General features: G+C 70.8%; 50 protein-coding genes (2 of these 50 cut by a window edge). 19 read left to right on the top strand and 31 right to left on the bottom strand.

All coding sequences use genetic code 11. From position 1 onward, the window contains the following. On the bottom strand, positions 1 to 692 hold the 5' portion of the coding sequence (locus AB0G47_RS03565; RefSeq protein ID WP_360763602.1) for a HAMP domain-containing sensor histidine kinase. 838 nt of this gene lie to the left of the window's left edge; only the first 692 of its 1530 coding nucleotides appear in the window; the start codon lies at positions 690 to 692; the stop codon falls past the left edge of the window. A gap of 13 nt (positions 693 to 705) precedes the next feature. Then, a complete protein-coding gene (locus AB0G47_RS03560) occupies positions 706 to 1419 on the bottom strand; it encodes a response regulator transcription factor (RefSeq protein WP_360763600.1) in 714 nt (237 codons plus the stop codon). Positions 1420 to 1598: 179 nt separating this feature from the next. On the opposite strand from AB0G47_RS03560, the gene AB0G47_RS03555 reads away from it, so the two are divergent. Together AB0G47_RS03555 and AB0G47_RS03550 are read left to right on the top strand one after the other, a co-directional pair. Beyond that, on the top strand, positions 1599 to 2210 hold the full coding sequence (locus tag AB0G47_RS03555) for a carbonic anhydrase (protein WP_360763598.1): 612 nt from the start codon (positions 1599 to 1601) through the stop codon (positions 2208 to 2210). Then, the gene (locus tag AB0G47_RS03550) at positions 2210 to 3832 is read left to right on the top strand and encodes a SulP family inorganic anion transporter (protein WP_360763596.1); all 1623 of its coding nucleotides are present in this window, start codon (positions 2210 to 2212) and stop codon (positions 3830 to 3832) included. Before AB0G47_RS03555 ends, AB0G47_RS03550 begins: the two co-directional genes overlap by 1 nt. A 30-nt stretch (positions 3833 to 3862) precedes the next feature. Here AB0G47_RS03550 and pgi read toward each other — a convergent pair whose 3' ends face one another. The 13 genes from pgi to AB0G47_RS03485 form a co-directional block, all read right to left on the bottom strand. Continuing rightward, positions 3863 to 5515: a glucose-6-phosphate isomerase gene (pgi, locus tag AB0G47_RS03545; protein ID WP_360763594.1), complete on the bottom strand. Its 1653-nt coding sequence runs from the start codon at positions 5513 to 5515 to the stop codon at positions 3863 to 3865. A 198-nt stretch (positions 5516 to 5713) separates the two neighbouring features. Further along, on the bottom strand, positions 5714 to 6049 hold the full coding sequence (locus AB0G47_RS03540; protein WP_078077905.1) for an RNA polymerase-binding protein RbpA: 336 nt from the start codon (positions 6047 to 6049) through the stop codon (positions 5714 to 5716). 192 nt (positions 6050 to 6241) lie between these two features. After that, positions 6242 to 6472, bottom strand: a complete 231-nt coding sequence (secG, locus tag AB0G47_RS03535) for a preprotein translocase subunit SecG (RefSeq protein ID WP_135329442.1) — start codon at positions 6470 to 6472, stop codon at positions 6242 to 6244. Between the two features lie 131 nt (positions 6473 to 6603). After that, the gene (gene tpiA / locus AB0G47_RS03530) at positions 6604 to 7380 is read right to left on the bottom strand and encodes a triose-phosphate isomerase (protein WP_266868272.1); all 777 of its coding nucleotides are present in this window, start codon (positions 7378 to 7380) and stop codon (positions 6604 to 6606) included. Positions 7381 to 7386: 6 nt separating this feature from the next. Further along, a complete protein-coding gene (locus tag AB0G47_RS03525; protein ID WP_360763591.1) occupies positions 7387 to 8598 on the bottom strand; it encodes a phosphoglycerate kinase in 1212 nt (403 codons plus the stop codon). A 106-nt stretch (positions 8599 to 8704) separates the two neighbouring features. Further along, a complete protein-coding gene (gene gap / locus AB0G47_RS03520; RefSeq protein ID WP_360763590.1) occupies positions 8705 to 9715 on the bottom strand; it encodes a type I glyceraldehyde-3-phosphate dehydrogenase in 1011 nt (336 codons plus the stop codon). A 177-nt stretch (positions 9716 to 9892) separates the two neighbouring features. Continuing rightward, on the bottom strand, positions 9893 to 12847 hold the full coding sequence (locus tag AB0G47_RS03515; protein WP_360763588.1) for a M14 family zinc carboxypeptidase: 2955 nt from the start codon (positions 12845 to 12847) through the stop codon (positions 9893 to 9895). Between the two features lie 196 nt (positions 12848 to 13043). Continuing rightward, the gene (gene whiA, locus AB0G47_RS03510) at positions 13044 to 14045 is read right to left on the bottom strand and encodes a DNA-binding protein WhiA (protein WP_360763586.1); all 1002 of its coding nucleotides are present in this window, start codon (positions 14043 to 14045) and stop codon (positions 13044 to 13046) included. Further along, positions 14036 to 15043 carry a uridine diphosphate-N-acetylglucosamine-binding protein YvcK gene (gene yvcK, locus AB0G47_RS03505; RefSeq protein WP_360763584.1) on the bottom strand — a complete coding sequence of 336 codons (1008 nt, stop codon included), beginning with the start codon at positions 15041 to 15043 and terminating at the stop codon, positions 14036 to 14038. Before yvcK ends, whiA begins: the two co-directional genes overlap by 10 nt. Continuing rightward, the gene (gene rapZ, locus AB0G47_RS03500; protein WP_360763583.1) at positions 15040 to 15975 is read right to left on the bottom strand and encodes an RNase adapter RapZ; all 936 of its coding nucleotides are present in this window, start codon (positions 15973 to 15975) and stop codon (positions 15040 to 15042) included. Before rapZ ends, yvcK begins: the two co-directional genes overlap by 4 nt. Beyond that, positions 15972 to 18068 carry an excinuclease ABC subunit UvrC gene (uvrC, locus tag AB0G47_RS03495; protein WP_360763581.1) on the bottom strand — a complete coding sequence of 699 codons (2097 nt, stop codon included), beginning with the start codon at positions 18066 to 18068 and terminating at the stop codon, positions 15972 to 15974. Before uvrC ends, rapZ begins: the two co-directional genes overlap by 4 nt. A 190-nt stretch (positions 18069 to 18258) precedes the next feature. Continuing rightward, entirely contained in the window at positions 18259 to 19056 is a 798-nt protein-coding gene (locus AB0G47_RS03490; protein WP_360763957.1) for a hypothetical protein, read from the bottom strand. Positions 19057 to 19061: 5 nt separating this feature from the next. Continuing rightward, a complete protein-coding gene (locus tag AB0G47_RS03485) occupies positions 19062 to 19670 on the bottom strand; it encodes a papain-like cysteine protease family protein (RefSeq protein ID WP_360763578.1) in 609 nt (202 codons plus the stop codon). 229 nt (positions 19671 to 19899) lie between these two features. Between AB0G47_RS03485 and AB0G47_RS03480 the strand changes: the two genes are divergently transcribed. Further along, the gene (locus AB0G47_RS03480; RefSeq protein ID WP_360763577.1) at positions 19900 to 20856 is read left to right on the top strand and encodes a hypothetical protein; all 957 of its coding nucleotides are present in this window, start codon (positions 19900 to 19902) and stop codon (positions 20854 to 20856) included. 25 nt (positions 20857 to 20881) lie between these two features. On the opposite strand, the gene AB0G47_RS03475 is transcribed toward AB0G47_RS03480, so the two are convergent. Continuing rightward, the gene (locus AB0G47_RS03475) at positions 20882 to 21313 is read right to left on the bottom strand and encodes a Rieske (2Fe-2S) protein (protein ID WP_360763576.1); all 432 of its coding nucleotides are present in this window, start codon (positions 21311 to 21313) and stop codon (positions 20882 to 20884) included. 209 nt (positions 21314 to 21522) lie between these two features. Here AB0G47_RS03475 and AB0G47_RS03470 point away from each other — a divergent pair, with 209 nt between their 5' ends. Further along, positions 21523 to 22443: a carbohydrate kinase gene (locus AB0G47_RS03470; protein WP_360763574.1), complete on the top strand. Its 921-nt coding sequence runs from the start codon at positions 21523 to 21525 to the stop codon at positions 22441 to 22443. Positions 22444 to 22525: 82 nt separating this feature from the next. Here AB0G47_RS03470 and AB0G47_RS03465 read toward each other — a convergent pair whose 3' ends face one another. Beyond that, entirely contained in the window at positions 22526 to 23380 is an 855-nt protein-coding gene (locus tag AB0G47_RS03465; RefSeq protein ID WP_360763572.1) for a helix-turn-helix transcriptional regulator, read from the bottom strand. A 102-nt stretch (positions 23381 to 23482) separates the two neighbouring features. Here AB0G47_RS03465 and AB0G47_RS03460 point away from each other — a divergent pair, with 102 nt between their 5' ends. Continuing rightward, positions 23483 to 24046, top strand: coding sequence for a YceI family protein (locus AB0G47_RS03460; RefSeq protein WP_360763570.1), 564 nt, complete (start codon positions 23483 to 23485; stop codon positions 24044 to 24046). 8 nt (positions 24047 to 24054) lie between these two features. Here the strand turns inward: AB0G47_RS03460 and AB0G47_RS03455 are convergent, their stop codons facing one another. Together AB0G47_RS03455 and uvrA are read right to left on the bottom strand one after the other, a co-directional pair. Then, positions 24055 to 24819, bottom strand: coding sequence for a crotonase/enoyl-CoA hydratase family protein (locus tag AB0G47_RS03455; protein WP_360763569.1), 765 nt, complete (start codon positions 24817 to 24819; stop codon positions 24055 to 24057). 149 nt (positions 24820 to 24968) lie between these two features. After that, complete coding sequence (gene uvrA / locus AB0G47_RS03450) at positions 24969 to 27959, bottom strand: excinuclease ABC subunit UvrA (protein WP_360763567.1); 2991 nt, start codon at positions 27957 to 27959, stop codon at positions 24969 to 24971. Between the two features lie 223 nt (positions 27960 to 28182). Between uvrA and AB0G47_RS03445 the strand changes: the two genes are divergently transcribed. Both AB0G47_RS03445 and AB0G47_RS03440 read left to right on the top strand, forming a co-directional pair. Continuing rightward, complete coding sequence (locus AB0G47_RS03445) at positions 28183 to 28866, top strand: maleylpyruvate isomerase family mycothiol-dependent enzyme (RefSeq protein WP_360763565.1); 684 nt, start codon at positions 28183 to 28185, stop codon at positions 28864 to 28866. A 10-nt stretch (positions 28867 to 28876) separates the two neighbouring features. Beyond that, positions 28877 to 29533: an MBL fold metallo-hydrolase gene (locus AB0G47_RS03440; protein WP_360763563.1), complete on the top strand. Its 657-nt coding sequence runs from the start codon at positions 28877 to 28879 to the stop codon at positions 29531 to 29533. A 10-nt stretch (positions 29534 to 29543) separates the two neighbouring features. Here AB0G47_RS03440 and aroQ read toward each other — a convergent pair whose 3' ends face one another. Further along, complete coding sequence (gene aroQ / locus AB0G47_RS03435) at positions 29544 to 30005, bottom strand: type II 3-dehydroquinate dehydratase (RefSeq protein ID WP_360763561.1); 462 nt, start codon at positions 30003 to 30005, stop codon at positions 29544 to 29546. Between the two features lie 79 nt (positions 30006 to 30084). On the opposite strand from aroQ, the gene AB0G47_RS03430 reads away from it, so the two are divergent. Next, positions 30085 to 31407 (top strand): MFS transporter, encoded by a 1323-nt coding sequence (locus AB0G47_RS03430; protein ID WP_360763559.1) that lies wholly within the window; start codon positions 30085 to 30087, stop codon positions 31405 to 31407. Here the strand turns inward: AB0G47_RS03430 and AB0G47_RS03425 are convergent. From AB0G47_RS03425 to AB0G47_RS03400, 6 genes are all read right to left on the bottom strand, one after another. Continuing rightward, on the bottom strand, positions 31397 to 32494 hold the full coding sequence (locus AB0G47_RS03425; RefSeq protein WP_360763557.1) for an ionic transporter y4hA: 1098 nt from the start codon (positions 32492 to 32494) through the stop codon (positions 31397 to 31399). The genes AB0G47_RS03430 and AB0G47_RS03425 overlap by 11 nt on opposite strands. Positions 32495 to 32614: 120 nt before the next feature. Further along, the gene (locus AB0G47_RS03420; RefSeq protein ID WP_360763555.1) at positions 32615 to 33604 is read right to left on the bottom strand and encodes a TerC family protein; all 990 of its coding nucleotides are present in this window, start codon (positions 33602 to 33604) and stop codon (positions 32615 to 32617) included. A 296-nt stretch (positions 33605 to 33900) separates the two neighbouring features. Beyond that, positions 33901 to 35856 carry a TerD family protein gene (locus tag AB0G47_RS03415; RefSeq protein WP_360763554.1) on the bottom strand — a complete coding sequence of 652 codons (1956 nt, stop codon included), beginning with the start codon at positions 35854 to 35856 and terminating at the stop codon, positions 33901 to 33903. Positions 35857 to 35927: 71 nt separating this feature from the next. Then, entirely contained in the window at positions 35928 to 36506 is a 579-nt protein-coding gene (locus AB0G47_RS03410) for a TerD family protein (protein WP_360763553.1), read from the bottom strand. Positions 36507 to 36675: 169 nt separating this feature from the next. Then, positions 36676 to 38814, bottom strand: coding sequence for an excinuclease ABC subunit UvrB (uvrB, locus tag AB0G47_RS03405; protein WP_360763551.1), 2139 nt, complete (start codon positions 38812 to 38814; stop codon positions 36676 to 36678). Between the two features lie 40 nt (positions 38815 to 38854). Continuing rightward, on the bottom strand, positions 38855 to 39724 hold the full coding sequence (locus AB0G47_RS03400) for an MHYT domain-containing protein (RefSeq protein WP_360763549.1): 870 nt from the start codon (positions 39722 to 39724) through the stop codon (positions 38855 to 38857). Positions 39725 to 39972: 248 nt separating this feature from the next. Here AB0G47_RS03400 and AB0G47_RS03395 point away from each other — a divergent pair, with 248 nt between their 5' ends. The 3 genes from AB0G47_RS03395 to AB0G47_RS03385 all read left to right on the top strand — a co-directional run bounded on the left by AB0G47_RS03395 (position 39973) and on the right by AB0G47_RS03385 (position 43422). Then, positions 39973 to 40881 (top strand): glycerophosphodiester phosphodiesterase family protein, encoded by a 909-nt coding sequence (locus AB0G47_RS03395; RefSeq protein WP_360763547.1) that lies wholly within the window; start codon positions 39973 to 39975, stop codon positions 40879 to 40881. A 52-nt stretch (positions 40882 to 40933) separates the two neighbouring features. Continuing rightward, positions 40934 to 41503, top strand: coding sequence for a methylated-DNA--[protein]-cysteine S-methyltransferase (locus tag AB0G47_RS03390; RefSeq protein WP_360763545.1), 570 nt, complete (start codon positions 40934 to 40936; stop codon positions 41501 to 41503). Between the two features lie 656 nt (positions 41504 to 42159). Next, positions 42160 to 43422, top strand: coding sequence for an MFS transporter (locus AB0G47_RS03385; protein ID WP_360763543.1), 1263 nt, complete (start codon positions 42160 to 42162; stop codon positions 43420 to 43422). Here AB0G47_RS03385 and AB0G47_RS03380 read toward each other — a convergent pair. Then, positions 43409 to 43774 carry a cupin domain-containing protein gene (locus AB0G47_RS03380; protein WP_266868214.1) on the bottom strand — a complete coding sequence of 122 codons (366 nt, stop codon included), beginning with the start codon at positions 43772 to 43774 and terminating at the stop codon, positions 43409 to 43411. The genes AB0G47_RS03385 and AB0G47_RS03380 overlap by 14 nt on opposite strands. Before the next feature lie 127 nt (positions 43775 to 43901). Between AB0G47_RS03380 and AB0G47_RS03375 the strand changes: the two genes are divergently transcribed. Then, positions 43902 to 44807: a pseudouridine-5'-phosphate glycosidase gene (locus tag AB0G47_RS03375; RefSeq protein WP_360763541.1), complete on the top strand. Its 906-nt coding sequence runs from the start codon at positions 43902 to 43904 to the stop codon at positions 44805 to 44807. Then, a complete protein-coding gene (locus AB0G47_RS03370; protein WP_360763539.1) occupies positions 44804 to 45727 on the top strand; it encodes a PfkB family carbohydrate kinase in 924 nt (307 codons plus the stop codon). Before AB0G47_RS03375 ends, AB0G47_RS03370 begins: the two co-directional genes overlap by 4 nt. Positions 45728 to 45810: 83 nt before the next feature. On the opposite strand, the gene AB0G47_RS03365 is transcribed toward AB0G47_RS03370, so the two are convergent. Then, on the bottom strand, positions 45811 to 46623 hold the full coding sequence (locus AB0G47_RS03365) for a methyltransferase domain-containing protein (protein ID WP_360763537.1): 813 nt from the start codon (positions 46621 to 46623) through the stop codon (positions 45811 to 45813). Between the two features lie 149 nt (positions 46624 to 46772). On the opposite strand from AB0G47_RS03365, the gene AB0G47_RS03360 reads away from it, so the two are divergent. Next, positions 46773 to 47909, top strand: a complete 1137-nt coding sequence (locus AB0G47_RS03360) for a magnesium and cobalt transport protein CorA (RefSeq protein WP_360763535.1) — start codon at positions 46773 to 46775, stop codon at positions 47907 to 47909. Between the two features lie 75 nt (positions 47910 to 47984). Continuing rightward, positions 47985 to 50225, top strand: a complete 2241-nt coding sequence (locus AB0G47_RS03355; RefSeq protein ID WP_360763533.1) for a serine/threonine-protein kinase — start codon at positions 47985 to 47987, stop codon at positions 50223 to 50225. Between the two features lie 39 nt (positions 50226 to 50264). Here AB0G47_RS03355 and AB0G47_RS03350 read toward each other — a convergent pair whose 3' ends face one another. The 3 genes from AB0G47_RS03350 to AB0G47_RS03340 all read right to left on the bottom strand — a co-directional run bounded on the left by AB0G47_RS03350 (position 50265) and on the right by AB0G47_RS03340 (position 51910). Then, positions 50265 to 50684, bottom strand: a complete 420-nt coding sequence (locus AB0G47_RS03350; protein ID WP_360763531.1) for a CBS domain-containing protein — start codon at positions 50682 to 50684, stop codon at positions 50265 to 50267. 109 nt (positions 50685 to 50793) lie between these two features. After that, positions 50794 to 51198 (bottom strand): PPOX class F420-dependent oxidoreductase, encoded by a 405-nt coding sequence (locus AB0G47_RS03345; RefSeq protein ID WP_360763529.1) that lies wholly within the window; start codon positions 51196 to 51198, stop codon positions 50794 to 50796. A 70-nt stretch (positions 51199 to 51268) separates the two neighbouring features. Then, a complete protein-coding gene (locus AB0G47_RS03340) occupies positions 51269 to 51910 on the bottom strand; it encodes a uridine kinase (RefSeq protein WP_360763955.1) in 642 nt (213 codons plus the stop codon). Positions 51911 to 51959: 49 nt separating this feature from the next. Between AB0G47_RS03340 and AB0G47_RS03335 the strand changes: the two genes are divergently transcribed. The 4 genes from AB0G47_RS03335 to AB0G47_RS03320 form a co-directional block, all read left to right on the top strand. Continuing rightward, complete coding sequence (locus tag AB0G47_RS03335; RefSeq protein WP_360763527.1) at positions 51960 to 52670, top strand: DUF2293 domain-containing protein; 711 nt, start codon at positions 51960 to 51962, stop codon at positions 52668 to 52670. 589 nt (positions 52671 to 53259) lie between these two features. Further along, positions 53260 to 53739, top strand: coding sequence for an anthrone oxygenase family protein (locus AB0G47_RS03330; protein ID WP_360763525.1), 480 nt, complete (start codon positions 53260 to 53262; stop codon positions 53737 to 53739). A 93-nt stretch (positions 53740 to 53832) separates the two neighbouring features. After that, positions 53833 to 55323 (top strand): glutamate synthase subunit beta, encoded by a 1491-nt coding sequence (locus AB0G47_RS03325; RefSeq protein ID WP_360763523.1) that lies wholly within the window; start codon positions 53833 to 53835, stop codon positions 55321 to 55323. Positions 55324 to 56157: 834 nt separating this feature from the next. Next, a protein-coding gene (locus AB0G47_RS03320) for a PEP/pyruvate-binding domain-containing protein (protein WP_360763521.1) crosses the window boundary here: on the top strand, positions 56158 to 56218 show its beginning. The gene runs 2156 nt beyond the window's last position; 61 of the gene's 2217 nt are visible here — the first part of the coding sequence; the start codon lies at positions 56158 to 56160; its stop codon lies beyond the right edge, outside the window.

Raw genomic sequence — 56218 nt, 5'->3', positions numbered from 1 at the left:
ATGCGCAGCGTCTCGGTGAGCCGACGGATCTCGGGCGGCCCGGTCGTCCGGCGGGCGGGCACGACAAGATCGCCGCCCGCCGCGACCCGCGCCGCCGCTTCCTGGAGCGCAAGGACCGGGCGGCTGATCCAGCGCGCCATGGCGAACGCCACCACTGCGGCGACCGCGAGGACACCTGCCCCGACCGCCCCCAGGTACAGCCACACCGCACGGCTTTCGACCATGATCTGCGCACGCGGCACGGTGATCCGTACCGCGCCGCGCGACGCCGGGCCGGGGCGGGTGGGCACGGCCAGGTGCACGACCGCTTCGCCCCCGGCCGACCCATGGCGTACGCCCGCCGATGAGCCGCCGCCCAGTGCCGTGACGATCTCGGGCTGCCGCGCCACCTTCCGGAGCTCACGCTCGCCGAATCCCGGCGAGGCGGCCAGGAGTTGGCCCCGGACGTCCACGACGACGACTTCGCCGCCGATGCGTCCCGCCGTGTCGCGGGCCAGGGCGGGCAGCCGTTCCGGGGCACCTGCCTCGATCAACTGGTCGGCGTAGGCGGCGAACACCTCGGCGTTGCCCTCCAGCGCGGCCAGTGCCCGGGTCTCCTCCGAGCGCAGGTAGAAGCGGCCGAGCGGCACTTCCAGCACGATCAGGGCCAGCGCGGCGAGCATGAGGTAGCTGCGCAGCAGGCGGTAGCGCACGTCCCTGGCCTCCTCAGCCGCCCGGCGCGACCAGCCGGAACCCCACTCCGCGCACCGTTTCGATCCATGCGGAATCGCCCAACTTGCGCCGCAGCGCGGCCACATGGACATCGAGGGTCTTGGTCGATCCGAAGAAGTCCGCCTCCCACACCGCCTCCAGGAGCAGTCTGCGCGGGAACACCGCGCCCGGGTCCTGCATCAGGAGCGCAAGGAGGTCGAACTCCTTCGGGGTCAGGGCCACGCCCTGGCCCGCCATGTGCACGTGGCGGGTGCGCCGGTCGACGGTGAGCGGTCCTGCGACGAGAGGGCCGGGCGGCGCCGGTACGGGAGCAGGGGCCTGGGCCCGGGTCGGTACGGCGGTCGAGGCCTGCGCCGGGGCGGCCGTGCGCCGGGTCACCGCCCGCATCCGCGCGACCAGTTCGCGCAGCGAGAACGGCTTCCCCAGGTAGTCGTCCGCACCGAGTTCCAGGCCCACGATGCGGTCGGCCTCACCACCGCGCGCGGTCAGCATGATGATCGGCACCGGGGAGACCTGACGCAGCCCGCGGCACACGTCGATGCCGTCCATGTCCGGCAGCCCCAGGTCGAGCAGCACGAAGTCGCCGGGCGGCGTGCTCAGCGCCTCCGCGCCCGTGGCACACCGCGTGACGGTGAAGCCGTACCGGCCAAGGCCGTCGGCCAGCGGCTCGGCGATCGTCTCGTCGTCCTCCACCAGCAGCACTCGCATGCCCCGGAAGGTACAGCAGCCGTCTTACCCCAACGGGCTCGGACGGGGCGGGAGTTAAGGCAAGTACAGGGACGGCCCAGGAGTTCGCCAAGGTCCGTCCAGCGCTCGGCCAGAGCCCTCCCGTGGCCGCAAAGCCGCTGGTTAGCGTCCTGATCACCCGAAACGAAAGGAGCGCGTCCATGCAGCAACTACTGGAGCGTGCACAGTCGTTCAGGCATCACGTGAGCGCCGACAGTGACAAATATCGCAGGCTCGCCGAGGGCCAGGCACCCCAGGCGCTGTTCATCACCTGCTCGGACTCGCGGGTGGTCCCGGCCCACATCACGGGTGCCGGGCCCGGCGACCTCTTCGAACTGCGCACCGCCGGGAGCATCGTGCCTCCGTACGACCACAGCCCGGCGTGCAGCGAGGCCGCCACCATCTCGTACGCCGTGGAGGTGCTCGGCGTCCGCGACATCGTCGTCTGCGGCCACTCGCACTGCGGGGCGCTCGACGCCCTGGTCAGCGGCACCGACCTCGCGGGGCTTCCGGGTCTCGGCCGCTGGCTGGACCTCGCCCGGCCCGCACTGGGCCTCGGCCGTCCCGGGGTCGGCAGCTCTTCCGAGACGGCTTACGACCCGGCGCTGACCCGCCAGGTGCGCCGGCATGTGGCCGCCCAGCTCACCACCCTCGCCACCTATCCGTCCGTCCGGCCCGGCGTCGAACGCGGTGAGGTGCGGCTGCACGGCTGGTTCTACCGGATCGACACGGGCGAGGTCGACATACTCAACTGGTCTGCGGGTGAAGGCTGATGGGGTCCGGACGCCATGCCAAGCGCCCCGCTCCCGCAGGACGGGGCGCGCCCGCAGGACCGGGCACATCCGCGCCGCCGCCGTCAGGGGGTGTGATCGCCACCGACGTCGTCGCCTCCCTCGTCGTGTTCCTGGTGGCGCTGCCCCTGTGCATCGGCGTCGCCGCCGCCTCCGGGGTGCCGGTGGCACTCGGCATCGTCTCCGGAATCGTCGGCGGCCTCGTCGTCGGCTTCCTGCCCGGCAGCAACCTCCAGGTCAGCGGGCCGGCCGCCGGACTCGCCGCGCTGGTCCTCGAGGCCGTCACCGACCACGGCCTGGAGATGCTGGGTCCGATCGTGCTCGCCACCGGCCTCCTCCAGATGCTGCTCGGCGCCCTCAAGGCGGGCCGCTTCTTCCAGGCCATCCCGGTGTCGGTGATCGGCGGCATGCTCGCCGGCATCGGACTCCCGCTCATCCTCGGCCAGTTGTACGCCCTCACCGATCACGCCCAGCTCGGCAACGCGCTCAAGAACGCCGCGGGACTGCCCGCCCTGTTCTCCGACACCTTCGCCGACCGGTCCGCGACCCAGGCCCTGGTGCTCGGGGCACTCGCCGTCACCATCTGCGCACTGTGGAAGAAGGTCCCGAAACCGCTCGGCGCGCTGCCCGCGCCGCTCGTCGCCGTCGCCCTGGGCGCACTGCTCGCCGCGCTGCTTGGGATGCGCGTGAAGACCGTCGACTTCGGCAGCCTCGGGAACGCCGTACTGATCCCGGGCCCGGAGAGGTTCGCGGGGCTCGCGGACCCGGCGGTCCTCGGCGTCGTGGTGACGTTCACCGTGATCGCCTCCGCCGAGAGCCTGTTCAGCGCCGCGGCCGTGGACCGGATGCACAGCGGGCCGCGTACCCGGTACAACCCCGAACTGTTCTCCCAGGGCGTCGGCAACGCCGTCGCGGGCGCGCTCGGCGCCTTGCCGGTCACCGCCGTCATCGCGCGCAGCTCGGCCAACGTCCAGGCGGGCGCCACGACCAAGGTGTCCCGTGTCCTGCACGGCGCCTGGCTGCTCGGCTTCGGCCTGCTGCTTCCGGGAGTGCTCGGGCTGATCCCGGTGTCCGTACTCGCCGGAATCCTGGTGCACAGCGGCTGGAAGCTGCTCGACCCGGGCCAGTTCCCCAAGATGTGGCGCAAGGACCGGGGCGAGGGCGTCGTCATGGTCGTCACCACGGGCGCCATCGTGGTCGGCAACCTGCTGGAGGGCGTGCTCGCCGGCGTCGCGGTGGCGATCCTGCTCGCGGCGGTAAGGATGTCGCGCGTACGCGTGGACACCGTCACCGAAGGCGACAGCGCACTCCTCGTGATGAGCGGCAACGCCACCTTCCTGCGGCTCCCCCAGCTCATCGCCACGCTGGAACCCCTGTCGGCCCGCTCCGGTGTCCAGCTCGACCTGACCGCCGTCTCCCACCTGGACCTCGCCTGCCGCGAGGAGGTCGAGGAGTGGGCACAGCGACAGCGCGGCAAGGGAGCGGCGGTGGAGGTGCTGCTGCCCAGGACGGCCGCTGAGCCGTGGCAGCGTCCGACATCCCTGCCGGGACAACAGGATGCGGACCTGCGCCCCCTCGGCCCCCGGCAAGGCGGTCGGTCCTGACGCACGCCTTGCCGGGGGCCCTGTTCAGGCTCAGCGCCCGCGCAGATCCCGGTACTTGGCGACCAGCGCGGTCGTCGACCCGTCCAGGTCCGGCACCTCGGCGCCCTCGGTCAGGGCGGGCTCGATGCGCTTGGCGAGCACCTTGCCGAGCTCGACGCCCCACTGGTCGAAGGAGTCGATGTTCCACACCGCGCCCTGCACGAACACCTTGTGCTCGTAGAGCGCGATGAGTTGGCCGAGAACCGACGGCGTCAGTTCCTTCGAGAGGATCGTCGTCGTCGGGTGGTTGCCCCGGAACGTCTTGTGCGGGACGAGCTCCTCCGGCACACCCTCGGCGCGCACCTCGTCCGGCGTCTTGCCGAAGGCCAACGCCTGGGTCTGCGCGAAGAAGTTGGCCATCAGGAGGTCGTGCTGGGCGACCAGGCCCGGCAGCAGATCACCGACGGGCTCGGCGAAGCCGATGAAGTCCGCGGGGATCAACTTCGTGCCCTGGTGGATGAGTTGGTAGTACGCGTGCTGCCCGTTCGTACCGGGCGTGCCCCAGACCACCGGTCCCGTCTGCCAGTCGACCTTCTCGCCGTCACGTCCGACCGACTTGCCGTTGGACTCCATGTCCAGCTGCTGGAGGTACGCGGTGAACTTGGAGAGGTAGTGCGAGTACGGCAGGACCGCGTGCGCCTGGGCGTCGTGGAAGTTGCCGTACCAGATGCCCAACAGGCCAAGGAGCAGAGGCACGTTGGACTCGGCGGGCGCGGTGCAGAAGTGCTCGTCGACGAGGTGGAAGCCGTCCAGCATCTCGCGGAAGGCATCCGGGCCGATGGCGAGCATCAGCGACAGGCCGATCGCCGAGTCGAACGAGTAGCGGCCGCCGACCCAGTCCCAGAACTCGAACATGTTGGCCGTGTCGATGCCGAAGTCGGCGACCTTCTCGGCGTTCGTCGAAAGCGCCACGAAGTGCTTGGCGACCGCGCTCTGGTCGGCACGCAGGCCGGTCAGGAGCCAGTCGCGCGCGGAGGTGGCGTTCGTGATCGTCTCGATGGTGGTGAAGGTCTTCGAGGCGATGATGAACAGCGTCTCGGCCGGGTCCAGGTCCCGCACGGCCTCGTGCAGGTCGGCGCCGTCGACGTTGGACACGAAGCGCACGGTGAGGTCACGGTCGGTGAAGGAGCGCAGGACCTCGTGGGCCATGGCGGGACCGAGGTCCGAGCCGCCGATGCCGACGTTCACGATGTTCTTGATGCGCTTGCCGGTGTGCCCGGTCCACCCGCCGGAGCGGACCTGCCCGGCGAAGACGGCCATCTTGTCGAGGACGGCGTGCACGGCCGGCACCACGTTCTCGCCGTCGACCTCGATCACCGCGTCGCGCGGGGCGCGCAGCGCGGTGTGCAGGACCGCACGGTCCTCGGTGGTGTTGATCTTCTCGCCGCGGAACATGGCGTCCCGGAGCCCGAAGACGTCCGTCGCGGCGGCGAGCTCGCGCAGCAGTGCCAGCGTCTCGTCGGTGACGAGGTGCTTGGAGTAGTCGACGTGCAGGTCGCCGACCTGGAGGGCGTATCCCGTACCGCGCGCCGGATCCTGCGCGAAAAGATCACGCAGCTGCACCTCCCCCAGCTGCTCCCGGTGCTTGCTGAGCGCCGCCCACTCGGGCGTCTGGTTGAGCCGCGCGCGGCTTTCTGCGTTCATTTCGGACTTCAGCCTTCTCTCGTACCTATGTACGTACCTTGCCCCGCTGCACGGTCCAACCTAATTGATCAGGGCCCGGTATGAGATGTCTGCAGCTATCTGTCCGCACACGTGCCGGTAAACGTCACATGAAAGGCCGACCGGCCCATGAAAAGCGCAGCGGCCGAACACCCTCAGGTGTCCGGCCCTTCGCAAGTCCTAGATCTCGCCCCGCAGTTTGGCGAGCGCCTCCGCGAGAATGGCCTCGCCGTCCGCGTCGCTGCGCCGCTCCCGTACATACGCCAGGTGCGTCTTGTACGGCTCGGTGCGGGGCGGGTCCGGCGGGTTGTCCCGGTCCTGACCGGCCGGGAAGCCGCAGCGGGGGCAGTCCCAAGTATCGGGAACCTGCGCGTCGCTGGCGAAGCTGGGCACCGTCTCGTGTCCGTTGGAGCACCAGAAGGAGATGCGCAGTCGCGGCGCGGACTCACCGCGCTCGGCCTCGCCCATCGGCCCCGCCCCGACCCGACTTCCTCGGATCGCGTTGCCACTTGCCACGGTCGTAACTCCCTGCGTGATGGTGCTGCTGCGGGCGCCTCAGTCTACGTAAGGCCCAACGCGCGTCCAGTGTTTGGAGTTACACCCCGCCCCGAGACGCAAGCCCCATGATAATCCGCGCTGGAGAGCACGCACCGTACATGGGGCTTTCAGCGATGATTTCGCAAGGTGGTAATCAAGCCGCTTTCGCGGTCAGTTGTTCACCTTCATCAACAGGCCGAGCACGACAATGCACGCGAACCAGAGAAGACCGACCACGACGGTGATGCGGTCGAGATTGCGCTCGGCGACCGACGAGCCACCGACGGACGACTGCATGCCGCCACCGAACATGTCGGAGAGGCCGCCGCCCTTGCCCTTGTGCATCAGCACCAGCAGCATCATCAGCAGGCTGAAGACGATGAGGGCGATCGAGAACCCCATAACCACGGCTGGACCAACTTCCTCGGATCAGAATCGACGACGGGGGCCGGTGCTCTTCTTCGTAGCCCTCGAGCTAGAAACTGGAGCCGCCGACCCCCGCAAGGGTACGTCGTAACGCCGCTACCGCATACTCACTGGTCGCTGAAGCGGACGATCTTGACGAACTCGTCCGTGTCAAGGGCGGCGCCGCCCACCAGGGCACCGTCGACATCGGGCTGCGCCATGATCGCGGCCACATTGCCGGACTTCACGGAGCCGCCGTACTGGATGCGCACCTTGTCGGCGAGCTCCTGCGAGTACAGCTCGGCCAGGCGGCCGCGGATCGCGCCGCAGACCTCCTGGGCGTCCTCGGGGGTCGCGACCTTGCCGGTGCCGATGGCCCACACCGGCTCGTACGCGATCACGATGGACTCGGCCTGCTCGGCGGGGATGCCCTTGAGGCCGCCGTCGATCTGGTTGAGCGTGTACTGGATCTGCTGGCCGGCCTCACGGATGTCGAGGCCCTCGCCGACGCAGAGGATCGGGGTCAGACCGTGCTTGTAGGCGGCCTTCACCTTGCCGTTGCAGACCTCGTCGGTCTCGTCGTGGTACTGGCGGCGCTCGGAGTGGCCCACGGCCACATACGTGCACTTCAGCTTGGCGAGCATCGGGCCCGAGATCTCGCCGGTGTACGCGCCGGAGTCGTGCGCCGAGATGTCCTGGGCACCATACTTGATCTTGAGCTTGTCGCCGTCGACCAGGGTCTGTACGGAGCGCAGATCGGTGAAGGGCGGCAGGACGGCGACCTCGACGGCCTCGTAGTCCTTGTCGGCCAGGGCGAAGGCGAGCTTCTGGACGTGGGCGATGGCCTCGAGGTGGTTGAGGTTCATCTTCCAGTTGCCCGCCATCAGCGGGGTACGCGTAGTCATCAGGTGTCAGTTCTCCAGTGCCGCGAGGCCGGGGAGCGTCTTGCCCTCGAGGTATTCGAGGGAGGCTCCGCCGCCGGTGGAAATGTGGCCGAATGCGTTCTCGTCGAAGCCCAGGATCCGGACGGCCGCGGCGCTGTCGCCACCGCCGACGACCGTGAAGGCCGGGGAGTCGAGGAGAGCCTGGGCGACCGCCTTGGTGCCCTCGGCGTAGTCCGGGTGCTCGAAGACGCCCATCGGGCCGTTCCAGAAGACGGTGGCCGCGTCGGCGAGCTTCGAGGCGTAGAGCTTACGGGTCTCGGGTCCGATGTCGAGACCCTCCTGGTCGGCCGGGATGGCGTCCGCGGCGACCGTGGTGGGGTTGGCCGGGGCCTTGGTCTTCAGGTCCGGGAAGTTCGGCGAGACCAGGACGTCGACGGGCAGGACGAACTCGACGCCCTTCTCCTCGGCGCGCTTGAGATAGCCGAGCACCGTCGGGATCTGGTCCTCCTGCAGGAGGGAGATGCCGACCTCGTGGCCCTGCGCCTTGAGGAAGGTGTACGCCATGCCGCCGCCGATGAGGATGCGGTCGGCCCGCTCCAGGAGGTGGTCGATCACGCCGAGCTTGTCGGAGACCTTGGCGCCGCCGAGGACCACGGCGTAGGGCCGCTGCACGTCCTCGGTGAGCTTCTTCAGGACGCCGACCTCGGTGGCGATGAGGTAGCCCGCGTAGCGCGGCAGGCGCGCCGGCAGGTCGTACACGGAGGCGTGCTTGCGGTGCACGGCACCGAAACCGTCCCCTACGTAGACATCCGCAAGGGCGGCGAGCTGGTCGGCGAAGGCGCCGCGCTCGGCGTCGTCCTTGGACGTCTCACCGGCGTTGAAGCGGAGGTTCTCGATGACGGCGACCTGGCCGGGCTGCAGTCCGTCCACCGCGTCGTGCGCGGCGGGGCCCACGGTGTCCTGCGCGAACGCGACGGGCGCGCCCAGGAGTTCACCGAGCCGCTCGGCGGCGGGAAGCAGCGAGAACGCCGGGTCCGGGGCGCCCTTGGGGCGGCCCAGGTGCGAGGCGACGACCACCTTGGCGCCCGCGTCCGCGAGCGCCTTGACGGTCGGCAGGACGGCGCGGATGCGGCCGTCGTCGGTGATGGTGCCGTCGGCGAGCGGCACATTGAGGTCGGCGCGGACGAAGACCCGCTTGCCTTCGACCCCTTCGGCGAGAAGTTCGTCGATCGTCTTCATGGCTGGACTCCAGGACTCCTTAAGAGGGCTGACGTGCAACAAGGCCCGGACCGCAGTATTGCGCGGTCCGGACCCTGTGCTCACATCGAGGTGCCTGCTCTGACGATCAGAGCTGGCCGCCGACGAAGACCGTGAGGTCGACGAGGCGGTTGGAGTAACCCCACTCGTTGTCGTACCAGCCGAGGATCTTCACCGACTTACCGTCCTGGACCATGGTCAGGGACGAGTCGAAGGTGCAGGACGCCGGGTCGCCGACGATGTCCGAGGACACGATCGGGTCCTCCGTGTAGTAGAGGACGCCCTTCAGGTCGCCGTCGTCGGCGGCCTTCTTGAACGCGGCGTTGACCTCGTCCTTGGTGACGTCGCGCTGCAGCTCGACGACCAGGTCGGTGGCCGACCCTGTCGGGACCGGCACGCGCATCGCGATGCCGTCGAGCTTGCCCTTGAGCTGCGGCAGGACCAGAGCGGTGGCCTTGGCGGCACCGGTCGTGGTCGGAATGATGTTCTCGGCGGCGGCGCGGGCGCGGCGCAGGTCCGAGTGCGGGAAGTCCAGGATGCGCTGGTCGTTGGTGTACGCGTGGACCGTGGTCATCAGGCCCTTGACGATGCCGAAGTTCTCGTCGAGAACCTTGGCCATCGGCGCCACACAGTTGGTGGTGCAGGACGCGTTCGAGATGATGTTGTGCTGCGCGGGGTCGTACTTGTCCTGGTTGACGCCCATCACGATGGTGATGTCCTCGTCCTTGGCCGGAGCCGAGATGAGGACCTTCTTGGCGCCGCCGGCGATGTGCTTCTCGGCGTCGGCCTTCTTCGTGAAGATGCCCGTGGACTCGATCACGATGTCGACGCCCAGCTGACCCCAGGGGATGTCCGCGGGGTTGCGCTCGGAAAGGACCTTGATGGTGTGGCCGTCGACCGTGATGGTGTCCTCGGTGTGCGACACCTCGGCCTTGAGACGGCCCAGGATGGTGTCGTACTTCAGGAGGTGCGCCGTCGTCGCGGTGTCACCCAGGTCGTTGACAGCCACGATCTCAATGTCCGCACCCTGCTCGAGCAGCGCCCGGAAGTAGTTGCGCCCGATGCGGCCGAAGCCGTTGATGCCTACGCGGATCGTCACGAACCGATCTCCTCGTTGGTACGCCGGTTTCAGACGCCGGCGAGATGTATGGGATGTCCCCGACCGCCTCCGACCCTACCTCTCTGATGGCCCCGAAGTGACATCGAGAGGGGGCTTCGGCGGCAGGTCGGCCCGTACTCGCCAGTAGGGGTACGGGCCACCTTTTGTCACGGAGCGTCAGCGGCTCAGATGTGCCAGGGAGGCGCCCATTAGAGCGGTGCGCTCTGGGCTTCCGGGCACATGCTCGAACCCGAAGCCGAGGAGCACGCTGTCACGCGCTGTGACGGCCGCGTGGGGCTTGTAGAGCTCCCCGGTGCGCGCCCAGTCGCCTGTGATATTGGGGCTCCCGGCCGGGGCCGGCGAGACGGCCCAGACACCGAGCCCGGACTCGAATCCTTCGGTCTCCGTCACGTTGCCGCCGACGACGAGCTGCGCGTTGTCGGCGAAGAGGCCGCGGCCTCCGGCGGAGGGGTCGGTGACGGAGCTGAGCGACACCTCGACCTTCTTGCCCGCGTAGGCGCTGAGGTCGAAGGCGACGGGCTTGAAGCCGCCCGCCGCGCCGGTGAAGCTGTTCCAGGCGCCGCTGCTGCCGCCGGCCGTGCAGCCGGTCGCCGTCTGCGTCAGGTAGTGGCGCAGGAACGGGTGGCCGTTGATGAAGAACCCGGCCCCGCACTCCGCGGGCACTGCGGTGGACGAGCCGCCGTTCTTGTCCGGCAGCGTGGTCCAGTCGTCGGCGCCCGGGGTGTGCGCCTCCAGGATCCCGTGGTCGTAGCCGGGCTCCAGGTTCCAGTTGAGCGCGAACCGCAGCTCCGGCTTGTCCGCCGCCGAGACCCCGGTCAGGTCGATGGTGCGGGTCAGCCGCTTCCAGTCCTGGTCGGCGTGGGTCGCCGATGCCATGCCCTGGCCCTCGAAGGGTGCGTACGGGTTGCTGAGTCCGGGGTAGCTGCCGGCGGCCGCGCTCTTGAACTGCGGGAAGTCGTCGGTGGGCAGGTTGTCGGACGTGACGGTGTAACGGCCCGCCTTGTCCAGGGGGTTGGCGCCGGCCGCCGCGAGCGGGGTCTTGACGCCGTCGAGCGCGCCGCTGCCGGCGAAGTTGTTGGCGCCGGGTGCGGAGAGGCGTTCGTACGCGCCCAGGTAGTACTGCGCGAAGTCGTCGGTGAGCGCGTCACCGAGGTCCACGTTGCCGCCCGTGCGCTCGCCGGACTCGATCAGCTTGCCGCCCTCGTTGAGGTAGGCGCGCAGGGCGAGTTGGGTGGGCGCGCCGGGTGCCGGGTCGCCGGTGTAGTGCACGACCGTCGAGAAGTGGCCGAGCACGCCCAGCGGGTGCGGGGCGCCCTTCCCCGCGACGTCCCAGACCGCGGCCGAACGCCCGTTGCCCTTGAGGGCGTCGACGTACTTCTGGGCCTGTGTCGCGGTGGCGCCTTCCTCGGCGACGACGAGCGTCTTCGCCTTGGGGCGTTCGGCGACGGTGTACGTGAAGTGCTCGCTCTCCGTGCGGCCCTTCTTGGTGCGCCCGGTGAACCACACCTCGACCTTGTCGCCGACGCGCGCGTCCTCGACGGAGGCGCGGTACTGGTCGAAGTGCAGGTTGTCCTCGCCGCCGTACGTCTCGCCGCCCTTCCAGGCCCTGAGGTCGTCGTCGTGCGTACGGCCGCCGTTGACGCGGTAGTTGAGCTCCTTGTCGCGCACCGACTTGCGGGCGGTGACGGCGACCTCCTGGTCGGCTCCGCGCGCGTACGACGTCGTGAAGGCGTCCGGGGTGAAGTCGGGGGCCTCGACGCCGGGGACGGAGACCGGCTGGTCGGGGTGGGCGGCCGTCTCGGCGACGGCGAGCGCGAAGGGGATGTTCTTCGCGAACTCCTCCTGTATCAGCTTCTCGTCGTCCGGGAAGGTGAAGATCGAGGCACAGTCCTCGGGCTTCCAGGGGTCGTTCGGGTCGAGCGCGGAGACGGTCTGGCAAGTGGACATCTCCGGCGTGAACATCGAGATGCCGTTGATGTTGCCCGCGTGGCCGTCAGCCTCGCCGTTGGTGGTGTAGAGCTCGGAGGCCACCTGCGGGTGGTAGCCGGGGATCGCGGGCTTCTCCGGGGTGCCGGCGAGGGCCTTGTAGAGCACGTCGTCCGGGGTGGGCGTCGCGACCTGCCAGCCCACTCCGTAGAGGATCAGTTCGGCCGCCGAGTGGTAGTTGATGCCGTACTCGAAGCCGATGCGCTTCTGGAAGCGGTCGAGCGCCTTGGTCTCGGGCTCGGACATGGGTCCCGTGCCGCGGTAGGTCTCCGAGGAGGGCTTCGGGGACGAACCCTCGTTGTCGTAGCCCCACTTGTAGGCGAAGTTGCGGTTGAGGTCGACGCCGTCACCGGCGGCTATCTTGCCGTCGCCGTCGATGTCGCGGAGGTTCTTGCGCCACTGGCGGTTGCCGTCGGCGGCGTGCGTGAAGTCGTAGCCGTCGGGGTTGGCCGAGAGCACGAACCACAGCTCGGTGGAGTCGACCAGCTTGGTGATGCGCTGGTCCTTGCCGTAGTTGTCGAGATAGTGGTGGAGCAGGCGGCGGTTCATCTCGGGGGTGATCCACTCGCGCGCGTGCTGGTTGGAGAGGTAGAGCGTGGCGGGCTTGGAGCCGTCCTTGGACTTGCTCGCGCCCTTGGAGAGCTTGAGCGCGAGGATGTCCTGCCCCTTGAGCGTCTTGCCGATGGAGACGACCTTGGTGAGCCCGGGGTGGGCCTGCCCGGTCTTGACGATCTCCTCCTTCAGGCCGCCCTTTCCGCCGTACGGCCGGAAGACGCCGTCCCCCGCGGCCTTGAGCTTCTTCTCCGTGCTCGCCGAGACCTTGTGCTCGGTGAGTTCGATGCCCTCGCGCTCGACGCCCTTGGCCTGCGCCTCGGTCAGATAGACCTGGACGCGGGCGGTGCCGCGCTCGGGCGCCTGGCCCGCGAGTTCATGGGCGTCCTGGCCCGCCTTCACCAGGATGGGGATCTGCTTCTTGGTGACGTCGGCTTCGTAGACCTTCACGGCCGCCGGATCGTCGGCGGCCGGGGCCTTCGGATCGGCCTGCGCGTGCGGCGCGGCGACGAGTCCGCCGATGAGCAGCGCGCCCGCGGCGACGACCGATCTGGCTCTCGCTCTTCGTCTCATGAGCCCCCCTTGCAGTTGTCCGGCACATATGTGCCGGACGCCAGGCTCGTGACACTTCATGATCATGTCAATATGGCGGGAAGGGGGACAAGGGGCGTTCAAGACGGGCATACGTAAGCCGCCGGTGCCCTGTGGGACACCGGCGGCTTACGTGGCGTATGTGACAGGTGGTGCGCAGACCCGCGAGCAGCGGCGCTCAGACCGCCATGTTGTCGGCGAGGCTGTCGGCGAGATCCTCGCTCAGGTTGGACTCCGTGCCCGGAATCCCCAGGTCCTGGGCCCGCTTGTCGGCCATCGCGAGCAGCCGGCGGATACGGCCCGCGACCGCGTCCTTCGTCAGCGCCGGGTCGGCGAGCGCGCCCAGCTCCTCCAGGGAGGCCTGCTTGTGCTCCATCCGCAGCCGCCCGGCGGCCGCCAGGTGCTCCGGGACCTCGTCGCCGAGGATCTCCAGGGCGCGCTGCACACGGGCGCCCGCGGCGACGGCCGCGCGGGCCGAGCGGCGCAGGTTGGCGTCGTCGAAGTTGGCCAGGCGGTTGGCGGTGGCGCGCACCTCGCGGCGCATCCGCCGCTCCTCCCAGGCCAGTACGGACTCGTGGGCGCCGAGCCGGGTGAGCAGCGCGCCGATCGCGTCACCGTCCCGGACCACGACACGGTCCACGCCGCGCACCTCGCGGGCCTTGGCCGCGATCTGCAGCCTGCGCGCGGCGCCGACCAGGGCGAGCGCGGCCTCTGGCCCTGGGCAAGTCACCTCCAGCGATGAGGAACGCCCCGGCTCGGTCAGGGAGCCGTGCGCCAGGAAGGCCCCGCGCCAGGCGGCCTCCGCGTCACAGGTGGCCCCCGAGACCACCTGCGGCGGCAGCCCTCTGATCGGGCGGCCGCGGCCGTCCACGAGACCCGTCTGCCGGGCCAGCTGGTCGCCGCCGGCCACCACGCGTACGACATAGCGCGAGCCGCGCCGCAGCCCGCCGGGGGCCATCACGATCAGCTCCGAGCTGTGCCCGAAGATCTCCAGGATGTCCCGCTTCAGCCGCCGTGCGGCCATCGCCGTGTCCAGCTCCGCCTCGATCACGATGCGGCCGCTCACCAGGTGAAGGCCGCCCGCGAACCGCAGGATCGCCGAGACCTCTGCCTTCCTGCAGCAGGTCCGGGTGACGGGAAGCCGGGAGATCTCGTCCTTCACCGCTGCCGTCATCGCCATGGGCCGATCCTTCCATGCATCCGAAAAATACGGTCGTACGCGGTGGCCAGGAGCTCCGGATCGTGCCTCGGAGTCCCGTCGGGCCGGGCCACCGGCGCCAGCTCGACCGTGGCGCCGAGCCGCTTGGCGGCATCGGTCAGTGACTCACGGTCGGGCACGGCGGCGTCGTCGGCCAGCACCACGTCCAGGGCGAGTTTAGGGGCGTGTCGGGCCAAAACCTCCAAATGACGCTGCGGAGAGAACCCATCGGTTTCACCGGGTTGCGGCGCGAGGTTCAGCGAGAGCACCCTGCGGGCCTTCGTCTCGATGAGCGCGTCGAGCAGTTCGGGGACCAGCAGATGCGGGATCACCGAGGAGAACCAGGAGCCGGGGCCGAGCACCACCCAGTCCGCGTCGAGGACGGCGGCGACCGCCTCGGGGACGGCCGGCGGGTCGTGCGGGACGACGTGCACGGACTGCACCTCACCCGGCGTGAGCGCCACCGTGGCCTGCCCGCGCACCGTGTCCACATCGTCCGGGCGCTCCGGGTCGTGGCCCTTGACCAGCGCCTGGAGCTCCAGCGGAACGGCCGACATCGGCAGTACGCGGCCCTGCGCGCCGAGCAGCTTGCCGACCAGGTCGAGCGCCTGGACATGGTCGCCGAGCTGCTCCCACAGGGCGACGATCAGCAGATTGCCGACCGCGTGCTCGTGCAGATCGCCCTGGGACTGGAACCGGTGCTGGATGACGCGGGCCCAGGTCTGGCCCCAGTCGTCGTCACCGCACAGGGCGGCGAGCGCCTTGCGCAGGTCGCCGGGCGGCAGCACGCCCAGCTCGTCGCGGAGCCGCCCGCTGGAGCCGCCGTCGTCGGCGACGGTGACCACGGCGGTGAGATCACCGGTGATGCGGCGCAGCGCGGTGAGCGAGGCGGACAGGCCCATTCCGCCGCCGAGCGCCACCACCTTGGGCTGAGCGCTGCGCTTGCGGCCAAGGCGGTTCAGCCGCAGGGAAGCCTTCACTCTCGCCCCATGTCCCGATGGACGAGGACGGTCTCTACGCCCTCGGAAGCGAGGCGCGCCGCGAGCTTCTCCGACATGGCGACGGAGCGGTGCTTGCCGCCCGTACAGCCGACCGCGATCGTCACGTAACGCTTGCCCTCGCGGCGGTACCCCGCGGCGATGAGCTGGAGCAGCTCGGCGTACCGGTCGAGGAACTCCTTGGCCCCGGGCTGGTTGAAGACGTAACCGGAGACCTCTTCGTTGAGCCCCGTGAAGGGGCGCAGCTCCGGCACCCAGTGCGGGTTGGGCAGGAAGCGGCAGTCCACGACCAGGTCGGCGTCGACCGGCAGGCCGTACTTGTAGCCGAACGACATGACCGTGGCCCGCAGCTCGGGCTCCTCGTCGCCCGCGAACTGGGCGTCCATCTTGGCGCGCAGCTCGTGCACGTTCAGGCTGGACGTGTCGATCACCAGGTCGGCGTCGCCGCGCAGCTCGCGCAGGAGCTCGCGCTCGGCCGCGATGCCGTCGACGATGCGGCCGTCGCCCTGCAGCGGGTGCGGGCGGCGCACCGACTCGAAGCGGCGCACCAGGGCGTCGTCCGAGGACTCCAGGAAGACGATCCTGCGGGTGACCTGCTTGGACTCCAGGTCCGCGAGGGACTGGCGCAGATTGTCGAAGAAGCGGCGGCCACGGACGTCGACGACGACCGCGATCCGCGCCACGTTGCCCTGCGAGCGGGCGCCGAGCTCCACCATCGTGGGGATCAGCGCGGGCGGCAGGTTGTCGACGACGAACCAGCCGAGGTCCTCGAGGCACTTCGCGGCCGTGCTGCGGCCTGCGCCCGACATGCCGGAGATGATCACCAGCTCGGGGATAGCCGCCTCGGCGGCCTCACCTGGCTCGATGGTCGTGCCCGTACTCACTTGCTCGCCGCCTTCATCGTGCTCGTTCATGTCTCCTGCCCCCGTCGCTCCTCTGAGGTGCCCGCGGTCACGGGTGCCTCGGTCTCACCGTTCGAGGCTCCCGCACGTACGGGTTCCTCGTCTTCAATGATCTCTCCGGTCGCCGTATTCACGGCGGGCGCCACGGGGGCCGCCGCGGCCAGGGCCGCGACGATCGTCTCGGCCGTCTTGCGGCCTACCCCCGGAACCTCGCAGATCTGCTCGATTGTCGCGGACCGGAGCTTCTTCACCGAACCGAAGTGCTTGATCAGCGTCTGCTTGCGCGCGTCGCCGAGGCCGGGCACGGCGTCCAGCGGTCCCGCCTTGAAGCGCTTGGCCCGCTTGGCCCGCTGGTAGGTGATCGCGAAGCGGTGTGCCTCGTCGCGCACCCGCTGGAGAAGGTACAGCCCCTCGCTGGTGCGCGGCAGGATCACCGGGTCGTCGTCGCCCGGCACCCAGACCTCTTCGAGGCGCTTGGCGAGGCCGCAGACCGCGATGTCGTCGATGCCGAGCTCGTCGAGGGCCCGCCGGGCCGCCGCGACCTGCGGCTGGCCGCCGTCCACGACGACGAGCTGCGGCGGGTAGGCGAAGCGCTTGGGGCGGCCGTCCTCCTCGGTCAGGCCGTTCGCCCCGCCGTTCGCCCCGCCGTTCGCCCCGCCGTTCGACTCGTCGACGACGCCTTCCTCGTCCAGCTCCCCCGTCTTCTCCTTGTCGGCGAGATAGCGCTTGAAGCGGCGGGTGAGCACCTCGTGCATGGAGCGGACGTCGTCCTGCCCCTCGAAGCCCTTGATCTGGAAGCGGCGGTACTCGCTCTTGCGGGCGAGGCCGTCCTCGAAGACGACCATCGATGCGACCACGTCGTCGCCCTGCAGATGCGAGATGTCGTAGCACTCGATGCGCAGCGGGGCGCTGTCGAGTTCCAGGGCCTCGGCGATCTCCTCCAGTGCGCGGGAGCGGGTGGTCAGGTCGGACGCGCGCTTGGTCTTGTGGAGCATCAGCGACTGCTGCGCGTTGCGCGCCACGGTCTCCATCAGCGCCTTCTTGTCGCCGCGCTGCGGGATGCGCAGGGATACGTTCGCGCCGCGCCGCTCGGTGAGCCACTCCTGGACGGGCTCTATCGGGTCGGGCAGCGCGGGCACGAGGACTTCCTTCGGTACGGAGTCCCCGCTCTCCTCGCCATAGAGCTGCTGGAGGGCGTGCTCGACGAGGTCACCGCTGGTGACCGCCTCGACCTTGTCGGTGACCCAGCCGCGCTGGCCCCGCACCCGGCCGCCGCGGACGTGGAAGATCTGGACGGCGGCTTCGAGCTCGTCCTCGGCGAGGGCGATCAGATCGGCGTCCGTGGCGTCGGCGAGGACGACGGCGCTCTTCTCCATGGCCTTCTTGAGGGCCTCGATGTCGTCGCGGAGGCGGGCCGCCTTCTCGTACTCCATCTCCTCGGCGGCGTCGGCCATCTGACGCTCGATACGGCGGATGTACGTGCCCGTGCGTCCGGTCATGAACTCGCAGAAGTCCTCGGCGAGTTCGCGGTGCTCCTCCGGGGAGACCCGCTCCACGCAGGGCGCCGAGCACTTGCCGATGTAGCCAAGGAGGCAGGGGCGGCCCGTGCGCTCGGCGTTCTTGAAGACCCCAGCGGAGCAGGTGCGGACGGGGAAGACGCGCAGGAGCAGGTCGACGGTGTCGCGGATGGCCCACGCGTGGCCGTAGGGGCCGAAGTAGCGCACGCCCTTCTTCTTGTGGCCGCGCATCACCTGCACGCGCGGGAACTCCTCGTTCATCGTCACCGCGAGATACGGATAGCTCTTGTCGTCGCGGTACTTGACGTTGAACCGGGGGTCGAACTCCTTGATCCAGCTGTACTCCAGCTGCAGCGCCTCGACCTCGGTGGACACCACCGTCCACTCGACGGACGCGGCGGTCGTCACCATCGAGGCGGTGCGCGGGTGCAGGTGGGAGAGGTCCTGGAAGTAGCTCGCCAGGCGCTGGCGCAGGCTTTTCGCCTTGCCCACGTAGATGACCCGGCGGTGTTCGTCGCGGAACTTGTAGACCCCCGGCGAGTCGGGGATCTGTCCCGGCTTGGGGCGGTAGCTGGAGGGGTCTGCCATGCCTCACACCCTACTGGCGGGGGGTGACAGTCCGGGGCTTGAGGGCGAGCTGTGCGCGACGGTCCCGCGATGCCTCGCGTCGCCGCCTCCTTCCCTCCGTCCGGTCTCGCGCCGCCTCTTCCCCGCCCTTGAAGCCCACCCGCCCTGAAGGGCGGGTGGGTGGGGAAGCCCGGCCGGAGGCCGGGCGAGGTCAGCCGTGCTGCCGGGTGCGATGGCGCAGAACGGCCACCCCGGAGAGGCCGAGGGCGACCAGTGCTCCCGCTCCGGCCACGGAGGAGGCAACCGTGACGGGACCGCCGGGCGAGGAGCCACCCGCCGGCTCACCAGCGGCCTCCTTCCGGGCGAAGCCCCCCGCCGCACCGGACTTCGCGTAGCCGCTGCCAGGCAACTTATCGGCGTACGCGTTGTGCACCCGCTTCTGATAGGCGGCAACCGGAATACCGCCGGAGCCCACGGCATGCTTCGCGTCGGCGTCCAGCGGCAGCACCCGCCCCCGCCCCTGGACGTACCAGGCGTCGATCTGCGGCTCGCGGAAAACGGTGCCTCCGGGGAGCTTCTTGGCGCCCACGCGCGCGTAGTGCGTCTCGTCGTCCCCGGTGGCGATGTTCACGACCTTCCAGGAACTGCCCCGCTCGACGGTCCACAGGGAGGCCTCCTGTCCGTCGGACGAGACCGCCTTGCTGGCGAGGAACTCCAGGCGGGCGACCGGCGCCCCCTTCTCGCCCGCGACGAACTCCGGGGAGAGGTAGTACACGGGCACGGCGTCGCCCTGGACGCGCGGGTCCGCCGCGGCCTTGGTGACGGCGCCGTCGCGGGCGAAGAAGCGGGAGAGGGTGTCCAGCGTCCCGGGCGAGCTCGCCGCCTTCCGGGCGGCCTCGCGCGCGGCGTCGGAGGGGCCGGAGTCCGCCGTGGCGTGCGGGGCGGCGAGACCGAGGAACAGGGTGGCGGCGGAGCCGGCGAGCACGGCTCTCAGCAGATGACGGCTCATCGCGCTCACGCCCCGATCCGGTACAGCGAGTGGGTCCAGGAGAAGGTGCCGTTGTCCACGTACCAGTCGTGCGAGGCCCAGTTGTAGCGGTCGCTTGAGGGCCAGGGGTCGCCCCAGTAGACCCAGCTCCGGGAATCGTCGTATCCGTAGAGGACGTGCATGTGGCCGCCGCCGCCCGACCACTGGATGCGGGTCTCCACGGGCCGGCCCGCGTTGATCTCGGCCTGCACGGTCGGGTAGCGCAGCCAACCGGACACATAGGAGCCGGAGTTGATGCCCGCCCATTCCAGGCCGTTCTGTACGTTGCCCAGCGTGGCCTGGCTGTTGGGGCACTCGGTGTTCTGGTTGCGCCCGAAGGCGGCGTTGCAGAACTGGTTCTGGCTGTACTTCTTGCCGTAGAAGGCGGCGATGGTGTTCCCGCCCGCGGCCCAGCACCAGTTGGTCTTCTCCTGGGCCTGCATCGTGATGTTCAGCCGCTTGGCGGCGAGGGCGGAGGGTCCTGGGGCCGGCTCGGCCGTGGCCGTCGCCGCCGGCGCGGCAACCAGCGCCACCGCCACGACGGCGACCGCGGACAACCGTCTGCGTCTGCTGTACCTGCTGTTTCTCTGGCGCATCGCGTTCCTCCCGAGTGGGGGCGAAGGGGTGGAGGAGCGCGTCCGGACGCTGCGATTGAGCATCGAGTGTTGTCCGGTACAGGTCAACACGGTTCAATGCGGGATTACTTGGGCCAGTGAACGGCGGCGTACGTATGTGAACACCCCTCGTACGCCCACCTGGTGGCCCGTTCCGACCGGCGCGTACGCCCGGGCGGCCGATGTGAATGTTCACAGAAGGGGCCTTGCGATGCGGCACGGCACACAGCTCGCGGAGGAGTCGCCTGCGGACCTGGAGACCGCGCTGCGCACCGGCCCCTTCCATGTGGCGCTACGGGCCGCGATCGCCGCCCGCCGCCTCCCCCTGCAACGGGTACGCCATCATCTCGCGCAGCACGGCGTCAACGTCGGGGTGACGAGCCTGAGTTACTGGCAGCAGGGTGCGCGGCGCCCGCAGCGCACCGAGTCGCTGCGCGCCGTACGCGCCCTGGAGGAGATCCTCCAGCTCCCCGAGGAGTCACTGATCCGGCTCCTCGCTCAGCCCGCCCATGCCTCGGGGAGCCCCGGCTGCGAACGGCCCGCCGCCCGCTCCTACCGCTCGCTCATCGAGGCCTCCGACGTCGTGCAGCGCCTGCTCGCCGACCTCGAATCCCCGCTCGACGGCGGTCTGCACACCGTCGGCCACCACGAGCGGGTGCGGATCGGCGCGCGCCGCGAGCTGCTCGGCCGCGACTCGCAGCACGTGGTGCGCTCCCACCGGGACGACGTGGACCGTTACCTCGCGATCTACCACGGCGATCCCGGCTGCGTACCCGAACACATCGGCGTACACGCCCTGGAGAACTGCCGCACCGGGCGAGTGCGGTGGCACCACGAGACGGGTGTGCTCGTCGCCGAGCTGCTCTTCGACGCGCGCCTGCGCGCGGGAGACACCCATCTGTTCCGCTACGGCTTCGAGGACGGCACGGCGGGCACCTCCACCGAGTATCTGCGCGGCTTCACCTACGCGGGCGGGCAGTACGCGCTGCAGGTGCGCTTCGACGAGGGAGCCCTGCCCCTGCGCTGCCACCGCTTCGCCCAGCATTCGGCGGCGGCGCCGCGCGGCGGCCGCCAGGAGCTGACACTGAGCGGCAGCCATCGGTCGGTGCACATCGTGGAGCAGCAGGTGCGGGCGGGGCTCCTGGGGATCGCGTGGGACTGGGAGTGAAGCGCCCGCCCGGTTGGTCGCGTGGTTACGCCCCGGGCCCCGCGATGATCTTGCCCTTCTCGACCTTCACCGGCAGCTCGGAGAGCGGGACGGTGGCGGGCTCGTGCAGCACCTTGCCGTTGGTGGCGTCGAACTGGCTGCCGTGGCAGGGGCAGGTGAGCTTGTGCCCCTCCAGCTTGTTGATGGGGCACCTCTGGTGCGTGCAGATCGAGCTGAACGCCTTGTACTCGTCGTCCGCGAGACGGCTGACCACGACGTTCTCGTCGGTGTAGAGCTTCGAGGCGCCCACCTTGATCTCGTCGGACGCGCCGAGGTCCACCGGCGCGGTCGGCGCGGAGCGGTTGCCGCCACCGTCGTCGTCGCCGGACGAGCAGGCCGCGATGCCGAGCCCGGCGGCCGGCACGATGGCGGCGGCGCGCAGCACGGTGCGGCGGGCGGGGGGAGGCGTGCCGGGCATGAACTCTCCACAGGTCAGGCGCATCGGTGACGGATCAGACCATACCGGTGCGGGGCCGCGCGCCCGTGTTGGGCACGGCCGTGCCCGAGTGCCGCCCGTATCGGCCCGCGTCCGCCCAGAAGCCCTAGCCTGTGCGCAAGCCGGGGAGCCAGGGAGCCGGTGTGCGCGGCTGCCGCGCCGTACGACCGCAGAGCCGAGAGGAACCAGCCGTGATAATCGTCGCCGGAGAGGCCCTGATCGACCTCGTCCCGCAGGATTCCGCCGGTGCCGTGCCGCCCTCGCTGTCCCCGCTCGCCCCGCGCCTGGGCGGCGGTCCGTACAACACCGCGGTGGCGCTCGGCCGCCTCGGCTCCCCCGTCGCCTTCTGCTCGCGGATCTCGCGGGACGCGTTCGGCGATGCGCTGGTGGCGGGGCTGCGGGCCGCCGGCGTCGATGTGTCGTACGTCCAGCGGGGCGCTGAACCGACGACGCTCGCCGTCGCCTCGATCGGCGCGGACGGCTCCGCCGGTTACTCCTTCTACGTCGACGGCACCGCCGACCGGCTCTTCACGGCCCCGGCCCTGCTGCCCGACGGCGTACGCGCGGTGTCGTTCGGCACCTGCTCGCTCGTCCTCGAACCGGGCGCGAGCGCCTATGAGGAGCTGATGCGCCGGGAGTCGGCGCGAGGTGTCTTCACGGCGCTCGATCCGAACATCCGGGCCGGTCTGATCCCGGACGCGGACGCCTACCGGGCCCGTTTCAAGAGCTGGCTGCCGTCGGTCTCGCTGCTCAAACTGTCGGAGGACGACGCGAGTTGGCTCGGCGGCACGCCGCACGAGTGGCTCACGTCCGGCCCCGGCGCCGTGGTGATCACACGCGGCGGCGCGGGTCTGACCGTCTTCACACGGGACGGCGGGGAGTGGTCCGTGCCGGGCGAGGCGGTCGACGTCGTGGACACCATCGGCGCGGGCGACACGGTCAACGCGGCGCTGCTGCACGGACTTTCCCTGCGGGAGGCGCTGTCCGCACCGGGTCTGGCCGCGCTCGGCGCGGACGGCTGGGGCGAGGTACTGCGTCTCGCGGCGCGCGCGGCGGCCGTCACCGTGTCCCGCGCGGGCGCCGAGCCGCCGTACGCGGCGGAGCTGGCCTGAGGGCGGTCACCGCGGAGCTGGCCTGAGCCGATCGCCGCGGAGCTGACCTGAGCCGGTCGCCACGGAGCTGGCCTGAGACAGGTCAGCCCGTCACCGCGCGCAGGCCTCCCGGCTTGCGGCCGTTGAGCCGGTCGAGCGCCGCCGTCGTGGCGTCGTCGGCCGGCAGGTACACCATCAGGCGCTGGCCGTCGCCCTCGGGCAGGGCCAGCGTCTCGTACGACAGAGACAGCGCGCCCGCCTCCGGATGCGCCACCCGGTCGACGCCGCTGCGCCGGGGCAGCCGCGGCACGGCGGCCATGCGCTCGGCGAAGGGGGCACCCGCGATGACGGTCAGCTCGTCGGTGAACCCCTCGGCATGGGGGTCGGTGAGCATGGAGTCCGACCGGAGGTTCGCAACCTGCTCGTCGGCCACCCGGTCCCATTCGGGGTAGGCGGCACGGGCCCGCTCGTCGGTGAACAGGAACCGGATGAGGTTGGGCCGCTCGCCGTCAAGCAGACCGACGGGGCCGACGATCCGCTCGTAGCCCGATGTGTACGCGAGGACATCGCTGAGCCGGTTGAGCAGAACGGCGGGGGCCGGCTCCAGGCGGTCGATGAGCGCCTGCACGGTGGGCCGCACCGACTGGGCCGGGGCGCTCGCCGTCGGGCAGCAGGGGTCGCCGCTCAGCTCCTTCTCCAGGCGGCGCAGATGGAAGCGCTCCTCCACGGAGAGCCGCAGGGCGTCCGCGAGCGCGCCCATCACCTGCGGCGACGGGTGGCGGTCGCGGCCCTGTTCGAGCCGGGCCAGGTATTCGACGCTGACCCCGGCGAGCGTGGCGACCTCGGAGCGGCGCAGTCCTGGCGTGCGGCGCCGCGGTCCCGTGGGCAGCCCGACCTCGGCGGGCGTGACCGCCTCACGGCAGGTGCGCAGGAAGTTGCCCAGCTCGTTGTCGCTCACCGATCGAACGTATCAGCCGTCACCGGACCGGATCGTGGCCCTGTCACTACCAGTCTCGGCCCGGCCTTCCTCGGGCATCGGCGGCCGCCCATCGTGGACGGCATGACTTCTGACACCAGTGCCACGACCACCACGACCGCCCTTCCGCTGCCCGCCGGCAGCTGGGAGATCGACCCCTTCCACTCCGCCGTCAACTTCACCATCCGCCACCTCGGGATCTCCAAGGTGCGGGGCCGTTTCAGCGAGGTGACGGCCGGTCTCGTCGTGGGCGAAAGCCTCGAGACCTCATCGGTGACGGCCACCATCGCCCTGGCCTCGATCGACACCGGCAACGCGGACCGCGACGCGCATGTCCGGGCCCCCGATCTGCTCGACGTGGAGCGCCGCCCCACGATGACGTTCCGCTCGACGCGGGTCACCGGCAAGGAGGACGACTGGACCCTGGAGGGCGAGCTGACCATCGGCGACGTCACCCGGCCGATCACCCTCGCCGTCGAGTTCGGCGGTCTGCAGGCCTTCCCCGGCGACGAGCGACGCCACGCGGGTTTCGAGGCCACCGGCGAGATCCGCCGCGGCGACTACGGCCTCGACTTCGGGGCCGGGCTGCTCGGCGACGTGGTGAAGATCCAGCTGGACATGCAGTTCCTGGAGCCTGTCAGGTCCTGAACGTGCTGTCAGTTGTCCGTGAACGCGCCGTGCCGCCCCGCCCCCGCGGCGAAGCGGGCGGCGCCCTCGGCCGCCTCGGTCAAGGCCCGCAGGCCGTGGCGGAGTTCGCCCGCCATCGCTTCCTCCTCGCTCAGGCCCGCCTGTTCGCGTACGGAGAGCCGGTCGCCCCTCATGCAGGTCTGCGGGAACGCGGCGATCTGCGCGGCGAGTGCTTCGGCCTCGGCCCGGCAAGTGCCCGGCGGCACGGTCCGGTTGACGAGCCCCATGGCCAGCGCCTCGTCGGCTGCCACGGGCCGCCCCGTGAGCACCAGGTCCATGGCCCGGCTCTCCCCGATGAGCCGCGGCAGCCGCACCGTTCCGCCGTCGATGAGCGGGACGCCCCAGCGGCGGCAGAACACGCCGAGCACCGCGTCCTCGTCGGCGACGCGCAGATCGCACCAGAGCGCGAGTTCGAGACCGCCGGCGACCGCGTGCCCGGAGATCGCGGCGATGACGGGCTTGGAGAGCCGCATCCGGGTCGGCCCCATCGGCCCGTCCCCCTTCTCCGTCACCTCATTGCCGTCCGGCGTCGCGATCGCCTTGAGATCGGCACCGGCACAGAACGTGCCGCCTTCGCCCCACAACACGGCGACGGACGCATCGGGATCCGCGTCGAACGCGCGGAACGCATCGGCAAGGGCACGAGCGGTGGGCCCGTCGACGGCGTTCCGCACATCGGGCCGCGACAGCACGACGGTGGTGACGGGGCCTTGGCGTTCAGTACGTAGGGTCATGGGGCCAGTCTGGCGCCCCCAAGGGGCGCGGGGCTGTGACATCTGCGGCTCCGCCGCGCGGGCGCGACCAGCCACGTCCGGGCCCCGAAGGGGCGCGGGGAACTGCGCGACCAGCCCCCACGCACCCGCAGACGCACTACAACAAACCGTCAGCTCTTACGAGCCTTGGCCACCTTCTTCGGAGCAACCTTCTTCGCGGCAACCTTCTTCGCGGCAACCTTCTTGGCCGGGGTCTTCTTAGCCACAGGGGCAGAGGCACCCCTCCGCTGACGCCCCTGCGAGGCCCCATCACTGATGCGGTCCGCCGAGATGATGTCCCGCAGGAACTTGCCCGTGTGGCTCGCCGGAACCCCGGCGACCTCCTCGGGCGTGCCCTCGGCGATGACCAGACCGCCGCCGTTGCCGCCCTCGGGACCCATGTCGACGACCCAGTCGGCCGTCTTGATGACGTCGAGGTTGTGCTCGATGACGATGACCGTGTTGCCCTTGTCGACAAGCCCGGAGAGCACCGTGATCAGCTTGCTGATGTCCTCGAAGTGCAGACCGGTGGTCGGCTCGTCCAGGACGTACACGGTCCGGCCCGTGGACCGCTTCTGGAGCTCGCTCGCCAGCTTCACGCGCTGGGCCTCGCCACCGGAGAGCGTCGGCGCGGACTGCCCGAGACGCACGTATCCGAGACCCACGTCGTTGAGCGTGCGCAGGTGGCGGGCGATCGCCGGAACCGCCTCGAAGAAGTCGAGCGCCTCCTCGATCGGCATGTCCAGGACCTCGGCGATGGACTTGCCCTTGTAGTGGACGTCCAGCGTCTCGCGGTTGTACCGCGCCCCGTGGCAGACCTCGCACGGCACGTACACGTCCGGCAGGAAGTTCATCTCGATCTTGATCGTGCCGTCGCCGGAGCAGTTCTCGCAGCGGCCGCCCTTGACGTTGAAGGAGAAGCGGCCGGGCAGATAGCCCCGCACCTTCGCCTCCATCGTCTCCGCGAAGAGCTTGCGGACGTGGTCGAAGACTCCGGTGTACGTCGCCGGGTTCGACCGCGGGGTGCGACCGATGGGCGACTGGTCGACGTGCACGACCTTGTCGACGAGGTCGTCGCCGTCCACGCGCGTGTGGCGGCCGGGAACCGACCGTGCGCCGTTCAACTCCCTTGCCAGGTGCGTGTAGAGGATGTCGTTCACGAGCGTCGACTTGCCCGAGCCCGAGACGCCCGTGACGGCGGTGAGGACGCCGAGCGGGAAGGAGACGTCGATGTCCTGGAGGTTGTTCTCCCGGGCCCCGTGCACCGTCAGCTGACGGGAGGGGTCGGCGGGGCGGCGGATGTCCGGGACCGGGATGGACCTCTTGCCCGACAGATACTGCCCGGTGATCGACTTGTCGTTGGCGAGCAGCTCCTTCATGGAGCCGCTGTGCACGACCTTGCCGCCGTGCTCGCCCGCGCCGGGGCCGATGTCGACGACCCAGTCGGCGACCTTGATGGTGTCCTCGTCGTGCTCGACGACGATGAGCGTGTTGCCCATGTCCCGCAGGCGTACGAGGGTCTCGATGAGCCGGTGGTTGTCGCGCTGGTGGAGACCGATGGACGGCTCGTCCAGGACATAGAGCACGCCGACCAGGCCGGAGCCGATCTGCGTGGCCAGGCGGATGCGCTGGGCCTCGCCTCCGGAGAGGGTGCCCGCCGCGCGGTTCAGGGAGAGGTAGTCCAGGCCGACGTCGACCAGGAAGCGCAGCCGTTCGTTGACCTCCTTCAGGACTCGCTCGGCGATCTTCTTGTCGCGGGCGCCCAGCTTCAGCTCGGCGAGGAAGTCCGCGCAGTCGCTGATGGACATCGCGGAGACCTCGGCGATGGACCGGCCCATGACCGTGACGGCCAGGACGATCGGCTTGAGGCGCGTGCCCTCACAGGTGGGGCAGGGCACCTCGCGCATGTAGCCCTCGAAGCGCTCGCGGCTCGCGTCGCTCTCGGCCTCGCTGTGGCGGCGCTTGACGAAGGGGACGGCGCCTTCGAAGGCGGTGGTGTAGACCCGCTCGCGGCCGTACCTGTTCCGGTAGCGGACCTCGATCTGCGTCTTGTGGCCGTGCAGGAGCGCCTTCTTGGCGCGCTGCGGCAGGCCCGCCCAGGGCATGTCGGTGGAGAACCCGAGGGCGTCGGCGAGGGCTCCCACGAGCCGGCCGAAGTAGTCCTTGGTGTGGCCGTGCGACCAGGGGTGGATGGCGCCCTCGTCGAGCGACTTGTCCTCGTCGGGGACGATCAGCTCGGGGTCGACCTCCATGCGCGTACCGATGCCCGTGCAGTCGGGGCAGGCGCCGAAGGGCGAGTTGAAGGAGAAGGAGCGGGGCTCGAGCTCCTCGAAGGACAGGTCGTCGTACGGGCAGTACAGGTGCTCCGAGTACATGCGCTCGCGCTCGGGGTCGTCCTCGGGGAGGTCGACGAAGTCGAGTACGACCATGCCTCCGGAGAGGCCGAGGGCGGTCTCCACGGAGTCGGTCAGGCGGCGCTTGGCGGAGTCCTTCACCGTGAGGCGGTCGATGACGACCTCGATGGTGTGCTTCTCCTGCTTCTTGAGCGTGGGCGGCTCGGAGAGCTGGATCGTCTCGCCGTCGACCCGCGCGCGGCTGTAGCCCTTGGTCTGGAGGTCGGCGAAGAGGTCGACGAACTCGCCCTTGCGCTCGCGCACCAGCGGGGAAAGGACCTGGAAGCGGCTGCCCTCGGGCAGCTCGAGGACCTTGTCGACGATGGCCTGCGGCGACTGCCGCGAGATGGGGCGGCCGCACTCGGGGCAGTGCGGCTTGCCGATGCGCGCGAAGAGCAGCCGGAGGTAGTCGTACACCTCGGTGATCGTGCCGACCGTCGAGCGCGGGTTGCGCGAGGTCGACTTCTGGTCGATCGAGACCGCGGGCGAGAGTCCCTCGATGAAGTCGACGTCCGGCTTGTCCATCTGACCGAGGAACTGCCGGGCGTACGAGGAGAGCGACTCGACGTACCGCCGCTGGCCCTCGGCGAAGATCGTGTCGAACGCGAGCGAGGACTTGCCCGACCCGGAGAGCCCGGTGAAGACGATGAGGGAGTCACGCGGGAGGTCGAGCGAGACGTTCTTGAGATTGTGCTCGCGCGCGCCACGGACGATGAGACGGTCGGCCACGCCGGTCCGCACCTTTCTTGAGAGTGGTGACAGGGGCGGGGCCCCCGTCATTCACAGACTAGGGCGAGCCACTGACAACGCCGGGGCGGTTTCCCTGGTTGGTAACAAACCCCGACCACCAAGGATGCCCGATGCCGCACCCGACCATATAGCACGTGCATTCGATTTGCGGCGCTGCTCCGACGCCTTCACCCAAACGTGTGGCGCGACTATCGTCGGGCGCATGATTGATCATGTGCGCGACCTGGCGTCTGTACGTGACGCGACCGACCGGCTGCTCACCGCAGCCGCGAAACTGAACAACGATTCGACCGCAGAGCCGTCACGTCTCCCGGGCTGGAGCCGTGGCCACGTCCTCGCCCATCTCGCCCGTAACGCGGACGCGCTCGTCAACGTGCTCGCCGGACGGCCGATGTACGTCAGCGGCGAGGCACGGGACGCGGACATCGAGCGCGACGCCCCGCGGCCCCTGGCCGAGCAGCTCGACGACGTACGCGACAGCGCGGCCCGCTTCGAGGCACAGGCCGCCGTCCCCGCCGACTGGTCCCGCACCATCGAGATGCGCAACGGAGTCACCGACTCCGCGTCGCGGGTGCCGTTCCGGCGGTGGGTCGAGGTGGAGCTGCACCATGTCGACCTCGGCATCGGGTACGAGCTCGAGGACCTGCCCGATGAGTTCGTGCAGCGCGAGATCGCGTTCCTCGCCGCGCGCTTCTCGGGGAACCCCGACGTGCCGCCCACCCGCGTCACGGACGGCACGCACGCGTGGACCACCGGCCGCGACGGCGAGCCCGAAGTCACCGTCTCCGGGTCCGCGCCCGACGTCGTCGGCTGGCTCTCCGGGCGCCGCGGCGGCACCGCACTGACGGCCGAAGGCGGCCTCCTGCCTGCCCTGCCGCCGCTATAGGCTGAGGAACATGACGTACAGCGGAGCAGTGAAGGTCGGCGGCGGTGCGGACGTGCACGAGCTGCAGGACCTGATGATCTCGAAGGTCGCGGTCGGCCCGATGGACAACAACGCCTATCTGCTGCGTTGCCGGGCCACGGGCGAGCAGCTCCTGATCGACGCGGCGAACGACTCCGGGACGCTGCTCACGCTGATCGGTGACGACGGCATCGCGTCCGTCGTCACCACCCACCAGCACGGCGACCACTGGCAGGCGCTTGCCGCGGTTGTCGCCGCGACCGGCGCGCGGACCTACGCGGGCCGCGAGGACGCACCCGGCATCCCGGTGCCCACGGAGGTCCCGCTCGTCGACGGGGACACCGTGCGGGTCGGCCGGGTCTCGCTCACCGCGCGCCACTTGGTGGGCCACACCCCGGGCTCGATCGCCCTCGTGTACGACGACCCGCACGGCCACCCGCATGTCTTCACCGGGGACTGCCTCTTCCCGGGCGGCATCGGCAACACCCACAGCGATCCGCAGGCCTTCGCGAGCCTGCTGCACGACGTCGAGACGAAGATCTTCGGCGCGCTCCCCGACGAGAGCTGGGTCTACCCGGGCCACGGGAACGACACGACACTGGGCGCCGAGCGCCCGCACCTGTCGGAGTGGCGGGCCCGGGGCTGGTGAGGACCGGGGCTCAGGCCCCGTCCACCAGCGCGGCCACCCGCTCCACCGCGAAGACGTAGCCCTGCACGCCGCACCCGGCGATGACGCCGTCGGCGCGCTGGGAGACGTAGCTGTGGTGCCGGAACGCCTCCCGCTGATGGATGTTGGAGATGTGCACCTCCAACACCGGCATTCCGTCACAGGTGTTGAGCGCGTCCAGGATCGCGACCGACGTGTGCGAGTACGCCGCCGGGTTGATGACGATCCCTGCGTGGTGCTCGCGCGCCTCGTGGATCCAGTCCACCAACTGACCCTCGTGGTTGCTCTGCCGCAGGTCCACGGTGCCGCCGTGCGCGGCGGCCGCCTTGGCGCACAGCGCCTCGACGTCGGCGAGGGTGTCGGAGCCGTAGATCTCGGGCTGGCGCTGACCGAGCAGGTTCAGGTTGGGGCCGTTCAGGATCATGATCGGGGCGTTGGCAAGAGTGCGCGTCATGTCGTCAGCGTACTGAGGGATCTCTCCACGCCTCCGTACGCCCCCGTAACCGGCCGTCACAGCGGGTAGTTGACGCGGCATGCACAAGAGCCACTCCCCTGCTGAGCCTTCTTCTCTGCCGACTTCCCGGACTCCTTCTCTGCCGCGGCTCGCGGCCGCCTCGCTCGCCGGGACCGCCATCGAGTTCTACGACTTCTTCATCTACGGGACGGCCGCGGCGCTGGTGCTCGGGCCGCTGTTCTTTCCGACGTTCTCTCCGCTGGCGGGAACTCTCGCCGCCTTCGCGACATTCGGAGTGGGCTTTGTGGCCCGGCCGCTCGGCTCCGTCCTCTTCGGGCACATCGGTGACCGGCACGGGCGGCGCCCCGTCCTCATCGTCTCGCTGCTCCTGACGGGCCTCGCCACGGTCGCCGTCGGCTGTGTGCCCACGTACGCGTCGATCGGTATGGCCGCTCCGGTGCTTCTCCTGGTGCTGCGCTTCCTCCAAGGGCTCGGGCTCGGCGGCGAGTGGGGCGGGGCGGTGCTGCTGACCGCCGAGCACGCGCCGGCCGAGCGGCGCGGGCTGTGGGCGAGCTTTCCGCAGATGGGCCCCCCGCTCGGCTTCCTGCTCGCCAACGGCATCATGCTGACGCTCTCGGCGACGCTCACCGACGCGCAGTTCGCCTCCTGGGGATGGCGGGTGCCGTTCTGGGCCGCGGGCGTGCTCGCGGCGGCCGGGCTCGCGCTGCGCACGTCCCTCGCGGAGAGCCCCAGCTTCCTCGAACTGCGGGAGCACGCGCGCGTGCCGCTCGCCGAAGTGGTGCGCGACCACTGGCGTCTGGTCCTGCTCACGGCGGGCGCGCTGGCCGTCGGGTACGCGGTGTTCTACGCCGTCACGACGTGGTCCCTGGCGTACGCGGTGGAGCGGCTCGACGTGAGCCGTACGGTCATGCTCGCCTGCATCATGGCGGCGGTCGTGGTGAAGGGCGCGCTGACTCCCTTGGCCGCCGTGCTCGGCGACCGCTACGGACGGCGGCCCCTGTGCCTGCTCGGGTGCGCGCTCTCCGCGCTGTGGATGTTCCCGATGATCGCGCTCCTGGCGACCGGTGAGCCGCTGCTGATGTTCCTCGGCTTCCTGGTGGCGATGCTCGCGTTCATCACGATGTTCGCGGTGATCGCCGCGTATCTGCCCGAGCTGTACGAGCCTCGGGTGCGCTGCACCGGCGCCGCGGTGGGCTACAACCTGGGCGGGGTGCTCGGCGGCGCGCTCACCCCGATCGTGGCGACGGCGGTGGCGCAGGGGGACGGGACTCCGTGGGGCGTCGCGGCGTATCTGACGGGGGTCGCCCTGCTGAGCCTGGGGTGCTTCGCGCTGCTGCCGGAGACCCGGCCGGTTCCGGAGCCGGCCCCCGTCACGGCGTGACCGCGAGCTCCAGGTAGGCGGCGAACACCACGAGATGGACCCCGCCCTGCAGCGGCGTGGCGCGTCCCGGCACGACCGTGAGCGTGCCGACGACGACGGTCAGCGCGAGCAGCACCATATGGGTCGGGCCGAGGCCGAGCACCAGTGGCCCGGAGAGCCATACCGAGGCGACCGCCACGGCCGGGATGGTCAGGCCGATGCTGGCCATCGCGGAGCCGAGGGCGAGGTTCAGGCTGGTCTGCACGCGGTCGCGGCGCGTTGCGCGCAGGGCGGCGATGGTCTCCGGGAGCAGCACGAGCAGCGCGATGATCACGCCGACCACGGCGTGCGGCATGCCGGCGTTCTCCACGCCGGACTCGATCGTCGGGGAGACCCCCTTGGCGAGGCCGACCACACCGATCAGGGCGAGGCCGAGCAGGCCGACGCTGATCAGCGCGGCGCGGTTGGACGGGCCCTCGGCGTGCTCGGAGTCGATCACCTCGCCCTTGCGCGTGATCGGCAGGAAGTAGTCGCGGTGGCGCACGGTCTGGGTCGCCACGAACAGGCCGTACAGGACGAGCGACGCGAGCGCGGCGAAGGTGAGCTGCGCCGTGGAGAACTCGGCCCCCCGCTTGCTCGTGGTGAAGGTCGGCAGGACCAGGCTGAGGGTGGCGAGCGTGGCGACGGTCGCGAGGGCTGCTCCGGTGCCCTCCGGGTTGAAGACGGCGACGCGGTGGCGCAGCGCGCCCGCGAGCAGGCAGATCCCGACGATGCCGTTGCAGGTGATCATCACGGCGGCGAACACGGTGTCGCGGGCCAGCGTCGCGCTCTTGTCGCCGCCGTCCGCCATGAGCGTCACGATCAGCGCGACCTCGATGATCGTGACGGCGACCGCGAGGACGAGGGAGCCGAAGGGTTCACCGACGCGGTGTGCGATCACCTCGGCGTGGTGCACGGCGGCGAGCACGGCCCCTGCGAGCACCAGCGTCACCACGGCGACCACCGGGCCCGGCAGATCGCGGCCCCAGGTGAAGGCGAGCAGCACGACGGCGAGGACCGGTACGGCCGCGGTCCACCGCGTGGTGAGTTCCCGGAGCCGAGTGATCATGCCTTCGATGCTGCCCTGCCGTCACCGGGCACGCGACTGGGACGAGCACGGCAACGGGAGTGGCCCGCGGCGGACTGCCGCGGGCCACTCCCGTATTGGTCATTCCTGCGTCCGACGCCGTCAGGCCTCGATGCTGTCCTTCTCAGTCTCGTCGGCCGCCTTCTCCGCGGCCTCCTTCTCCGTCTGCTTCTTGGTGGCCATGAGGCTGGTGATCGTGGTGATGACCAGGACACCGCAGATGACGCCGAGCGAGACCGGGATGGAGATCTCGGGGACGTGCACGCCGTTCTCGTGCAGGGCGTGCAGGACGAGCTTCACGCCGATGAAGCCCAGGATGACCGACAGGCCGTAGCTGAGGTGGACCAGCTTCTTGAGCAGTCCGCCGATGAGGAAGTACAGCTGTCGCAGACCCATCAGGGCGAAGGCGTTCGCCGTGAAGACGATGTACGGGTCCTGGGTGAGGCCGAAGATCGCGGGGATCGAGTCCATCGCGAAGAGCACGTCGGTGGTGCCGATGGCGAGCATGACGATCATGAGGGGCGTCATGATCTTCTTGCCGTTCTTCTGGATGAACAGCTTGGTGCCGTGGTACTGGTCGGCGACGCCGAACTTCCGCTCGGCGGCCTTCAGGAGGCGGTTCTCCTCCCACTCCTCTTCGTCGTCCCCGGAGCGCGCCTCCTGGATGAGCTTCCAGGCGGTGTAGATCAGGAACGCGCCGAAGATGTAGAAGACCCAGGAGAAGTTGGCGATGACCGCGGCGCCGGCGGCGATGAAGATCGCTCGCAGGACGAGCGCTATCAGCACACCGAACAGCAGCACCCGCTGCTGGAGGTGGCTCGGCACCGAGAACTTCGCCATGATCAGGATGAAGACGAAGAGGTTGTCGACGCTGAGTGACTTCTCGGTGATGAAGCCCGCGAAGAACTCGCCGCCCGCCTGGCCGCCGCCCCAGATCAGCAGGCCCACTCCGAAGAGCGCGGCCAGCACGATCCAGACGACCGTCCAGATTCCGGCTTCCTTGATCGATACGTCGTGCGGCTTGCGGCCGATGAAGAAGTCGACGGCGATCAGGGCACACAGACCAAGAATGGTCAGCACCCAAAGGGTCATTGAAACGTCCACTGCGCCTCCGGCGTCGTACGGCTACTGATCAGCGTCGTCGCTGCCGGAGGTCTCCTCCACCCGGGGCGGCTCACCGCTCCGCGGGCCGACGCCCCGGGACCGATGGCGGTCCGTATTGACGGGCACGTCGCGTTCGGGAGTACTCCCCTCCGCTGGAAGAAGAGTACGCGAAACACCAAGGATTGGTAAAGGAGACGGCAAATAAGAGCCAAAAGGCCAGGTCAGGCGGGTCAAGAAGTCGCTTTACCGTCAGTTGGCCCACAGACCCGCGCGCGGCGCGCGGGTCAGCGGCCGCCCGTGCGGCGCGCCTGCCCCACCTGGTTCAGGACCTGCTGAACCACCTGGCTGCCGGGCGGCGCCATCGGCGGTTCGTACGTCCACGCGTGACCGACCCACGGGTCGGCGAGGTGGTCGTCCGCCACCGGCGTCAGGCGAAGGAGCGCGCGCCACAGCGGGTCGAGCAGCGGGCCGTACTCGGCGGCGTCCTCCCGGTCGGCGACCATCATCAGGTGCACGCCGACGGCCGGGCCCTCGTCCGCGAGGTAGCGGAGCTGGGTGACGGCGCGGTCGTCGAAGCCGTGCGGGAAGTCGTTGACGATCAGGAGCTGCTCGGCGGTGTCCAGGTCCGGCGGCAGCGCGTCGGCGGCGCCCGCGCGGATCGCCATCTGCACCAGGTCGACGCGCTGGGTGAGCTTGGCGAGGACGGCGGACACGCCTGCCGCGCCGGAGGCCGGGGGCTCGGCGAGCACGCCCGACGTGACCAGCGGCGCGAGGGCGCCGGCCGCCGTGCCCGCCGCGTCGATGACGTGCACCGAGAACTCGTTCGGCGGGTAGGCCGCGAGCAGCCGTGCGGCGTGCGCGACGGCGCTGTCCATGGCAAGGCGGCGCAGCTGGTCGGCGTCGGCCAGGGAGTCCGTGCCGGACGAGCGGCCGCTGTCGATCCACAGGCCGCGCTCGAGCGGCAGCCGGACCAGCATGGGAATCCGCAGGTCGGGGCGCTCGGGCAGATGCAGGTCGCCAAGGCGCAGCGCCATGGGGATCTCCATGGGGACGCGGTAGCCCTGCCAGACCGGGCTGTCCCAGCCCGCGTACGGGGCGGGCAGGGCGGGCTCGACCACCTCGGACTCGGCGGCGAGCTGGCCCAGGTCGCGGTCGAGGGCGGCCCTCGCCTGGTCGACGAGGAGGCCGTGCTTGGCACGGGCGGCTTCGCGCGCGGCGTCGCCCGTGTTGCCGATGCGGCTGCGGGGGTCGGAGAGGACCTTGTCGAGCTCCTGCTCCATGCGGGAATCGGCGAAGTCCACGGCGCTTCGGTACGCCGCCATGGTGCGGGCCAGGTCCTCGAACATGCCCCACACCTGGTTGTAGAGCCGCTCCTCCATCGACCAGCCGGTCGCGTCGCCCGCCACGGGCTGGGCGGGCCTGCCGGGCTCGGCCGGGGCCGCGGTCGGCGGGGGCGGCGGCGGTGTGGTGGTCTGGCGGCCGGGATGCGTGTAGTTGACGGGGCCGCCCGCCGTGCCGGCGCCTGTCGTGCCTGCGCCCGCGTCGCCCGGCTGGTGCGTGGCCGGGTCGGGCCGGCCCGCGGCCGCGCCGTCCGGACCCCGCGATCCCGGACCGGGGGACGGCTGCCCCGTGGCCCGCACGCGCGCCTCGTCCGAGGGGCGGGGCGGCGGTGCGGCGACCGAACGGGCCAGGCCCTGGGCCACCGCCTCGTTGATCGTGCCGGCCAACTCGTGGGCACCCGGCAGGCCCTGGTCGGTGAGCATGTCGGCGAGGCCGCCCGCATACCCCTGGCCGACGGCGCGCACCTTCCAGGCGTCCTGCCTGCGGTAGAGCTCCAGGGCGACAACGGCGGACTCGGCGTCCAGGTCGGTGATCGTATAGCTGGCGACCTGGGAGCCGTCGAGTCCGGTGACGGCGACGAAGGGGGCGGCGAGGGCGCCGAAGCTGACCGGGCCCCCGACGCCCACGGGCAGCGCGAGCAGGACGTTGACCCGGTGCACGGCCTCCGGCACGGCGTCCAGGTCCACCGCGAGGCGATGCTCGGCGGCTGCCTGCTTGGGCACTTCGAGCCCGGGCAGGGCGGGTGCGCCCGGATGGGCCACCCAGTCCGTGCCGCGCACCTTGCCCTGCTCGTCGCTGAGCGTGACCCCGGCCACGATCGGCTTGCCGACCGAGACGCGGATCTCCAGTCGGGTCCCGGGAAGCGGGTGGTTCTGCCCCCGGACCAGCTCGGCCGTCATCGCCTTCGTCCCCCTCGTGCCCTTGTGCGTACTGGTGCCGCGTACTGGTGCGGCCTGCTCGTGCCGCGTGCTTACAGGTGCGGCAGGATCGACGGCATCAGGTCCTGGAACGTCCGGCCGTTGGCCGGGTTGCCGAGCGCCGTCATCTGCCAGCCCGCGCCCGCGCGGTGGACCTTCGCCATGATCTGCGCGGTGTACTGACCGCCGCCGTCCAGGGTGTAGCGGGCCAGCTCCTGGCCGTTGGTCTCGTCGACCAGACGGCAGAACGCGTTCTGCACCTCCTGGAACGTCTGGCCGGTGAACGAGTTCACCGTGAAGACGATCTGGTCGATGTGGACCGGGATGCGCTGCAGGTCGACGAGGATCGCCTCGTCGTCCCCGCCCTGGCCGACACCGCCGACGAGGTTGTCACCCGTGTGCCGTACGGAACCGTCGTCGCTGACGAGGTGACGGAAGAACACGACGTCCACCGGCTGCTTGTCGGCGAAGAGCACCGCCGAAGCGTCCAGGTCGACCTCACGGGTGCGCGTGCCGAACAGGCCCCGCCTGGGGGCCGCTTGCCACCCAAGTCCCATGCGCACCGCGGTCAGGGCGCCCCCGTCGTCCTTCTGCAGGCTGATGGCCTGACCCTTGGTCATGTTGACCGTCACGCGCTGTCCCCTCTCGAACTGCCTGGGCAACCGCCAGTCTGTGCGGTTGCCAAGCACCCTACGCAGAGCCACTGACAGTGCCGCACCGTGGGCGGCACTTTGTGGCGTTCTTGCAACACACCAGCCAGTACGGCGTTTCCGGCGTGTCCCCTCTCCCCCGGCGGCCGCGCTAGGCCTGGCCGGCCTCCTTCATCTGACGCAGCTCCTTCTTCATCTCCGACACCTCGTCACGCAGCCGGGCGGCGATCTCGAACTGCAGGTCGGCGGCGGCCGCGCGCATCCGCGCGGTCATCTCCTCGATCTGCTCGGCCAGTTCGGCCGCGGGACGGTCGGTGGGCACCTTCGCGGCGGCCTTGCCCTTGGCCGCCTTGCCCGCCTTCCCGTTGGCCCCGCCGAGCGCGGGCACGGGCGCCTTGGCATCCTTGCCCTCCTTCGCCTTGCGGTAGTCCGTACCCAGGAGCTCCTCGGTGTCGACCTCCTCGCGCGCGATCGCCGACACGATGTCGTTGATCTTCTTGCGCAGCGGCTGCGGGTCGATGCCCTTTTCCTTGTTGTACGCGATCTGCTTCTCGCGGCGGCGGTTGGTCTCGTCGATGGCCTGCTCCATCGCCGGGGTGATCTTGTCCGCGTACATGTGGACCTGGCCCGAGACGTTGCGCGCCGCGCGGCCGATGGTCTGGATCAGTGAGGTGCCGGAGCGCAGGAAGCCCTGCTTGTCGGCGTCGAGGATCGCCACCAGGGAGACCTCGGGCAGGTCGAGGCCCTCGCGCAGGAGGTTGATGCCGACCAGGACGTCGTACTCACCGGCGCGCAGCTCGCGCAGGAGCTCGACGCGGCGCAGGGTGTCGACGTCGCTGTGCAGATAGCGGACCTGGATGCCCAGTTCGAGGAAGTAGTCGGTGAGGTCCTCGGCCATCTTCTTGGTGAGGGTGGTGACCAGGACCCGCTCGTCCTTCTCCGTACGGGAGCGGATCTCGTGCACCAGGTCGTCGATCTGGCCCTCGGTGGGCTTGACCACGACCTCCGGGTCGACGAGGCCGGTGGGGCGGATGATCTGCTCGACGAAGCCGTCGCCGCGCGAGAGTTCGTACTTGCCCGGGGTCGCCGAGAGGTAGACGGTCTGGCCGATGCGGCCGAGGAACTCCTCCCACTTCAGCGGGCGGTTGTCCAGCGCGGACGGCAGCCGGAAGCCGTGGTCCACCAGGGTCCGCTTGCGGGAGGCGTCGCCCTCGTACATGGCGCCGATCTGCGGGACCGTGACATGCGACTCGTCGATGACGAGGAGGAAGTCCTCGGGGAAGTAGTCGATGAGGGTGTTGGGCGCCGAGCCCGGTTCGCGGTCGTCGAAGTGCATCGAGTAGTTCTCGACGCCGGAGCAGGAGCCGATCTGGCGGAGCATCTCCAGGTCGTACGTCGTGCGCATCCGAAGGCGCTGGGCCTCCAGCATCTTGCCCTGCTTCTCCAGCTCGGTCAGGCGCTCGGCGAGCTCCTTTTCGATGCCGTTGACCGCCTTCTCCATGCGCTCGGGACCCGCCACGTAGTGCGAGGCCGGGAAGACGTAGAGGTGGTCGTCGTCGCTGATGACCTCGCCGGTGAGGGGGTGCAGCGTGGAGAGCGCCTCGATCTCGTCGCCGAACATCTCGATGCGGACGGCCAGCTCTTCGTAGACCGGGAAGATCTCGATGGTGTCGCCGCGGACCCGGAAGGTGCCGCGCGCGAAGGCCACGTCGTTGCGCGTGTACTGGATGTCGACGAAGCGGCGCAGGAGCTGGTCGCGGTCGATCTCGTCGCCGACCTTGAGCGGGACCATCCGGTCCACGTACTCCTGCGGCGTGCCGAGGCCGTAGATGCAGGAGACGGAGGCCACCACGATCACGTCACGGCGGGTCAGGAGCGAGTTCGTCGCCGAGTGGCGCAGGCGCTCGACCTCCTCGTTGATCGAGGAGTCCTTCTCGATGTACGTGTCCGACTGAGGGACGTACGCCTCGGGCTGGTAGTAGTCGTAGTACGAGACGAAGTACTCCACCGCGTTGTTCGGCAGGAGCTCGCGGAACTCGTTCGCCAGCTGGGCGGCCAGCGTCTTGTTCGGCGCCATCACGAGCGTGGGGCGCTGGAGCTTCTCGATCATCCACGCGGTGGTGGCCGACTTGCCGGTGCCGGTCGCGCCGAGCAGGACGACGTCCTTCTCACCTGCGTTGATGCGCCGCTCCAGGTCGGCGATGGCCGCCGGCTGGTCGCCGCTTGGCGTGTAGTTGCTGACGACCTCGAAAGGCGCCACCGTGCGTTCGATCTTGGATACGGGCCGCATGGAACCCACCGTACGACCCCGCACTGACAACGGGGCCGGATCACCAGCTCTGCGGGGCCTTGGAGCCGGGGCGGGGCGGGGGCCTGCGGCCGGCCCGCGGGTCGTGCCGGTCGCCGGAGCGCGGGACGGGGTAGGGGGCGCGCCCCGCTTGTGCGGCGTTCTTGAGGTCTTCCTTGCCCATCACCATCAGCGGGTCGAACATCACGATCACGCCCGCGAGGAGCAGGAAGGCGAGCGGGCCGATCATCATGGGCGCGAGGAGTTCGGCGGGCGAGTCGCCGGTGGCCGGTGCGGCGGTCGAGCTGCCGTGCAGATGGACGCTGAGCGCGGCCATTCCCGTGTAGTGCATCCCGCTGACGGCCAGGCCCATCACGAGGCTCGCGCCGAGGCTCCACAGGAAGCCTCTGACCTGGGCGGCAGCCCACAGGGCGGCGGTGGCGGCGACGACGGCGATGACGACGGAGGCGGAGACGGTGAAGGTGTTGTACTCCAGCGTTCCGCGCAGACGCATACCGGCCATTCCCAGATAGTGCATCGAGGCGACACCCAGGCCGGTGATCGTCCCCCCGGTGAACAGTGCCGTCCCGGTCGCGCCGCGGTAGCCGACGATGAAGATCCCGATGCCGACCATGACGATGGCGACGGCGAGGCTCGCGAAGGTCAGCGCCTTGTCGTAGTGGATCGGGGCTTCCTTGACGGTGAAGCCCATCATCGCGACGAAATGCATGGTCCATATGCCGGACCCGATCGCGGCCGACCCGAGGGCGAGCCAGCCGGGTCGCCAGGAATGCGCGACAAGAAGCGATCTGGTGGTGCAGCGCAGTCCGAGCGCACCGCCCAGACAGGCCATGAGGTACGCCACTACGGGTGTGACCGCTCCGTAGCTGAAACCGTCGACCGTGCCCTGCATTCGCGGTAGCCCTTCCGCCTGTAGTACCTGTTCGCCCGGGAAAAACCCCATCTGGCCCCAACCGACGGTCTACTGAGAGGCCGTGGGCTGCCGCAGAGAGTAAAGCTCACTCCGGAACGTACGAACGATTTTCCGGGAAAGAAACCCGGCTGTCTCCGTTCAACCTGTGGCCATCCTGCACCTGTCTCGCGTTGGCCGTGGACTGTCACTCTCATCCGGTCCGTGACCGCAATCGCGAGGAGTCACCGTTGTACGCACGCGCTGCCGCTGCCGCCACCGCCGCTCTTCTTGGAGCCGGTGCACTCGCCCTCCCCTCCGCCACCGCTCAGGCCTCCGACCGGACTTCGGCGCAGCCGTCCGCCCAGTCCTCCAGTGCGCACGACCGACCGCTGGTCGTCGCGCACCGGGGGGCTTCCGCCTACGCTCCGGAGAACACTCTTTCAGCCATCGACAAGGCGGCTGACATGGGGTTCCGCTGGGTCGAGAACGACGTCCAGCGCACCAAGGACGGCGAGCTCGTGATCATGCACGACGACACCCTGAAGCGGACGACGAACGTCGAGGAGCTCTTCCCCGACCGTGCGCCGTGGAAGGTCGCCGACTTCACCGCGGCGGAGATCGCCAGGCTGGACGCGGGCAGCTGGTTCAGCCCCAAGTACGCGGGGCAGCGGGTGCCGACGCTCAAGCAGTACATGAACCGGGTCTCGCGCAACCACCAGAAGCTCGTCTTCGAGTTCAAGAAGCCCGAGCTGTACCCGGGCATCGAGAAGCAGGGCCTGGAGGTGCTCCGCAAGGAGGGCTGGCTCGACCGGAAGCACGTCGGCAGCAAGCTCGTGATCCAGAGCTTCAGCGCGGACAGCGTGAAGACGGTGCACGCGCTGCGGCCCGACATCAAGACGGGCTTCCTCGGGACGCCCGCCGTGGCCGATCTGCCCGCTTACGCGAAGTTCTCCGACCAGATCAACTCGACGCACGGCTCGATCTCCAACAGCTACGTCGCCGCGATCCACTCGCTCAAGGGGCCGCACGGCAAGCCCCTGGAGATCTTCACGTGGACCGTGAACGACGCGGCGGGCGCGCGGCGGGTGGCGGGCTTCGGGGTGGACGGCATCATCACGAACACGCCGGACGTCGTGCGCAAGGCGATCTCCGAGTAGTCCGGGCCGACGGCGACGGGCGTTGTCAGTGCCCGGTCGTACGGTGGTCCACATGAACGCCAACGGGCAGGACACGCAGGGGCAGGAAGGCCGGCAGCGGGTGGTGTGGGCCGTCGTCACGAGCGACATCGGCCCCCTGCTGCTGGCCGCGACCGACGAGGGTCTGGTCACCGTCGTCTTCCACGCCACGGACGCGGTGCGCGACAAGGCGCTCGACCGGCTCGGCTCCCGACTGGGGACCGAGCCGGTCGAGGATCCCGACTCGCCACTCCTCGCCGAGCCCATACGGCAACTCGCCGCCTACTTCGCGGGCGAGCGCCACACCTTCGACCTGCCCCTGGACTGGTCACTGATCTCCGGGTTCAACCGCCAGGTCCTGCGCGAGCTGACCACCGTTCCGTACGGCGCGGTCGTCGGCTACGGCGACCTGGCCCGCCGCGTCGGCCAGCCCCGCGCCGCCCAGGCGGTCGGGATGGCGATGGGCGCCAATCCGCTGCCGGTCGTGGTGCCGTGCCACCGCGTGGTGGAGAGCGACGGCGGAATCGGCGGCTTCGGAGGCGGCCTGGAAACCAAGCGCCGACTGCTCGCACTGGAGGGGGTACTGCCGCAGCCGCTGTTCTGAGGGGCGGGGCGAACTTGCGTCGGCCTGAGGGGCGGGGCGAGCTTGCGCCGGCCTGAGGCGCCGGCTGGCCGCGCGCCGATCTGAGGTGCCGGCCGACCGTGCGCTGGTCCAAGGGGCCGCCCGGCCCCGCGCCCGTCTGAGACGCCCGGTCGGCGTGCGCTGATCTACTGGCCGGCCACGCCCCGATCTGAGGCGCCAGCCGACCGAGCGCTGATCCGAGACGCCGCCCGACCGCGCGCCGGTCTGAAACGCCCGGCCGGACGACGCGTGCTGAGCTGAGACCCCAGACGACCGCACACTGGCCTGAAGCGCTGGCCAGCCACGCGCCGATCTGAAGAGCCAGCCCACCAAGCCCAGATCCGAAAGCCAGCCGACCGCGCGCAGGCCCGAAACGCCCGGCCGGCCGACGTGCGCTGAGCTGAGACCCCAGACGACCGCACACTGGCCTGAAGCGCTGGCCAGCCACACGCTGATCTGAAGAGCCAGCCCACCAAGCCCAAGATCCGAAGGCCAGCCGACCGCGCGCCGGCCCGAAACGCCCGGCCGGACGACGTGCGCTGAGCTGAGACGCCAGAGGACCCCGCGCCGGCCCGAGGCGCCCAGTCGGTCGCCGCAACTCCGTTTCGCGTGTATGAACGCCCTGGCACACTGCGTCAGTGACTTCGACCGTCGACGCTCCTGACATACCCGCCCCTGAGGCGCTGCCCGGCCTTCGCCGTCGTACCACCGCGGTGCTGATCGCCAGTCAGATACTGGGCGGGCTCGGTGTGCCGATCGGCATTGCTCTGGCCCCGGTCCTGGCGACCGAGGTGAGTGGGACCGAGGCCCTGTCCGGGCTCGCGCCCACCGCCTCCGTGGCCGGTACGGCGCTGCTCTCGCTGCCACTCGCCGCGCTGATGACCTCGCGCGGACGGCGGCCGGGGCTCGTCCTCGCCTATCTGATCGGCGCGCTCGGCGCGGGGCTCGTGGTGCTCGCCGCGGTCATCGAGAACTTTCCCCTGCTGCTGCTCGGCATGGCGGGCTTCGGCGCGGGCTCGTCGGCGAATCTGCAGGCGCGGTTCGCCGCGGCCGACCTCGCCGAGCCCGAGCGGCGCGGCCGCGCCATCTCCCTGGTCATCTGGGCCACCACCATCGGCTCGGTGCTCGGGCCGAACATCGCCGCCCCGACCAGTCGTGCCTTCGCCGACACGGCCATCCCCGAGACGGCCGGCCCCTTCCTCTTCGCCGCCGGGATCTTCGCGGTCTCCGGTCTGGTGGTGGCGGTGCTCCTTCGACCCGACCCGCTGCTCACCGCGCGCGCCCTGGCTCCGCAGGAGGACGACTCCGCGCAGAGCCGCTCGCTGCGGGCCGGTGTCGCCGCGGTGGCCGCGTCGCCGATGGCCCGCCTCGCCCTGGTGACGGTGGCCGCGTCGCACACCGTGATGGTCTCGATCATGGTGATGACGCCGGTCGACCTCGGGCACCACGGGGCGAGTCTGCAGCTGGTCGGCCTGGTCATCAGCGGTCACATCGCGGGCATGTACGCCCTGTCGCCGGTGATGGGCTGGCTCGCCGACCGGTTCGGCAGGCTCTCCGTGATCGGCCTGGCGATCGGGCTGCTGTGCTGCGCCGCGCTGCTCGCCGGCACGGCGGGCCCCAGCCACGGCCAGACCGCCGCCGGGCTCTTCGTGCTCGGCCTCGGCTGGTCCGCGGGCCTGGTGTCCGGCTCGGCGCTGCTGACCGACTCGGTGCCCGGGCCCGCCCGGGCCGCCGTACAGGGCCTCTCGGACCTGACCATGAACACGGCAGCGGGCATCGGCGGCGCGGCGGCCGGCCTGATCGTCGCGCAGGCGAGCTACGGCTGGCTCAACCTCATCGGCGTCTGCGTGCTGCTGCCGATGGCTGCGCTCGCGGTCCGCAGGGCGGTCAGGGCAGCGTGATGTGGTACGCCTTGCGCAGCGTCTCGTGCACCGTCCACGTCGTACGGTCGCCCTCGCGCAGGACGGCCGCGTCGCCGGGGCCGACCTCGATCACGTCGCCGCCCTCGACGGCGATCGTGGCGCGGCCGCTGACGACCACGAAGAGTTCGTTGGCCTCGGTGTCGGTGACCACTCCGGGCGTGATCTGCCAGATGCCGCGCAGCTGCTTGCCGTCGGCGGACTCCCACAGGAGCTTGCCGGTGACCTCCGGGGTGCCGGAGACGATCTGCGCCGGATCGAGCGGCTCGGCCTCCAGGTCGGCATCCGGAATGTGCACGGCAAACGACGCGACAGCTTGATCTTTCGTGGTCATGGCCGGTCACCCTAGCCGGGCCCCCGCGACAGGCCCTGCCAGGGGTGCGCCTTCTCCGTGGACGGGTTTGACGGGGTGCGCCGCCCGCCAGGGATGAGAGGAGACCCGACAGGCAGGAGGCAGGCCCGTGCTGGTGGTGTCCGACGAGGTACAGGCGGCGGTGGCGGATCGGCGGCCGGTCGTCGCCCTGGAGTCCACGATCATCGCGCACGGGCTGCCACGCCCGCGCAATCTCCAGGTGGCGCGCGAACTGGAGGACGTCGTACGGGCGGAAGGAGCCGTCCCCGCGACGATCGCGGTCCTCGACGGGCGCCCCCGTGTCGGCCTGGACAAGGAGCAGTTGGAGCGGGTCGCGAACGAGGACGGCATCCGCAAGCTGGGCCACCGTGATCTGGCGCTCGCGGTCGCGGCCGGTGCGAGCGGGGCGACGACCGTGTCGGCGACGGCGCTGCTCGCCGCCCGCGCGGGCGTGCGGGTGTTCGCCACGGGCGGGCTCGGCGGGGTGCACCGGGAGTGGACGGTGACCCAGGACGAGTCCGCCGACCTGGGGCTGCTCGCCCGGACGCGCATCACCGTGGTCTGCGCGGGCGTGAAGTCGATCCTGGACGTGGCGGCGACGCTGCAGCGCCTGGAGACGCTGGGCGTCGCGGTCGCCGGGTACGGCACTGACCGCTTCCCCGGCTTCTACCTCACCGACTCCGGGCATCCGGTGGACTGGACGCTGCGTACGCCCGGGGAGGTCGCCCAGGTGATGCGGGCCCAGGACGCAGTCGGCGGTCCGGAGTCCGCGCTGATCGTCGCGAACCCTGTCCCCGAGTCCGAGCAGCTCGATCCCGCGCTCCACGCGCGCGTGCTCGCCGAGGCGCTGGAGGAGTGCGCCGAGCGGGGCATCACGGGGCAGGCGGTCACGCCGTTCCTCCTGGACCAGTTGGTGCGCCGTACGCGGGGCGCGTCGCTCGACGCCAACCTCGCGGCGGTGCGCGGCAACGTACGGCTCGCGGGCCGGATCGCGGCGGCCTGGGCCGGGCGGTGAGCGCGGGCGGCGGGGCCCTGCTGGTCGTCGGCGACGTCGTCACCGACATCGTCGCGCGGCACCGCGCACCGCTCGCGCCGGGCACCGACACGGCGGCGGCGATCCGTGCGGTGCCGGGCGGCGCGGGCGCCAATGTCGCGTCCTGGGCGGCCTCTTGGGGGTGCGGGGACGTACGGATCCTGGGGCGGGTCGGGGCCGATTCGGCGGCATGGCACGAGGAGGCGCTCGCCCGCGCGGGAGTACGTCCACGGCTCGTCGTCGACCCCGAGGCGCCGACGGGGACGGTGATCTGTCTGGTCGACGGGGGCGCCGGGGCCGAGCGGACGTTCCTGGCGGACAGCGGCGCGTCCCAGCGCCTTTCGGCCGACGACTGGTCGGCCGGGCTCCTGGACGGTGTCGGGTGGCTGCACCTTTCGGGCTATCTGTTCTTCGCCGGGGCGAGCCGGGCGGCGGCCGGAGCTGCGCTGGCATCGGCACGCGCGCGTGGAGTGCCGGTGAGCGTGGATCCCGCGTCGGCGGGGTTCCTCACCGATCTCGGCGTGGACCGCTTCCTTGCGGCGACGGACGGTGTGGACGTACTGCTGCCGAGCGAGGGCGAGGCTCGGCTGCTCACCGGTGTGCCCGACCTGGCGGACGCGGCCGTGAAGCTGAGCCGGCAGTTCCCCTCGGTGGTGGTCAAGCGGGGCGCCGCGGGCGCGCTCGTCGCCCGGTCGGGCGAGGTGCGGGCCGCGGTTCCCGCGCTGCCGACCGTGCCTCGCGACTCGACGGGCGCGGGCGACGCGTTCACCGGCGCGTTTCTCGCCTCCCGGCTGGAGGGTGCGGGGCTCTGCGAGGCGGCGGCGGAGGGGTGCAGGGCGGGGGCCCTGGCCGTCGAACGGGTCGGGGGGCGGCCCCCGTTGCCCGGTTCGACGGCCTGTTGAGCCCTGGGGTGGCCAGGCTCTGCCTTCGGCTGCGGGTCGTGGGGGCTTGTCGCGCAGTTCCCCGCGCCCCTTACGGGGCCCCGCTAGCCCTTCCTGCCCCACGCCGAGATCAGCGGTGACGTCGCCAGGTCCATCGTGCCTGTCGCGACGCTCGCCAGGTGGGTGGCGATGTCCTCATCCGTGGCCAGGCCCGCGGCGGTCAGGGCCCTGCGGGACTGCTGGATCGTCTCCGTCTCCAGGGCGGCGCACGCGGGGGCCGTCAGGGGGAAGTACGCGTCGGCCTCCACCTGGCGCAGGCCCGCGGCGCGCAGCAGGCGGGGCAGGCCACGGCCGTATGCGACGTCGGAGCCCCGCTGGGTGAGCAGCGCGCGCCTGAGGCGGTTCGCCAACTGCTGGGCGGGGCCGTGCTCGTCGGGGCAGGGCAGGGGCTGCAGCGCGGGGTCGGCCTCCTCGATCAGGAGCCTGCCCCCGGAGCGCAGCGCCCTGATCATCGACCGCAGCGCCTGCTCCAGGTCGGGCACCCGGGACAGCACGAGCCGCGCGTGCACCAGGTCGAAGCCCTCGATGGGCGGCGCGTCCGCGCCCACGTCGTGGGTGCGCACCTCGACCGGCGGGCGCGCGGCAGACGTCTGCCAGGACCTGTCCGTGGCGGTCGCGAGAACCCGCCCGGTGGGGCCCACCCGCTTGGCGAGCCAGGAGACGACGGAGGCGCCGCCCGCCCCGACCTCCCAGCAGCGCCAGCCAGGGCCGATGCCGAGCCGCTCGATGTGCCGGAAGGTCGTGGGATCGAAGAGGGCCGCGAAGGCGTCGTGGCGCCGGCCGACCTCGGTGGCGCCAGCCGCCTCAGCCGCCCCAGCGGGTCGATTTCCTGAGAGATAGCCGTCGATGAGCGTCATGCCGGGATCATCCCAGTTGTCCGGGCTTCGCCTGGGGAGGCTGAACCGGGCATATCGGAGCGGAGTCTTCCGTTCCCACAGGCCCCGGTCGCACTGTCGCCTCGTACTGGCAGACTTGCTGGCCAAGTCACCGGAACGAGGAGCCACGCATGTCGATGGCAGGCAACCTGCGGAAGGTAGGGAACCTCCGGAAGGTGGGCGGCCTGCGGAGAGTCGCACGGGCAGCCCGCCTCACCCGCAAGCACACCCGCGTCGACCTCAGCCATCCCGTGCGCTCCCCGCTGGGCTCGTCGGTGGTGAAGTGCGTGACGTACCGCGACGGGGTCCGCCAGGAGGGCGGCCGCGACCTGGTCGAGGAGGTCGAGCGCGTACGCAAGAGCGGTGACGGTTTTGTCTGGCTCGGTCTTCACGAACCGACCGAGCAGGAGTTCGCGGGCATCGCGGAGCTCTTCGACCTGCACCCGCTCGCCGTGGAGGACGCGGTGCACGCGCATCAGCGGCCGAAGGTCGAGCGGTACGACGAGACGCTGTTCGCCGTGTTCAAGACCGTCTGTTACGTGGACCATGCCGAGCTGACCGCGACCAGCGAGGTGGTGGACACCGGCGAGATCATGGTCTTCGTCGGCCGGGAGTTCGTGATCACCGTGCGGCACGGCAGGCACGGCTCGCTCGGTCCGCTGCGCGAGGAGCTCGAATCGGCGCCCGAGCAGCTCGCCAAGGGCCCCGGAGCGGTGCTGCACGCGCTGGCCGACCACGTCGTGGACGACTATCTCGCCGCCACGGACTCCGTGCAGGCCGACATCGACCAGGTCGAGATGGACGTGTTCTCCAAGGAGGGCGAGCGCGCCGATCCGGGCCGCATCTACCAGCTCAAGCGTGAACTGCTCGAGCTGAAGCGGGCCGTGGTGCCGCTCGGCCGCCCCCTGCAGATCCTGTCCACCCAGCCGATGCGGGTGATCGCCCCGGAGATACAGGCCTATTTCCGGGACGTCGACGACCATCTGAAGCGGGTCACCGAGCAGATCGCCGCCTTCGACGAGCTCCTGAACTCGATCCTCCAGGCGCATCTCGCCCAGGTGACGGTCGCCCAGAACGAGGACATGCGGAAGATCACGGCGTGGGCCGCCGTGATCGCCGTGCCGACGATGGTCTGCGGTCTGTACGGCATGAACTTCGACCACATGCCCGAGCTGCACTGGAAGTACGGCTACGGCATGGTCGTCGGCCTGATCGTCACCGTCTGTTTCGCGCTGTACCGAGGGTTCCGGCGCAATGGCTGGCTCTGACGCACCGCGAAGGACCCGCCACGCACCCGCGTCTAGTCTGTGACGGCCATGTCAACCACCGGGGGAAGGTGACCGATGCCTCTGCGCGAGGGTGATCCCGAGTCGATCGGCGGCTACCGGATCGAGTCGCGGATCGGCACCGGCGGCATGGGCGTCGTCTATCTCGGACGCTCCGCTTCGGGCCGCGCGGTCGCGGTCAAGGTCGTCCACACCCAGTACGCGGACGACCCCGAGTTCCGCGCGCGGTTCCGCCAGGAGGTCACGGCCGCGCGCCGGGTCAGCGGCGCCTTCACCGCGCCCGTCGTGGACGCCGACCCGGAGGCCGCGCTGCCCTGGATGGCCACGGCGTACGTTCCCGGGAACACCCTCGCCCAGCGCGTCGCCGAGCAGGGGCCCCTCGACTGGCCGCGGCTGAAGCGGCTCGGCGGCGAACTGGCCGAGGCGCTGCGGGAGATCCACCGCGCCGAGGTGGTGCACCGCGACCTGAAGCCGAGCAACGTACTGCTGCTCGACTCCGGGGAGGACACGGACGGCGGCGGTGGTGACGGCGGCGACGGCGGGATGACGCGCGTCATCGACTTCGGCATCTCCCGTGCCGCGCACAGCGATGTCCGGACGCAGACGGGCCTGGTGATGGGCTCACCGCCGTTCATGGCACCGGAGCAGTTCAGCAGCCCGCGCGACGTGGGGCCGCCCGTCGACGTCTTCGCCCTTGGCGCGCTGCTCGTGTACGCGGCGACCGGGCGCAGCCCCTTCGAGGCGGAGAACGCGTATCTGGCCGCCTATCAGACGGTGCACAACGACCCCGAACTGGGCGCGCTGCCCGAGTCGTTGCGCCCCCTGGTCCTCGCCTGCCTCGCCAAGGACCCGCAGGACAGGCCCACTCCGGTGCAGGTGCTCGAGGCGCTGGCCGCGCTGCCGGACGAGGGGGAGCCGGGTGCGCCACGGGAGCGCGTAGCCACCGTGGAGCGGGCGGAGCCCCTGGAGGATCCCGCCACCGACGCCTCCGACGCCACGTTCGCCCTGTCGGCGACCGCGACGACCGCGACCGCACCCCAACACCCGCGCCGGGGGCGGCGGTTCAAGGTCGTCCTCGCCGGGGCGGTGGCCTTGGCCGCCGTGATCGGCATCGGCGTATCCGTGGCGCTACTCGGGGGGTCGGATCCCGTCGCGCAGGGCACGGACGGCAAGTCGGGCCTGCCCGACGGCTGGCGGCCGTGGCAGGTCGCCGCCGAGAAGGACGGCGACGACATGATGCCGTCGTCGGAGGCCTGCACCCCGCACGCGCACGGCGTCTACTGCGCGTCGCCGACCACGGCGCTGACCCGGCTCGATCCCCTGACGGGCAAGGTCAAGTGGACCAAGCCGATGCACCGCCCCAAGTCCAGCAACGGGTATTCGGTCACCGATCCCGTCGTGGGCGCCGGAGCGGTGTTCACGTTCAGCGCGGAGGGCTCCCAGGGTGTCGACGCGTACGACGCGAAGAGCGGCCGGCGGCTGTGGCGGCTGCCGGGGCCGCACGCGGAGTTCCAGTTCCTGAGCGGCGTACTGGTCGTGCACAAGGGCGAGTTGGGCGAGTCCCGGACGTCGACGTACACGGCGTACGACCCCCGGTCCGGCGACGAGCTGTGGCATCACAAGGTGACCAGTGACTCGGCGGGCGCGTTCTACGCGGGCCCGGACGGCACGGTCTTCGCGGATCTGCGCACCGCCGCGCGCAAGGGCGACCCCGCCCCGGCCTCGTCGGCCATCACGCGCTTCGACGCGCGCACCGGCCGGAAGCTGAGCTCGGTCAAGGCGCCGAAGGGCGATCTCTGGCTGGCCACGGTGCACGACGGCAAGGGGTACTTCGCCCGCTGGGAGAACGAATCGGGCGTCTCAGCGCGCTTCTTCATCCAGGATCTGACCTCGGGGGACGTCCGCGGGATCGACTTCCCCTGGGCGGTCGAGCCGGAGGCGCCGCCGCTGGTGCGCGGCGACGCCATGTACCTGTTCGACTATGCCAACGAGACCGTGCTCGCCCTGGATCTCAAGCGCGGCAAGCCGCTGTGGACGACCTCGCGCGAACTGCGGATCTTCAGCGAGCCGTCGGTGCGGGGCGAGACGCTGTACGCCACGATGCCGGACAGCAGCGTGATCGCCGTCAACACCCGTACGGGCAGGGAGCGGTGGCGCTCGGCGCCCTCCTTCAAGGACACCGGCCGAGGCGGCTCGGTGGACGACCGCTCCCCCAGCGGGGTGGCCCCGCTGGCCCTGGGGGGCGTGTTGTACGGGGTGACGGACGACGGCACGTTCTCGGTGGCGGCAAAGGGGTAGCCGTACGCGATCAGCCGTACGCGCTCAGTCCGTATGCGATCAGCTCTTCGCGTACACGCTCTCGACCCAGCCCGCGAGCTGCTCCTCGGTGAGGTGTTTGGCGAGGTCGGCCTCGCTGATCATGCCGACAAGACGCTTGTTCTCGATGACGGGCAGTCGGCGGATCTGGCGGCCCTGCATCTCGTGCAGGACCTCGCCGACGTCCGCGTCCGACTCGACCCAGCGTGGCGTGCCCTTGGCCATCTCACCGGCGGTCATCTTGGCCGGGTCGTGTCCCATCGCCACGCAGCCGACCACGATGTCGCGGTCGGTGAGGATGCCGCAGAGGCGTTCTTTCTCGTCGCTGATGGGCAGCGCGCCCACATCGAGCTGGCGCATGAGCTGCGCGGCCCGGTCCAGGGTCTCGTGGGCGGGGATCCACTGGGCACCGCGGTGCATGATGTCTCCGGCGGTGGTCATGAGTACCTCCCGTTGCCGGACGGCCGGCGCGGCACGGAGGCACCGCTAGTCCCGGCGCCCTCCATTTTCGCCGGGTCCGCGGGGGTCCGCACGCCGGGGACGGCGCGGCTCAGACGTTGAAGCCGACGACCTTCCGCGGGACCACCCGGATGATCACCCGGTCCTCCCCGTCCTTCTCGCCCGGCGGGTCGATGCCGAGGTACTTGTGCGCGAGCTCGTGCGGGAGCCGCTTCTGAGGGTCGGGGAGAATCTCCGCGACGCCGCGGATCTCGGTCGACGCGTACGGGTTCGCCAGGTCGAAGACCGAGACGCTGATACGCGGATCACGTTCGAGGTTGCGGACCTTCTGCCGCCCCGCGGTGGCGGCGAACAGCACGGTGTCCCCCTCCCGTTTGACCCACACCACGGAGTTGTGCGGGGCTCCGCCGGGGCCGAGGGTCGCCACGCTGGCGAAGTTCTTGCCGTCGAGGAGCGCGCGGACGGATTCGCTGAAAGTGATCGCTGCCGTTGTCATGCCCAGACTCTAACTACATGCACGTGCATATAAAAGAGCTTTGCCGAGGCCGGTCGAGGTCGGTCGAGGTTCAGCCGCTCCACGCCGGATGCCGGGGATCGTCGGCGCGTACGACCACGTCGGCCGCCGCACCGGGATCCGTCTCCGTCTCGTACCGCTCGAAGGCCGGCAGCGTCCACTGCTCGTCCGGTGCGGTACGCCGGCGCAGGGCGCCCTGCGAGAGCCGCACATGGACCGTCAGGTCGAACGGGAACCAGTGGCCGAGGAGCAGCGGGCCGTGCATCAACAGGAGTGCGCCGGGCGGGAGTTCGACGTACGGGCTGCGTGTGGCGCGGTCGGCGGCCGGGTCCCACAGGTCAGGCAGCACGCGTCCCGTGCCGCCGGGGTCCAGTGGCCCGAACACCTCGCGCCACAGCGCTCCCGTGTCGAACCAGCCGCTGTGGTACGCCTCCACGTCCTCGCGTCCGTACTCCAGGCGCAGGGAGGCCGGGCGCAGGAAATCCTCCGTGCCGATCACCAGGGCGGACCGTCCGCGCACCCGCAGGGCGTCGGCCACGCGGTGTGCGAGCTCGCCGGGCCTGCCCGCGGGGGCGCCGTCGAAGGCGATGCGGGGCCAGGGGCTCCCGTCGGCCGTCTTGAGGTCCGCGAGCCGGCCGGCGAGGGCTTCGGTGAGCCGTTCCCAGGTGATCGCTTCGAGTCGCACAGGGCCCATGATGCCGGGTGCGCGGTAGGGCCCCTCGGGGAGGGGGAATGCTTCGTTCATGGCTCCGACCGCCCCTCCCTTGCCAACTCCGCCCGCCGGACCGGGACTTGTCGCCATCCAGCCGCTGAAGCGGCGGCACTGCGAGGAGTGCCGTGGCGGACCGCTCGCCCTGCTGGTCGTGGAGGACGGCGGGCCGCGCTGTCTGGACTGCGCCGACCTGGGTCATCTCGTGTTCCTGCCGCGCGGCGACACCGCGCTGACGCGGCGGGCCCGCGAGGGGAGCGGCCTGGCGGCGGTGGTCGTCCGCCTCAACCGGCGCCGTAGCCGGTACGAGCGGCAGGGCGTCCTCGTCGAGGAGGCGGCCCTGGCGCGGGCCGAGGAGCGGTGCCTCGCGGACGCGGAAGCGCGGGCGCGGCGGAGGGCGCGGGACGCGGTGCGGAGGGCGGCGGAGGACGTCCGCTTCACGGGGGCGTTCGCGGACGAGATACGGCGCCTGTTTCCGGGGTGTCCGCAGGAGCGGGCCCTCTCCATCGCCGCGCATGCGTCGGTGCGGGGCAGTGGGCGGGTGGGGCGCAGTGCGGCGGGGCGTGCGTTGTCCTCCGGGGCGGTCACCGCGGCGGTGGTGGCCGCGGTGCGGCATACGGATACTCCGTACGACCGGCTGCTGATGAGCGGGGTGCCGCGGGGGGAGGCCCGCCGCCGGATCGCTGCCGCGGTCGAGGCCACGCTGGGGGTGTGGCGCGCGGGGCCCGGCCGGGCTTCGGCGTGACCTGCGGTGGCTGGGGCGGGGGTTGACCTGCGGTCGGGCCGGGGCGGGGGTTGACCTGCGGTCGAGCCGGGGCGGGGGTTGACCTGCGGTCGAGCCGGGGGCGGTGATTGACCTGCGGTCGAGCTGGGGGCGGTGGTTGACCTGCGGTCGGGTGTCGTCTTGGTCTTTGGCCGACTGTCGTCGCGGATGCGAGCCGCCGCTTCGCGGCGGATCATTCCCGCCCACCCACCCGATTACCCCGGGGCGCACGGGTGGGTGGGCGGGAGAGATCGCCGCGAAGCGGCGGCCAGGGCGGGCGGACAGATGACAGCCGGCACGGCACTCCCGCATCACCGCCGAGCGGCAGGCAAGGCCCGGCGGGCAGATGACATCCGACCGCCGCATCGCCGCGGAGCGGCGGCATAGGGGCAAGGGGCCGGCGGTAGCCGGCCCCGCAGGGGCACCGCGAGACGGCCGCGCATGCGGGCGCGCGTCGTGCGCATGGCGGACCCCGGGCCCAGGGAATTGACTTGTGGTGGGCGACCCCGCCATGCAGACTCACGGCTCGCTCACCCACCACCCGGCCGCCTTACCCGACGCGGGAGTTGTCATGATCGAGGGACCGTACTTCGTACTCGTGCTGCTGGGCGCGCTCGCCAGCGGCCTGGTGGCCGGAGCGTTCATCGCGTTCTCGACCTTCGTGATGAAGGGCCTCGCCGCGCTGCCCCCGGCGCAGGGCATCGCCGCGATGCAGTCGATCAACGTCGCCGCGGTCACCCCCGGGTTCATGGCCGTCTTCATGGGCGCCGCAGGCCTCAGCTCGGTCGTCGCCGTCGTCACGTTCGTGCTCTGGCCCGACGAGGGCACCGTGGAGATCCTGCTCGGCAGCGCGCTGTATCTGTTCGGGTCGTTCGGAGTGACCGTCGCCGCGAACGTCCCCCGCAACGACGCCCTGGCCAAGCTCGACCCCCAGGCTTCGCAGAGTGCGGAGAAGTGGCGTACGTATGTCAGCGAGTGGACCAGGTGGAACCACATCCGGGTCGGCGCGTCGCTCGCCTCTGCGGCGTCCTTCATCCTGGCGCTGACCTGACCGCTCCAGGCCCCCGGCCCGACCGAGTGCCGGGGCGGCCGACTGGACGTATGGTGGCGGAAAGCCTGCGAAAGCACGCAAAGGGAGACGGCCATGGCCGACCCCAAGGGCTTCCTCACCACCCCCCGCCGGGAATGGCCGCGCCGCCCTGTGGGCGAGCGGGTCGGTGACTGGGACGAGGTGTACGTACCCGGCGCACTGCTGCCCATCATCGAGCGGCAGGCCGACCGCTGCATGGACTGCGGCATACCGTTCTGCCACGACGCCTGCCCGCTGAGCAATCTGATCCCGGAGTGGAACGACCTCGTCTCGCGCGCCGACTGGCGGGCCGCCGCCGACCGGCTGCACGCCACGAACAACTTCCCCGAGTTCACCGGGCGCCTGTGCCCCGCCCCCTGCGAGCCGGGCTGCGTCCTCGCGATCAACCAGCCCGCGGTGACCATCAAGAACGTCGAGGCGGCGATCGCCGACCGTGCGTGGGAGGACGGCCTCGCCCCGCCGCGGCCCCCGGACCGGCACTCCGGCCGTACCGTCGCGGTCGTCGGCTCCGGCCCCGCCGGTCTCGCCGCCGCGCAGCAGCTGACGCGCGCCGGGCACACCGTCGCCGTGTACGAGCGCGACGACCGCGCGGGCGGGCTCCTGCGGTACGGGATCCCCGCGTTCAAGATGGAGAAGCACCATGTGGAGCGGCGGCTCGCACAGATGCGGGCAGAGGGCACGGTCTTCCGTACGTCGACGGATGCGGGCCGGGACATCGGCGGGGCGGAGCTGCGGGCCAGGCACGACGCCGTCGTCCTCGCGGTCGGCGCCACCGCCTGGCGGGAACTGGACGTGCCGGGGCGGGAGTTGGCCGGGATCCACCAGGCCATGGAGTATCTGCCGCTCGCCAACCGCGTCTGCGAGGGCGATCTCGACCGCTCCCCGCTGTCCGCGGCCGGCAAGCATGTCGTCATCGTCGGCGGCGGGGACACCGGAGCCGACTGCCTGGGCACGGCCGTGCGCGAACGGGCCGCGTCGGTCACGCAGTTGGACATCTACGCACGGCCGGGCGACGCGCGCGACGACCTTGCCGAGCCCTGGCCGACGTACCCGAAGGTCTACCGGCTCTCCGCCGCCCACGAGGAAGCCGGGGATCTTGGCACCGCACCGGCGGCAGACGCCGACGCACGCCTCTTCGCCGCGTCCACCCTCCGCTTCACCGGCGACGCGACGGGGCGGGTACGCACCCTGCACCTCGCCGAGGTCGACGCGGACCGCCGCCCGCGGCCCGGCACCACCCGTGCGCTCCCCGCCGACCTGGTACTGCTCGCGCTCGGCTTCTCGGGCCCCGAGCGGGCGGAAGGCGGCCTGCTCGACCAGCTCGGCGTGGACGTCGAGGACCGCGGCACCGTCGCGCGCGACACGGGCTTCGCGACCAACGTGCAGGGCGTCTTCGCGGCGGGCGACGCGGGCCGCGGCCAGTCGCTCGTCGTCTGGGCAATCGCCGAGGGCCGCGGGGCCGCCGCCGCGGTGGACCGCTGGCTGACGGGCTCGACACACCTCACGGCCCCGATCAGCCCGCAGGACCGCCCGTTGACCGCCTGACGCAAGGCCCGCACAGCCACCCACCCCGGCGGACCAGTGACTGACCGGCTCGATAACCTCACGGCCCGGATCGGACCGCACGACCGCCCGATGACGGCCTGACGCGAGGCCCGCACAGCCGCCCGCCGCGGTGAACCCGTGGCTGACCGGCCAGACACACCCCACGACCCCGATCAGCTCGCACGACCGCCCGATGACCGCCTGACGCAAGGGCCACACACCCACGCCCACCCCAGTGGACCGCTGGCTGACCGGCACGACGCACCTCACGGCCCCGATCGGCCCTGCGACCGGCTCATGACGGCCTGACGCAAGAGCCACACGGCCGCCCGCCGCGGCGGACCAGTGCCTGACCACCGGCCCAACACACCTCACCGCACCGACCAGCCCGCACGACCGCCCAATGACCCGCCTGACGCAAGACCCGCACGGCCACCCGCCCCGGCGGACCAGTCACTGACCGACCCGACCCACCTCACCGCACCGCACCGACCAGACCGCACGACCGCCCGATATCGGCCTGACCGGCCGTCATCGCGTGCCCCCTCACATCCGCCTTGCCCCACTGGACGCACCGGACTCACTGGCCGCCCTGGCCGCCCTGGCCGGAAGCCGCCACCAACCGGCGTACCGGCTCCAGGAATTGGCCCTCTGGTGGGATCGTTGTCATTGGAGGCACGTCGGCGTCGGGAAACGCCGGGGCGGGAGATGCAATTCGCCCCGCGGCCGGTACCGGGCCCGTCGGCGGCATGCCGAGATCCTTCGTTCCGCCGTCAGGCGCAGGGCCACCCCCGCGCGTCCCCCCTGTTGGCGGCCGGTCCTGGAGGGTGCCTGATGACGACGCTCGGCGAACGCCCCGCATACGACGACACGTACGGCGACGGTCATGGCGAGG

The sequence above is a fragment of the Streptomyces sp. NPDC021622 genome (assembly GCF_040640795.1).
In the GTDB taxonomy this organism is placed as follows: domain Bacteria; phylum Actinomycetota; class Actinomycetes; order Streptomycetales; family Streptomycetaceae; genus Streptomyces.
The sequence above is the reverse complement of the archived record's forward strand: the minus strand, read 5'-3'. Positions and strand labels throughout refer to the sequence as shown.

Excerpts from the sequence above, each read along its gene's own strand:
- pgi (WP_360763594.1), bottom strand. The coding sequence starts at position 5,515 with ATGAACGCAGAAAGCCGCGCGCGGCTCAACCAGACGCCCGAGTGGGCG.
- AB0G47_RS03325 (WP_360763523.1), top strand. The coding sequence starts at position 53,833 with ATGGCCGACCCCAAGGGCTTCCTCACCACCCCCCGCCGGGAATGGCCG.
- AB0G47_RS03525 (WP_360763591.1), bottom strand. The coding sequence starts at position 8,598 with ATGAAGACGATCGACGAACTTCTCGCCGAAGGGGTCGAAGGCAAGCGG.
- AB0G47_RS03390 (WP_360763545.1), top strand. The coding sequence starts at position 40,934 with ATGAACGCCAACGGGCAGGACACGCAGGGGCAGGAAGGCCGGCAGCGG.
- AB0G47_RS03515 (WP_360763588.1), bottom strand. The coding sequence starts at position 12,847 with ATGAGACGAAGAGCGAGAGCCAGATCGGTCGTCGCCGCGGGCGCGCTG.
- AB0G47_RS03455 (WP_360763569.1), bottom strand. The coding sequence starts at position 24,819 with ATGACCCTACGTACTGAACGCCAAGGCCCCGTCACCACCGTCGTGCTG.
- AB0G47_RS03550 (WP_360763596.1), top strand. The coding sequence starts at position 2,210 with ATGGGGTCCGGACGCCATGCCAAGCGCCCCGCTCCCGCAGGACGGGGC.
- secG (WP_135329442.1), bottom strand. The coding sequence starts at position 6,472 with ATGGGGTTCTCGATCGCCCTCATCGTCTTCAGCCTGCTGATGATGCTG.
- AB0G47_RS03460 (WP_360763570.1), top strand. The coding sequence starts at position 23,483 with ATGACTTCTGACACCAGTGCCACGACCACCACGACCGCCCTTCCGCTG.
- AB0G47_RS03490 (WP_360763957.1), bottom strand. The coding sequence starts at position 19,056 with ATGAGCCGTCATCTGCTGAGAGCCGTGCTCGCCGGCTCCGCCGCCACC.
- AB0G47_RS03475 (WP_360763576.1), bottom strand. The coding sequence starts at position 21,313 with ATGCCCGGCACGCCTCCCCCCGCCCGCCGCACCGTGCTGCGCGCCGCC.
- AB0G47_RS03330 (WP_360763525.1), top strand. The coding sequence starts at position 53,260 with ATGATCGAGGGACCGTACTTCGTACTCGTGCTGCTGGGCGCGCTCGCC.
- AB0G47_RS03560 (WP_360763600.1), bottom strand. The coding sequence starts at position 1,419 with ATGCGAGTGCTGCTGGTGGAGGACGACGAGACGATCGCCGAGCCGCTG.
- uvrC (WP_360763581.1), bottom strand. The coding sequence starts at position 18,068 with ATGGCAGACCCCTCCAGCTACCGCCCCAAGCCGGGACAGATCCCCGAC.
- AB0G47_RS03480 (WP_360763577.1), top strand. The coding sequence starts at position 19,900 with ATGCGGCACGGCACACAGCTCGCGGAGGAGTCGCCTGCGGACCTGGAG.
- AB0G47_RS03360 (WP_360763535.1), top strand. The coding sequence starts at position 46,773 with ATGTCGATGGCAGGCAACCTGCGGAAGGTAGGGAACCTCCGGAAGGTG.
- AB0G47_RS03485 (WP_360763578.1), bottom strand. The coding sequence starts at position 19,670 with ATGCGCCAGAGAAACAGCAGGTACAGCAGACGCAGACGGTTGTCCGCG.
- AB0G47_RS03365 (WP_360763537.1), bottom strand. The coding sequence starts at position 46,623 with ATGACGCTCATCGACGGCTATCTCTCAGGAAATCGACCCGCTGGGGCG.
- aroQ (WP_360763561.1), bottom strand. The coding sequence starts at position 30,005 with ATGACGCGCACTCTTGCCAACGCCCCGATCATGATCCTGAACGGCCCC.
- AB0G47_RS03350 (WP_360763531.1), bottom strand. The coding sequence starts at position 50,684 with ATGACCACCGCCGGAGACATCATGCACCGCGGTGCCCAGTGGATCCCC.
- AB0G47_RS03445 (WP_360763565.1), top strand. The coding sequence starts at position 28,183 with ATGATTGATCATGTGCGCGACCTGGCGTCTGTACGTGACGCGACCGAC.
- AB0G47_RS03380 (WP_266868214.1), bottom strand. The coding sequence starts at position 43,774 with ATGACCACGAAAGATCAAGCTGTCGCGTCGTTTGCCGTGCACATTCCG.
- AB0G47_RS03425 (WP_360763557.1), bottom strand. The coding sequence starts at position 32,494 with ATGATCACTCGGCTCCGGGAACTCACCACGCGGTGGACCGCGGCCGTA.
- AB0G47_RS03430 (WP_360763559.1), top strand. The coding sequence starts at position 30,085 with ATGCACAAGAGCCACTCCCCTGCTGAGCCTTCTTCTCTGCCGACTTCC.
- rapZ (WP_360763583.1), bottom strand. The coding sequence starts at position 15,975 with ATGAACGAGCACGATGAAGGCGGCGAGCAAGTGAGTACGGGCACGACC.
- AB0G47_RS03345 (WP_360763529.1), bottom strand. The coding sequence starts at position 51,198 with ATGACAACGGCAGCGATCACTTTCAGCGAATCCGTCCGCGCGCTCCTC.
- AB0G47_RS03340 (WP_360763955.1), bottom strand. The coding sequence starts at position 51,910 with ATGGGCCCTGTGCGACTCGAAGCGATCACCTGGGAACGGCTCACCGAA.
- tpiA (WP_266868272.1), bottom strand. The coding sequence starts at position 7,380 with ATGACTACGCGTACCCCGCTGATGGCGGGCAACTGGAAGATGAACCTC.
- AB0G47_RS03420 (WP_360763555.1), bottom strand. The coding sequence starts at position 33,604 with ATGACCCTTTGGGTGCTGACCATTCTTGGTCTGTGTGCCCTGATCGCC.
- whiA (WP_360763586.1), bottom strand. The coding sequence starts at position 14,045 with ATGGCGATGACGGCAGCGGTGAAGGACGAGATCTCCCGGCTTCCCGTC.
- uvrB (WP_360763551.1), bottom strand. The coding sequence starts at position 38,814 with ATGCGGCCCGTATCCAAGATCGAACGCACGGTGGCGCCTTTCGAGGTC.
- AB0G47_RS03415 (WP_360763554.1), bottom strand. The coding sequence starts at position 35,856 with ATGACGGCCGAGCTGGTCCGGGGGCAGAACCACCCGCTTCCCGGGACC.
- AB0G47_RS03335 (WP_360763527.1), top strand. The coding sequence starts at position 51,960 with ATGGCTCCGACCGCCCCTCCCTTGCCAACTCCGCCCGCCGGACCGGGA.
- AB0G47_RS03440 (WP_360763563.1), top strand. The coding sequence starts at position 28,877 with ATGACGTACAGCGGAGCAGTGAAGGTCGGCGGCGGTGCGGACGTGCAC.
- AB0G47_RS03555 (WP_360763598.1), top strand. The coding sequence starts at position 1,599 with ATGCAGCAACTACTGGAGCGTGCACAGTCGTTCAGGCATCACGTGAGC.
- AB0G47_RS03400 (WP_360763549.1), bottom strand. The coding sequence starts at position 39,724 with ATGCAGGGCACGGTCGACGGTTTCAGCTACGGAGCGGTCACACCCGTA.
- AB0G47_RS03355 (WP_360763533.1), top strand. The coding sequence starts at position 47,985 with ATGCCTCTGCGCGAGGGTGATCCCGAGTCGATCGGCGGCTACCGGATC.